Origin of the sequence: Lentzea sp. NPDC003310, assembly GCF_040610935.1 — a bacterium.
GTDB lineage: Bacteria > Actinomycetota > Actinomycetes > Mycobacteriales > Pseudonocardiaceae > Lentzea.
In genome coordinates this window covers 109372-152111 of sequence record NZ_JBEXNC010000022.1, presented here as the reverse complement: position 1 = coordinate 152111, position 42740 = coordinate 109372, and the positions used below count along the sequence as shown (strand labels likewise).

46 protein-coding genes, 1 tRNA gene and 1 pseudogene (1 of these 48 running past the window's edge) are annotated in these 42740 nt (G+C 70.3%); 16 read left to right on the top strand and 32 right to left on the bottom strand.

From position 1 onward, the window contains the following. Positions 1 to 354: 354 nt before the first annotated feature. From ABZX02_RS37345 to lysS, 5 genes are all read right to left on the bottom strand, one after another. Entirely contained in the window at positions 355 to 1173 is an 819-nt protein-coding gene (locus ABZX02_RS37345; protein WP_355305688.1) for an ABC transporter ATP-binding protein, read from the bottom strand. Further along, the gene (locus ABZX02_RS37340; protein WP_355305686.1) at positions 1170 to 2228 is read right to left on the bottom strand and encodes an iron chelate uptake ABC transporter family permease subunit; all 1059 of its coding nucleotides are present in this window, start codon (positions 2226 to 2228) and stop codon (positions 1170 to 1172) included. The genes ABZX02_RS37345 and ABZX02_RS37340 overlap by 4 nt, the downstream gene beginning before the upstream one ends. A gap of 8 nt (positions 2229 to 2236) precedes the next feature. Continuing rightward, positions 2237 to 3229: an iron ABC transporter permease gene (locus ABZX02_RS37335; RefSeq protein ID WP_355305684.1), complete on the bottom strand. Its 993-nt coding sequence runs from the start codon at positions 3227 to 3229 to the stop codon at positions 2237 to 2239. A 293-nt stretch (positions 3230 to 3522) separates the two neighbouring features. Then, on the bottom strand, positions 3523 to 3873 hold the full coding sequence (locus tag ABZX02_RS37330; RefSeq protein ID WP_355305682.1) for an Lsr2 family protein: 351 nt from the start codon (positions 3871 to 3873) through the stop codon (positions 3523 to 3525). A 115-nt stretch (positions 3874 to 3988) separates the two neighbouring features. Further along, the gene (lysS, locus tag ABZX02_RS37325; RefSeq protein ID WP_355305704.1) at positions 3989 to 5443 is read right to left on the bottom strand and encodes a lysine--tRNA ligase; all 1455 of its coding nucleotides are present in this window, start codon (positions 5441 to 5443) and stop codon (positions 3989 to 3991) included. A 234-nt stretch (positions 5444 to 5677) separates the two neighbouring features. Here lysS and ABZX02_RS37320 point away from each other — a divergent pair, with 234 nt between their 5' ends. Further along, positions 5678 to 6433 (top strand): class I SAM-dependent methyltransferase, encoded by a 756-nt coding sequence (locus ABZX02_RS37320; RefSeq protein WP_355305680.1) that lies wholly within the window; start codon positions 5678 to 5680, stop codon positions 6431 to 6433. On the opposite strand, the gene ABZX02_RS37315 is transcribed toward ABZX02_RS37320, so the two are convergent. The 5 genes from ABZX02_RS37315 to ABZX02_RS37295 form a co-directional block, all read right to left on the bottom strand. Then, entirely contained in the window at positions 6423 to 7220 is a 798-nt protein-coding gene (locus ABZX02_RS37315) for a type III pantothenate kinase (RefSeq protein ID WP_355305678.1), read from the bottom strand. The genes ABZX02_RS37320 and ABZX02_RS37315 overlap by 11 nt on opposite strands. Before the next feature lie 10 nt (positions 7221 to 7230). Further along, positions 7231 to 7701 carry an aspartate 1-decarboxylase gene (gene panD / locus ABZX02_RS37310; RefSeq protein WP_355305677.1) on the bottom strand — a complete coding sequence of 157 codons (471 nt, stop codon included), beginning with the start codon at positions 7699 to 7701 and terminating at the stop codon, positions 7231 to 7233. Between the two features lie 10 nt (positions 7702 to 7711). Then, entirely contained in the window at positions 7712 to 8602 is an 891-nt protein-coding gene (gene panC, locus ABZX02_RS37305) for a pantoate--beta-alanine ligase (protein ID WP_355305675.1), read from the bottom strand. Between the two features lies 1 nt (position 8603). Then, a complete protein-coding gene (locus ABZX02_RS37300; protein ID WP_355305673.1) occupies positions 8604 to 9494 on the bottom strand; it encodes a DUF2520 domain-containing protein in 891 nt (296 codons plus the stop codon). 102 nt (positions 9495 to 9596) lie between these two features. Continuing rightward, positions 9597 to 10742 carry a PrsW family intramembrane metalloprotease gene (locus tag ABZX02_RS37295; protein WP_355305671.1) on the bottom strand — a complete coding sequence of 382 codons (1146 nt, stop codon included), beginning with the start codon at positions 10740 to 10742 and terminating at the stop codon, positions 9597 to 9599. Between the two features lie 30 nt (positions 10743 to 10772). Here ABZX02_RS37295 and ABZX02_RS37290 point away from each other — a divergent pair, with 30 nt between their 5' ends. The 3 genes from ABZX02_RS37290 to ABZX02_RS37280 are packed head-to-tail and all read left to right on the top strand — an operon-like array spanning position 10773 to position 13243. Continuing rightward, positions 10773 to 11684, top strand: a complete 912-nt coding sequence (locus ABZX02_RS37290) for an SAM-dependent methyltransferase (protein ID WP_355305669.1) — start codon at positions 10773 to 10775, stop codon at positions 11682 to 11684. Positions 11685 to 11701: 17 nt separating this feature from the next. Continuing rightward, positions 11702 to 12124, top strand: a complete 423-nt coding sequence (locus tag ABZX02_RS37285) for a DUF1203 domain-containing protein (RefSeq protein ID WP_355305667.1) — start codon at positions 11702 to 11704, stop codon at positions 12122 to 12124. Between the two features lie 33 nt (positions 12125 to 12157). Continuing rightward, the gene (locus ABZX02_RS37280; protein WP_355305665.1) at positions 12158 to 13243 is read left to right on the top strand and encodes an NADH-quinone oxidoreductase subunit D; all 1086 of its coding nucleotides are present in this window, start codon (positions 12158 to 12160) and stop codon (positions 13241 to 13243) included. 19 nt (positions 13244 to 13262) lie between these two features. Here ABZX02_RS37280 and ABZX02_RS37275 read toward each other — a convergent pair. From ABZX02_RS37275 to ftsH, 8 genes are all read right to left on the bottom strand, one after another. Continuing rightward, a protein-coding gene (locus ABZX02_RS37275) for an IS5 family transposase (RefSeq protein WP_355305663.1) occupies positions 13263 to 14131 on the bottom strand; the annotation gives its coding sequence in 2 pieces (ribosomal slippage) (positions 13263 to 13757 and positions 13760 to 14131; 867 coding nt in all). 47 nt (positions 14132 to 14178) lie between these two features. After that, entirely contained in the window at positions 14179 to 15666 is a 1488-nt protein-coding gene (locus ABZX02_RS37270) for a DUF6779 domain-containing protein (protein WP_355305661.1), read from the bottom strand. A gap of 50 nt (positions 15667 to 15716) precedes the next feature. Further along, entirely contained in the window at positions 15717 to 16169 is a 453-nt protein-coding gene (locus tag ABZX02_RS37265) for a DUF3180 domain-containing protein (protein WP_355305659.1), read from the bottom strand. Beyond that, on the bottom strand, positions 16166 to 16660 hold the full coding sequence (folK, locus tag ABZX02_RS37260; RefSeq protein WP_355305657.1) for a 2-amino-4-hydroxy-6-hydroxymethyldihydropteridine diphosphokinase: 495 nt from the start codon (positions 16658 to 16660) through the stop codon (positions 16166 to 16168). The genes ABZX02_RS37265 and folK overlap by 4 nt, the downstream gene beginning before the upstream one ends. Then, positions 16657 to 17046 carry a dihydroneopterin aldolase gene (folB, locus tag ABZX02_RS37255; RefSeq protein WP_355305655.1) on the bottom strand — a complete coding sequence of 130 codons (390 nt, stop codon included), beginning with the start codon at positions 17044 to 17046 and terminating at the stop codon, positions 16657 to 16659. Before folB ends, folK begins: the two co-directional genes overlap by 4 nt. Then, positions 17039 to 17824, bottom strand: a complete 786-nt coding sequence (gene folP / locus ABZX02_RS37250; protein WP_355305702.1) for a dihydropteroate synthase — start codon at positions 17822 to 17824, stop codon at positions 17039 to 17041. Before folP ends, folB begins: the two co-directional genes overlap by 8 nt. A gap of 32 nt (positions 17825 to 17856) precedes the next feature. Beyond that, complete coding sequence (gene folE, locus ABZX02_RS37245; protein WP_355305653.1) at positions 17857 to 18504, bottom strand: GTP cyclohydrolase I FolE; 648 nt, start codon at positions 18502 to 18504, stop codon at positions 17857 to 17859. Next, on the bottom strand, positions 18501 to 20693 hold the full coding sequence (ftsH, locus tag ABZX02_RS37240) for an ATP-dependent zinc metalloprotease FtsH (RefSeq protein WP_355305651.1): 2193 nt from the start codon (positions 20691 to 20693) through the stop codon (positions 18501 to 18503). Before ftsH ends, folE begins: the two co-directional genes overlap by 4 nt. Before the next feature lie 327 nt (positions 20694 to 21020). Between ftsH and ABZX02_RS37235 the strand changes: the two genes are divergently transcribed. Beyond that, on the top strand, positions 21021 to 22718 hold the full coding sequence (locus ABZX02_RS37235) for a substrate-binding and VWA domain-containing protein (RefSeq protein ID WP_355305649.1): 1698 nt from the start codon (positions 21021 to 21023) through the stop codon (positions 22716 to 22718). Between the two features lie 190 nt (positions 22719 to 22908). On the opposite strand, the gene hpt is transcribed toward ABZX02_RS37235, so the two are convergent. From hpt to dacB, 4 genes are read right to left on the bottom strand one after another with little or no spacing between them, the layout of a single operon-like run. Continuing rightward, a complete protein-coding gene (gene hpt, locus ABZX02_RS37230) occupies positions 22909 to 23457 on the bottom strand; it encodes a hypoxanthine phosphoribosyltransferase (protein ID WP_030477529.1) in 549 nt (182 codons plus the stop codon). 17 nt (positions 23458 to 23474) lie between these two features. Continuing rightward, positions 23475 to 24386: a tRNA lysidine(34) synthetase TilS gene (gene tilS, locus ABZX02_RS37225; RefSeq protein ID WP_355305647.1), complete on the bottom strand. Its 912-nt coding sequence runs from the start codon at positions 24384 to 24386 to the stop codon at positions 23475 to 23477. Further along, entirely contained in the window at positions 24383 to 25426 is a 1044-nt protein-coding gene (locus ABZX02_RS37220; protein ID WP_355305645.1) for a zinc-dependent metalloprotease, read from the bottom strand. Before ABZX02_RS37220 ends, tilS begins: the two co-directional genes overlap by 4 nt. Positions 25427 to 25454: 28 nt before the next feature. Next, positions 25455 to 27572, bottom strand: coding sequence for a D-alanyl-D-alanine carboxypeptidase/D-alanyl-D-alanine-endopeptidase (dacB, locus tag ABZX02_RS37215; protein ID WP_355305644.1), 2118 nt, complete (start codon positions 27570 to 27572; stop codon positions 25455 to 25457). A 124-nt stretch (positions 27573 to 27696) separates the two neighbouring features. Between dacB and ABZX02_RS37210 the strand changes: the two genes are divergently transcribed. After that, a complete protein-coding gene (locus ABZX02_RS37210) occupies positions 27697 to 28203 on the top strand; it encodes an inorganic diphosphatase (protein WP_285647754.1) in 507 nt (168 codons plus the stop codon). Between the two features lie 61 nt (positions 28204 to 28264). On the opposite strand, the gene ABZX02_RS37205 is transcribed toward ABZX02_RS37210, so the two are convergent. Together ABZX02_RS37205 and ABZX02_RS37200 are read right to left on the bottom strand one after the other, a co-directional pair. After that, entirely contained in the window at positions 28265 to 29845 is a 1581-nt protein-coding gene (locus ABZX02_RS37205; protein ID WP_355305641.1) for an MDR family MFS transporter, read from the bottom strand. 62 nt (positions 29846 to 29907) lie between these two features. Continuing rightward, entirely contained in the window at positions 29908 to 30438 is a 531-nt protein-coding gene (locus tag ABZX02_RS37200) for a MarR family transcriptional regulator (protein ID WP_355305639.1), read from the bottom strand. Positions 30439 to 30612: 174 nt separating this feature from the next. On the opposite strand from ABZX02_RS37200, the gene ABZX02_RS37195 reads away from it, so the two are divergent. From ABZX02_RS37195 to ABZX02_RS37185, 3 genes are all read left to right on the top strand, one after another. After that, entirely contained in the window at positions 30613 to 31065 is a 453-nt protein-coding gene (locus ABZX02_RS37195; RefSeq protein ID WP_355305637.1) for a DUF4442 domain-containing protein, read from the top strand. 118 nt (positions 31066 to 31183) lie between these two features. Further along, entirely contained in the window at positions 31184 to 31882 is a 699-nt protein-coding gene (locus ABZX02_RS37190; RefSeq protein WP_355305635.1) for an excalibur calcium-binding domain-containing protein, read from the top strand. 13 nt (positions 31883 to 31895) lie between these two features. Beyond that, entirely contained in the window at positions 31896 to 32858 is a 963-nt protein-coding gene (locus ABZX02_RS37185; protein WP_355305633.1) for a TIGR03617 family F420-dependent LLM class oxidoreductase, read from the top strand. Here ABZX02_RS37185 and ABZX02_RS37180 read toward each other — a convergent pair. Continuing rightward, a complete protein-coding gene (locus ABZX02_RS37180) occupies positions 32840 to 33013 on the bottom strand; it encodes a hypothetical protein (RefSeq protein ID WP_330855709.1) in 174 nt (57 codons plus the stop codon). The genes ABZX02_RS37185 and ABZX02_RS37180 overlap by 19 nt on opposite strands. 144 nt (positions 33014 to 33157) lie before the next feature. Here ABZX02_RS37180 and ABZX02_RS37175 point away from each other — a divergent pair, with 144 nt between their 5' ends. Continuing rightward, positions 33158 to 33763 carry a helix-turn-helix domain-containing protein gene (locus ABZX02_RS37175; RefSeq protein WP_355305631.1) on the top strand — a complete coding sequence of 202 codons (606 nt, stop codon included), beginning with the start codon at positions 33158 to 33160 and terminating at the stop codon, positions 33761 to 33763. Then, positions 33760 to 34500 carry an SRPBCC domain-containing protein gene (locus tag ABZX02_RS37170; protein WP_355305629.1) on the top strand — a complete coding sequence of 247 codons (741 nt, stop codon included), beginning with the start codon at positions 33760 to 33762 and terminating at the stop codon, positions 34498 to 34500. Before ABZX02_RS37175 ends, ABZX02_RS37170 begins: the two co-directional genes overlap by 4 nt. Here ABZX02_RS37170 and ABZX02_RS37165 read toward each other — a convergent pair. Together ABZX02_RS37165 and ABZX02_RS37160 are read right to left on the bottom strand one after the other, a co-directional pair. Further along, positions 34473 to 35294, bottom strand: coding sequence for an endo alpha-1,4 polygalactosaminidase (locus tag ABZX02_RS37165; protein WP_355305627.1), 822 nt, complete (start codon positions 35292 to 35294; stop codon positions 34473 to 34475). The two genes, ABZX02_RS37170 and ABZX02_RS37165, sit on opposite strands and share 28 nt — an antisense overlap. Positions 35295 to 35307: 13 nt before the next feature. Further along, entirely contained in the window at positions 35308 to 36933 is a 1626-nt protein-coding gene (locus ABZX02_RS37160; protein ID WP_355305625.1) for a DUF885 domain-containing protein, read from the bottom strand. 65 nt (positions 36934 to 36998) lie between these two features. Between ABZX02_RS37160 and ABZX02_RS37155 the strand changes: the two genes are divergently transcribed. Beyond that, the gene (locus tag ABZX02_RS37155; RefSeq protein ID WP_355305623.1) at positions 36999 to 37658 is read left to right on the top strand and encodes an HNH endonuclease family protein; all 660 of its coding nucleotides are present in this window, start codon (positions 36999 to 37001) and stop codon (positions 37656 to 37658) included. A 74-nt stretch (positions 37659 to 37732) separates the two neighbouring features. On the opposite strand, the gene ABZX02_RS37150 is transcribed toward ABZX02_RS37155, so the two are convergent. Continuing rightward, positions 37733 to 37806, bottom strand: a tRNA-Thr gene (locus tag ABZX02_RS37150). A gap of 109 nt (positions 37807 to 37915) precedes the next feature. On the opposite strand from ABZX02_RS37150, the gene ABZX02_RS37145 reads away from it, so the two are divergent. From ABZX02_RS37145 to ABZX02_RS37130, 4 genes and pseudogenes are all read left to right on the top strand, one after another. Further along, a complete protein-coding gene (locus tag ABZX02_RS37145; RefSeq protein WP_355305621.1) occupies positions 37916 to 39280 on the top strand; it encodes a hypothetical protein in 1365 nt (454 codons plus the stop codon). Positions 39281 to 39452: 172 nt separating this feature from the next. Continuing rightward, positions 39453 to 39641 (top strand): annotated as a pseudogene (locus ABZX02_RS37140) (SDR family NAD(P)-dependent oxidoreductase); the annotation flags it as partial. Between the two features lie 49 nt (positions 39642 to 39690). Beyond that, the gene (locus ABZX02_RS37135) at positions 39691 to 39828 is read left to right on the top strand and encodes an SDR family oxidoreductase (RefSeq protein WP_355305700.1); all 138 of its coding nucleotides are present in this window, start codon (positions 39691 to 39693) and stop codon (positions 39826 to 39828) included. Beyond that, positions 39825 to 40562, top strand: coding sequence for an IclR family transcriptional regulator (locus tag ABZX02_RS37130; RefSeq protein ID WP_355305698.1), 738 nt, complete (start codon positions 39825 to 39827; stop codon positions 40560 to 40562). The genes ABZX02_RS37135 and ABZX02_RS37130 overlap by 4 nt, the downstream gene beginning before the upstream one ends. On the opposite strand, the gene ABZX02_RS37125 is transcribed toward ABZX02_RS37130, so the two are convergent. The 4 genes in view from ABZX02_RS37125 to ABZX02_RS37110 are tightly spaced (at most 22 nt apart) and all read right to left on the bottom strand, a layout consistent with a single transcriptional unit that may run on beyond the window. After that, positions 40539 to 40880, bottom strand: coding sequence for a hypothetical protein (locus tag ABZX02_RS37125; RefSeq protein WP_355305619.1), 342 nt, complete (start codon positions 40878 to 40880; stop codon positions 40539 to 40541). The two genes, ABZX02_RS37130 and ABZX02_RS37125, sit on opposite strands and share 24 nt — an antisense overlap. Positions 40881 to 40885: 5 nt before the next feature. Further along, entirely contained in the window at positions 40886 to 41260 is a 375-nt protein-coding gene (locus ABZX02_RS37120; RefSeq protein ID WP_355305617.1) for a hypothetical protein, read from the bottom strand. 4 nt (positions 41261 to 41264) lie between these two features. Then, complete coding sequence (locus ABZX02_RS37115) at positions 41265 to 42461, bottom strand: DNA polymerase III subunit delta' (RefSeq protein WP_355305615.1); 1197 nt, start codon at positions 42459 to 42461, stop codon at positions 41265 to 41267. A gap of 22 nt (positions 42462 to 42483) precedes the next feature. After that, on the bottom strand, positions 42484 to 42740 hold the 3' portion of the coding sequence (locus tag ABZX02_RS37110) for an MFS transporter (RefSeq protein WP_355305696.1). 1711 nt of this gene lie beyond the right edge of the window; 257 of the gene's 1968 nt are visible here — the last part of the coding sequence; its start codon lies off the right edge, out of view — the gene reads right to left on this strand; it ends in the stop codon at positions 42484 to 42486.

Sequence of the window (42740 nt, the reverse complement as noted above, 5' to 3'; positions counted from 1 at the left end):
CTTCGCTTTTGCGTATTTTGATGTGGGGTTACACCTCGACTACTCGGGTTCCGTGTTCCCACCCCTCTTCACGTGTGGCCCGCTCTTGGTGCGGCTCGTGATGGGACCCCACCGCCGAGCCGCCCAAACCAAGCAACAGGCAGCCGCTCTACGCAGCAGGCGTGCCATCAACCCGCCCACAGCGCTGGCCCCCTGATCAGATTGCCGGGGGTCTGGGGGCAGAGCCCCCAGGGGAAGCACGCAACAGGCGCCCGCCCACGACAAGGCACCACCAACGCAACAGGCGCGCCACAAACGCCCCAAGCCCAAGCTGACGCAGGCGTCCCCCCGAATCGGGAACCCCTACATCTCAACCTACTCAGCAGGTCCGACATCCTCCGGCAACCGATGCCGAGACCCCACCGGCACGACCAACGGCGTCCCGGAAACCGGATCCTCGACAACCCGAGCATCCAACCCGAACACCTCCAACAACATCTCCTCGGTCAACACCTCGGCGGGCGTCCCGGAAGCCACCACCCGCCCACCCCGCATCGCAACCACATGATCCGCATACCGAGCAGCCAAGTTCAGGTCGTGCAACACCATCACCACAGTCCGCCCCATAGAGGCGTGCAACTCCTGCACCAAATCCAGCACATCGATCTGATGCGCAAGATCCAGATAAGTGGTGGGCTCGTCCAACAGCAACAGATCGGTCCCCTGCGCAAGAGCCATGGAAATCCAGGCCCGCTGCCGCTGCCCCCCGGACAACTCGTCCACGGTCCGATCAGCCAGATCGAGAATCCCGGTCATCTCCAACGCGGCGTCGACAGCGGCCGCGTCATCAGAAGACCACTGCCGGTACCAGGCCTGATGAGGATGCCGCCCGCGCGCGACAAGATCCGCGACCGTCAACCCCTCCGGCGCGGCAGGCGACTGCGGCAACATCCCCAGCACCCGGGCAACGTCGCGAGTGGACATCGAGGAGATCTTCTGCCCGTCCAGCAGCACCGCACCGGACCGCGCGGGCAGCAACCGCCCGAGAGCCTTCAGCAGGGTCGACTTGCCGCACCCGTTCGGGCCGATCACCGCGGTCACGGTGCCGTCCAGGACGGACAGGTCCAGCGAGTCGACGACCAGCCGCTCCCCGTAGCCGACGGACAGCGACGAAGCCTCAAGACGCACACTCATACCCGCGCCTCCCGGCGGCTTCGGATCAACAGGAACATCAGGTAGGGCGCGCCGAGCACGGCGGTGACGACACCGACCGGCAGTTCGGTCTTGTAGATCGTGCGCGCGACCAGGTCCGAGAGCATGACCAGCGCGCCGCCGACCACCACCGAGCCGAACAACGGCGGCTGGGCCGTGCCCGACAGCCTCAACGCGATCTGCGGTGCGGCCAGGGCCACGAAGGCGATCGGGCCCGCGCCGGCGGTGGCGACGGAGGCCAGCACGATCGCCACGATGATCAGGAACGACCGGGCGGCGTCGACCCGGATGCCCAGGCCGCGTGCGGTCTGGTCGTCGAACTGCAGGGCGCCCAGCACGTGGCCGCCGATCAGGGCCGTCGGGATGAGCACCGCCAGCGCGATCCCGACGGGCACGACGTGTTCCCAGCCGCGGCCGTTCAGGGAGCCGGTGATCCACACCATCGCGCGGCCCGCGTCCAGGACGTCGCCGACGGTCAGCAGGTAGTGCGTGAAGGAGCTGGCGACGGCGGTGATGCCGATGCCGACCAGCACCATCCGGAAGCCCTCGATGCCCTGCCGCCACGCGAGGCCGTAGACCAGCAGGCCGGCGAACAACCCACCCAGCAGGGCCGCCAGCGGGACGCCGACCGACGCCGCGCTGCCGGTCACCACGCCCAGGCTGCCCGCGAAGGTGATCACCGTGACCGCGCCGACGCCCGCGCCCCAGGTCACGCCCAGGAGGTCCGGCGAGGCGAGCGGGTTGCGGACGATGGCCTGGAAGATCGCGCCGGACAGGCCCAGCGCGCCGCCGACCAGCAGGCCGGTCAACGCGCGCGGCATCCGCAGCTCCATCACCACGAACTGGTCGCGGCGGGTGCCTCCGCCGAGCAGCACGTCGACGACCTGGGTCGCGGTCAGCGGGAAGTCGCCGATCATGACGTCGACGACCAGCAAGGCGGCCAGCACCACCAGCGATGCCGCCACCACCAGCAACGGGCGCGGGCGCACCCGGAACGAGGTGGCGCCCACGCGCAGGGAACGCGCCCTGACCTTCACCCCGGCCGTCAAATCTTCACCAGCTTCTTGCGCCGCACCAGGTAGATGAAGAACGGCGCGCCGATCAGCGCCAGCATCACACCGACCTCCACCTCCGACGGACGGGCGACCACCCGGCCGACGATGTCCGCGAACAGGATCAGGATCGCTCCGAGCAGTGCGGAGTACGGCAGGATCCAGCGGTAGTCCGGGCCGGTGATGGCCCTCGCGACGTGCGGCACCACGAGCCCGAGGAACCCGATCGGCCCGCACGCGGCGACCGCCCCTCCGACCAGCAGCGTGATCGCGAAGATGCCCAGCCCGCGCGTGCGTTTGACGTCGACGCCCAGCGACTTGGCCACGTCCTCGCCGAGCGACATGGCGTTCAGCCCGGGAGCGTTGAGGGCAGCGACGAGCAACCCGGTGAGCAGGAACGGCGCCACCTGCGAGAACACCGCCAGGTCACGGCCGGCGATCGCGCCGACCTGCCAGAACCGGAACGCGTCGAGCGACTGCTGGTCGATCAGCACGATGGCGGACACCAGGCCGCTCATCAGCGCGGAGACCGCGGCACCGGCCAGCGCCAGCGTCACGGGCGACGGCCCGCCGCGCCCCGCCGACCCGAGCAGGAACACCAGCACGCTCGCGATCATCGCGCCGGCGAAGGCGAACCAGATGTAGCCCACCAGCGAGCTCACCCCGAGCAGGAAGATCGAGAGCACGACCGACAGGGCCGCGCCGCTGGTGACGCCGAGGATGCCGGGGTCGGCCAGCGGGTTGCGCGTGTGGCCCTGCATGAGAGCGCCACCCACACCGAGCGCGATGCCCACCGCGACGCCGAGCAACGTCCGCGGGATCCGCAGTTCGCGGATCACCACGTCGTCCTCGACACCGGTCGGCGTGAAGAGACCGTGCCAGACCCCGGACAGCGGGATCTCCTTCGAGCCGATCGCGATGCTCGCCACGCACACGGCGACCAGCACGACCAGCAGCAAGAGCAGGCCCAACGACCTACGCCCCAAGGCCCACCCTCCTCGACCAGATCAGGAGAGGTAAGCCTAACCGAACCGCCTGGTAGGACCGAGTCGCAGGGCGCGGGTTCCGGGTCACACCGCCACCAGAACGCGCCCGGGAAGATCGGAAAGGAATATTCGGCGAACACGTTGTCGGATCAACTAAAAAGTCGGCGGCAAGAGCGTTCACCGATCTCGTTTGGACAGCACCGTTCTGCCGGGCGGTAGTTGATCAGTCACTCAAATAGCACGAAGGGGTTCCGAGGAATCTTCCCCGGAACCCCTTCGTGTTTTGCCGAATTTCAGCCCTGCTGGTGGTACGCGTCGAGCACCTCGGCCGGGATGCGGCCGCGGTCCGACACCTTCATGCCCTGCTTGCGGGCCCACTCGCGAATGGCCTGGTTCTGCTCGCGATCCGCCGATGCCGGACGCGCTGCCTTCACCCCGGCCGGACGACCGGGTCCAACGCGCTTGCGGCCACCCGCACGACGTGCACTTCCCACGAAGTCGGCCAACGCGTCGCGAAGTTTGCCCGCATTACCCGAGGAAAGGTCGATCGTGTAGGCGACACCGTCCAGTCCGAACTCGACGGTCTCCTCAGCAGTGGAACCGTCCAGATCGTCGACGAGGGTCACCGTGACCTTCTGCGCCATGCGTATCCTCCAGGACCCCGAATGCGCGGTCACCCGCGTCGCCAACTAAAGCCTTCTGCGAGGCAGGTTAGCGCACGGGTGCCGCATTGCACCTATCGACATCCCGAAAAGTTGCTCATTCAGGGCGAACGAGCGGGAACAAGATGGTCTCCCGGATACCCAGACCGGTGAGCGCCATCAGGAGCCGATCGATACCCATTCCGACGCCACCACTCGGTGGCATTCCGTACTCCAGTGATCGCAGAAAGTCTTCGTCGACCGGCATGGCCTCGTTGTCGCCGGCGGCCGCAAGACGCGCCTGCGCTTCGAGGCGTTCCCGCTCGATGACCGGGTCCACCAGTTCGGAGTAACCCGTTCCCAGTTCGAATCCGCGGACGTAGAGATCCCACTTTTCGGCGACACCCGGCTTGGTGCGGTGCTGCCTGGTCAGGGGCGACGTCTCGACCGGGTAGTCGCGCACGAACGTCGGCGCGTAGAGCGAGTCGCACACCAGGTGCTCCCACAGCTCCTCGACCAGCTTGCCGTGCCCGAACTTCGGGTTCACCTCGAGTTCGTGGCGGTCACAAAGCTTGCGCAGGACCTCGGCCGGCGTCTCGGGGGTGATTTCCTCACCAACAGCATCCGACAACGACTCGTAGATGCTGAGCGTCGTCCATTCACCCGAGAGGTCGTACTCGGAGCCGTCCGCCAACGTGACGATCTGAGAACCGGTCACGGCTTCGGCCGCTTCCTGGATGAGCTCACGCGTCAGTACGGCGTTCGAGTCGTACGTGGCGTAGGCCTCGTAGTACTCGAGCATCGAAAACTCGGGCGAATGCGACGAGTCCACGCCCTCGTTGCGGAAGTTGCGGTTGATCTCGAAGACCTTCTCGATGCCGCCGACGACGCAGCGCTTCAAGTAGAGCTCCGGCGCGATGCGCAGGAACAGGTCGATGTCGAGCGCGTTCGAGTGCGTGATGAACGGACGCGCCGAAGCACCGCCCTGCAGCGTCTGCAACATCGGCGTCTCGACTTCGAGGAATCCACGCCGGTGGAACGAGTCGCGCAGAGAACGAACCACGTTCGCACGGGTCCGAACAGTGTCGCGCGCCATCGGCCGCACGATCAGGTCGACGTATCGCTGACGAATGCGGGTTTCCTCGCCGAGTTCCTGGTGCAGGGTCGGCAACGGGCGCAGCGACTTCGACGTCAGCTGCCACGAGTCGGCCATCACGGAAAGCTCGCCGCGGCGCGAGCTGATGACCTCACCGCTCACGAAAACGTGGTCGCCGAGGTCGACGTCGGACTTCCACTCGGAAAGCGCTTCTTCACCCACACCGGCGAGGCTCAGCATCGCCTGCAGTTCGGTGCCGTCACCTTCGCGCAACGTCGCGAAGCACAGCTTTCCGGTGTTGCGCAGGAACATCACGCGGCCGGTGACGCCGACCTGCTGGCCGGTCTGCGTGTCGGGTTCGAGCTCGGGGTGCGCGTCGCGGACCTCGCGCAACGTGTGCGTGCGCGCGACTTCGACGGGATACGGCTCCTTGCCGGAAGCGAGCAGCCGCGCACGCTTCTCCCGGCGCACGCGCATCTGCTCTGGCAGGTCTTCTTCGCTGGTCACGAGGTTTTGCTTCGGCTGCTCACTCACGCGGAGAAGGGTACGGACACCGGTGAGGCCGAAGCGAACCGGATACCCGTTCCCCGAGCGCACCACGACACCGGCGGGTGACCCGCGCTACGGCAGACGTGCGAATCGGCTCACCCGGAGCCGCGAAGAACGGCCCCAAACCATTCTGGGGGCCGGTCCAGTCACTAAGTTGGGGTGATGGATCTACACGCGAGGCGAGCGGACTCGTTCGGCGCGCAGGCCGAGGCCTACGCCGAACACCGGCCTGACTATCCCGTGGCGGCGATCCGGTGGGCACTGGAGCCGCTGGGCACGACCGAGCGACTCGACGTGCTCGACCTGGCCGCCGGCACCGGCAAGCTGACCGCGGTGCTGTGCGCGGAGGGCCACCGCGTGACGGCCGTGGAGCCCAACGAGCAGATGCTGTCCGAACTGGTCCGCCGCGTGCACGGCGTGCGTGCGCTACCCGGCCACGCGGAGCACATCCCGGTGCCGGACCAGACCGTCGACGCGGTGTTCGTCGGCACCGCGTTCCACTGGTTCGACCAGGAGAAGGCCCTGCCCGAGATCGCACGGGTGCTGCGGCCCGGCGGTGTGCTGGCGGCCATGTGGACCGAGCCGGTCACGGACGTCGAGTGGGTGCGCGAACTGGAGCAGGTCTCGGCGACCAGCGTCGAGTCGCAGCGCAACGACCCGGTGGCGATCACGGCGCACCCGTCGTTCACGCCGGAGGAGCGCGCGCACTTCCCGCACAGCCACCGCCGCAACTCGCCGGAGGCGGCGGTCGCGTGGATCAACACGCACTCCCGCCTGCTCGTCATCGAGGCCGAGGAGCGGGCCGCGATCAACGAGAAGATGCTCGCCTACCTCCGCGAACGCCCGGAGACGTCGAACGGGCCGTTCGACGTCCCCCTGCGCGCGGAGGTGCTCCGGATGGTGCGCGTCAGCGAGTAGCCGCGGGCAGGTTGCGCTCGAAGACCATGCGCAACCCCAGCAGGGTCAGGTCGGGCACGTGGTGCGCGATCGTCGAGGACTCCGAGACCACCAGCGGCGCGAGGCCGCCGGTGGCGATCACGGTCACCGGACCGGGATCGGTCTGCTGGAGCTCCTCGGTGATCTTGCGCACCAGCCCGTCCACCTGGCCGACGAACCCGTAGACGATGCCGGACTGCAGGCACTCCACGGTGTTCTTGCCGATCACGTTGCGCGGCCGGACCAGCTCGACCTTGCGCAGCTGGGCGGCGCGCGCGGCGAGGGCGTCGACCGAGATCTCGATGCCCGGCGCCAGCGCGCCGCCGAGGAACTCGCCGCGCGACGAGATCACGTCGAGGTTCGTGGACGTGCCGAAGTCGACCACGATGCACGAGGTCGCGTAGAGGTGGTGCGCGGCCAGCGTGTTGATCACGCGGTCCGAACCCACCTCCTTCGGGTTGTCGACGAGCAGCGGGACGCCGGTCTTCACGCCCGGCTCCACCAGGATCTTCGGCACGGCGTCGTAGTAGCGGCCGAGCATGACCCGCAGCTCGCGCAGCACCGCGGGCACGGTGGACAGCGCGGAGATGCCGGTGATCTTGTCGGCGTACTCGCCGAGCAGGCCGCGCATGGTCAGCGCGAGCTCGTCGGCGGTCATCCTGGCGTCGGTCCGCATGCGCCAGTCGCGCACGAGCGGGGCCGAGTCGCCGACCCCGTCGTACAGACCGAGCACGATGTTGGTGTTGCCGACGTCGATGGCGAGCAGCACGGTGTGTTCCTCAGTTCTCGGTCTTGATCAACGCGTCCAGCGCGGTCGCTTCCACGGTCTCAGAAGAAGGCGCGCTCGTGGAGCCGTTCACCAGTCCGGACCCCTCGGGCGCGTGCGCCGGGTCGGCACCGAGGTCCACGACCTTGTTGTCGGCGTCCACGAAGACGACGCGCGGCTTGTACGCGCGCGCCTCGGCGTCGTCCATCTGCCCGTACGCGATCAGGATCACGATGTCGCCGGGGTGCACGAGGTGCGCCGCCGCGCCGTTGATGCCCAGCACGCCGGTGCCGCGCTCGCCGGGGATCACGTAGGTCTCCAGGCGCGCGCCGTTGGTGACGTCGACGATGGCGACCTGTTCGCCCGCCAGCAGGTCGGCGGCCTCCATCAGGTCCTCGTCCACGGTCACCGAGCCGACGTAGTGCAGGTCGGCCTGCGTCACGGTGGCGCGGTGGATCTTGGACTTCAGCATCGTGCGAACCATGTCGTTCCCCCTACTCGTCGCCTTCTCCGAGCAACACCGCGATGTTGTCGATCAGGCGGGTGGCACCGACGCGGGCCGCGACCAGCAGCCGCGCGTCGCCGTTCTCCGGCGCGGGGCCGAGGTCGACCCCGCGCAGTTCCAGGTAGTCGAGCTCGACCTCGGGCACCTGGGCCAGCACCTCGTGCGCGGCCTCGAGCACCGCGTCCGCGCCCTTCGAGCTGACGTGGGCGCCCGCGGTCAGCGCGGCCGACAGCGTCACGGCGTGCTGGCGCTGCTCCGGCGTGAGGTAGGTGTTGCGGGACGACAGCGCGAGGCCGTCGTGCTCGCGGACGGTCGGCACACCGACGACGTCCAGCGGGAAGTCGAGGTCCCGCGCCATCTTGTGGATCAGCTGGAGCTGCTGGTAGTCCTTCTGCCCGAACACCGCGTACGTGGGCTGCACGATGTTGAACAGCTTCGCCACGACCGTGAGCACGCCGGCGAAGTGGCCGGGACGCACCGCGCCCTCCAACTCGTCGCCGAGCGGTCCGGGGTGCACGGTCACCTGCGCGCCCTCGGGGTACATGTCCTCGACGGACGGCGCGAAGACCAGGCCCACGCGCTCCTCGCGGCAGATGTCCACATCGGACTCGAACTGGCGCGGGTACTGGTCGAGGTCCTCGTTCGCCCCGAACTGCAGGGGGTTCACGAAGATCGACACGACGATCACCGTGTTCTGCATGACCTTCGCCTCGCGGATCAGCTGGCGGTGACCCGCGTGCAGGGCGCCCATCGTCGGCACCAGCGCGACGTTGCGGCCGGCGGCCCGCAGCGCCTTCACGACCCGGTTGAGCCGCGCGGGATCGCGGTGCACCGTGACGTCGTCCGGGCGGTAGTCGTCCTTGGTCAGTGGCTTCGTCACGTCAGTCCTCGAGAGTGGTGCGAACGTCGTGGGCCGCGTCGGGCTTGAGCAGCCCGGAGTCCTCGGCCCGCTCGGCGGTGCGGCGGGCGAGCACGCGGTAGCTGGGCAGGGTCTCGGGTGCCCGCTGCGCGAGCACGTCGAGGTGCTTGCGCAAGGTACCCGTGTCGCCGCGGGCGACCGGACCGGTGAGGGCGCGGTCGCCGTGGCGCAGCGCGTTGTCGAGCGCGGCGGACAGCAGGGGGCCGAGCAGGCGCTCGGCGTTGGCGACGCCCGCGTTGGTGAGCACGTCGGCGGCGTCCCGGACCAGCGTGATCAGGTGGTTCGCGCCGTGCGCCAGTGCCGCGTGGTAGAGCGGGCGGACGGATTCCGGCACCCGGACCGGGTCCGCGTCCATCTCGACGACCAGGGCCTCGCCGACGCTCCAGGCCACCTCGTCGCCGTCCGCGGCCGTGACGCCGACGCACGCGGCGTTCATCCGCTGCAGGTCCTCGGACCGGCCGGTGAACGTCATGACGGGGTGCAGCGCGAGCGTGAGCGCGCCGAGTTCGGCGGCGGGCCTCAGGACCTCGACGCCCTGCGCGCCGCTGGTGTGCACGACGATCTGGCCCGCACGCAGCGAGCCCGTCGCGACCAGGCCCTTGACCAGGCCTTCCAGCGCGTCGTCCGGCACGGCGAGCAGCACCAGGTCGGCACGTGCGGCGACCTCGGTGGGGTCGGCGAGCGGAACTCCGGGCAGCAGCTCCTCGGCGCGGTTGCGGGAGGCCTGCGAGACGGCGGAGACGCCGGTCACCACGTGGCCGGTCCTGGCCAGCGCGGCGCCCAGCACGGAACCGACGCGGCCTGCCGAGATGACACCGACGGCGAGCCTCGCCGGACGTGGGGTCGCGTCCATGCGACTAACTCCTTCTGACGTTCCAGTCCCGGGCTCGGGTACCAGACGACGCCGCCGAGGGTAGCTCCGCGTTTCGCCCGTGTGCCCGGTCGGTGACCGGTTTCACCGGCGGGCGGCGGCCCTGGCGGCGTGCAGCGTGTCGAGCAGCACCCCGTGGCGCTGCTCGGCGCTCTGACCGGCTGTTCCCTGTTCGATGCGGTGCCGCAGGAAGGCCAGTTCGGTGACCGCGATCTGGTAGCTCCGCACCGCCTTGACCGAGCCCTCGCCGGACTTGCGCTTGACCGCCCGCAGCCAGTTGCGGCGACCGTTCAGGCTCGCGAGCAGCGCGACCTCGCTGTTGGCGATCCATCGGTTCTGCGCCATCGCGGCGAGCTGCCCCGCCACGATCCGCTGTTCCCGGCGACGCTGCCACACCACGATCCCGACCGCACCCGCGAACACGGGGACCATGATCAGGAAGTAGAGGTTGATGAAGTCCGAACCGGTGCCGACCGTGGTCGAGAAGTTCCACAGCGAGTGCAGCCCGACGGCCGCGAGGTAGCCGCCGATCGGCGCGACGACGCGGACCGTGGAGTTGCTCGTGGTCGCCGCGATGCCGACACCGATGCCGGTCATGGCCGTGAAGAGCGGGTGCGCGAACGGCGACAGCACCCCGCGCAGCACGAACAGCGCGATCACGCCGCCGCTCATGTTGCCGAGGCCGTTCTCCAGGAAGACCCGGCCGAAGTACCAGATGTTCTCGGTGAACGCGAAGCCCGCGGCTGTGATGCCGGCGTAGACCATGCCGTCCACGACGCCGTCGAACTCGTGGCGGCGGCGGAGGAACACGACGACGAGGAACACGGCCTTGGTGGCCTCCTCGACGATCGGGGCGCCCACGACGGCGGTGAACGTCGTGCCGTCGTTGGTCAGCAGGTCGCCGAGCACCCTGGACGTCTGGTTGAACGCGAGCGAGCTGATGGTCGCGCCGCACGAGCCCCAGACGAACGCGAAGAGCAGCATCTTCGCCGGTTCCGGCTCCCAGCGGTCGATCCACAGGAACGCGCTCACCACGAACGCGACGGGGATCAGCGCCGCCGCGGCACCGACCAGCAGCGGCTCGATGCCGATGCTCGACGTGCCCAGGGCGAACAGCACCAGCCCTGCCGCGGCCAGCGCGATCAGCGCCACGACGGGGAACAGGACGGTCCAGCGGCGCTGCTCGATGCGCTTCTTCGTCGGCGTCGGCGTGAGGTCGGCGTCGGTCACGGGAAATGACCTTAGATGCACACTTGTCCGATGTTCGACTGGGAAGCCGCTTGGCACGCCGCGCTGTACGGGCCGGCCGGCTTTTTCACCCGCGGCGAGAAGCCCGCCGCGCACTTCCGCACGTCCCCGCTGGTCGGTCCGGAGCTGGCCGAGGCCCTGTTGACGCTGCTGTCGCGGGTGGACGCCGCGCTCGGGTGTCCCCCGGTCGTGGACTTCGTGGACGTCGGCGCGGGCGGCGGCGAGCTGGCGTCCGCCGTGCGGTCGCTCGCGTCCGGCTCTCTCGGCGCGCGGCTGCGGGTGACGGCGGTCGAGCTCGGCCCTCCCGTGGACCTGCCCGGTGTGCGGTGGTCGTCGACGATCCCGCGCTGTGAGGGACTGCTGGTCGGGCACGAGTGGCTCGACGCGATCCCGTGCCCGGTCGTGCGCGGGCCTTCGTCCGATCCGTGGATCACCCGGTGGTGGCCTTCGCTGGGCGACGGCTGGGCCGAGGTGGGGACGCCTCGCGACACCGCCTGGGCCGCCGCGGTGGGTTCGGTGCGCGGGGCGGCGCTCGCGATCGACTACGGGCACCTGGTGTCGTCGCGGCACTTCTCGCTCACCGGGTACCGGGACGGGCGGCAGGTCGAGCCCGTCTTCGACGGCTCGTGCGACATCACCGCGCACGTCGCGCTGGACGCCTGCGCCGACGCCGCCGGTGGGGACTTCGTGCTGGTGTCGCAGCGGGATGCGTTGGCGGCCTTGGGGTTGAGTTCCGAGGTCACCGGTAGCGGGTGGGAGTGGTTGGAGTCCGCCGCTCGGGCCGGGCGGGTCGCGGAGCTGCGGGATCCGTTGGGGCTGGGCGGGTTCGGGTGGTTGCTGCACGGGTGCGGGGTGCCGGTGTCCGCGTTGCTGCCCTCGCTGCCGCCCTGGCGTCCGAATCCCGCCAGCCATTCGGTGGTCTGAGGACGATCGTGGTGGGCATGCGAATCCACACCGTGTCGCCGTCCGAGTCGTTCGCCGATGCCGGGCGTTCGTACCGCGCCTCCGAGCCTGGCGTGCCGTTGCGCTGCTGCCTGCGGAAGTCTTCGGCGGATGAGCCGGTGTGGTTGTTCCGGTACTCGCCGCCGTTCGGGAAGGGGCCGTACGCCGAGGTCGGGCCGGTGTTCACGCACGTCGAGTGCCCCGACTCCCCCGCGCTCGACCGCCTGCCCGCCGAACTGCTCGGCAGCGCCCGGATCCTGCGCTCGTACGACGCCGCCGGCCAGATCCACGACGGCGAGGTGGTGGAGCCCGGGTCGTTCGAGCAGGCGATCGGCCGCCTCCTGGACGATCCCGCCGTGGACGCCGTCCAGGTGCGGAGCCTGTCGCACGGGTGCTTCTTCTTCGCGGTGACCAGGGCCTGAGCCCGGCGCCCCTGCTCGTGAAACCATGGGCCGGTGAGCGAGCAGATCACCGTCGGCGTGGGCGCGGGCGCCCGGTACCTGGGCGTGGACCGCGTGGTCGACCTGGGCCCGCTGCACCCGTCGGCCCACGGCGCCTACCGCCTGCGCCTGACCGTCACGCCGGAGCTGGTGATCACCGCCGCCGAACCGCTGGTCGGTCACCTGCACCGGGGCGCGGAGAAGCTGTTCGAGGTGCGCGACTACCGGCAGGTGCTGACGCTCGCCAACCGCCACGACTGGCTTTCCGCCTTCTGCAACGAACTCGCGGTGGCCCTGGCCGTCGAACGCATGACGGGCATGGACGTTCCTGCTCGCGCCCAGTGGCTGCGCGCGCTGCTCTGCGAGCTGAACCGCCTGCTGGCGCACATGGTGTTCCTGACCCCGTTGTCCCCCAACGCCGCCGCGTACCGCGAGGGCGTGCAGGCGCTGATGGAGGAGGCGTCGGGCGGGCGCATCCACTTCATGTTCAACCGGATCGGCGGCCTGCGCGAGGACGTGCCGGCCGGCTGGACGACCAGGGTCGCGGAGTTCCTGTCCACTGTGGACGTGGGCACCCTGGAGGTCGACTTCGCGGCGCTGGAAGGCCTGGGTGTCCTGCCGCTCGAGGACGCGCTGGCGTACGGCGTGACCGGGCCGATCGGCCGCGCCAGCGGAGTCGACTTCGACCTGCGGCGCGACGACCCGCTGCCCGCCTACCGGTCGCTGGGGTTCACGCCCGTGGTGCGGACGGAGGGCGATGCGGCGGCTCGGGTCCGGTGTCTGCTCGACGAGGTCGTGAAGTCGGTGGAGCTGAGCCGCGCCTGTCTGGAGCAGCTGCCGTCGGGGCCGGTGAACCTGCGGCTGCCCAAGGCCGTCAAGGCACCCGAGGGGTCCGTCTACACACGTGTCGAGGCGCCGTTGGGCACCTCGGGCGTGCACCTGTCGTCGCGGGGCGAGAAGACGCCGTGGCGGCTCAAGCTGCGCACGCCGTCGTTCAACAACGTGCAGGCGTTGTCGGCACTGCTGCCCGGGACGAAGGTCGACGACCTGCCGGCGGTGCTGAGCTCCTTCGCCGTCATCGTCGGCGACATCGACAAGTGACTAGTGCGTGTCCTGTAAGTCATCGGAGCCAGAGCACAATGGCAGCGATGGTGAGTTCGGCCTGGTAGTAGGCGACTCGCTTGGCGTAGCGGGTCGCGAGGTCGCGGAACTGTTTGAGCCGGTTGAAGCATCGTTCGACCACGTTGCGCTGCTTGTACAACTCGGCGTCGAACGCCGGTGGCCGCCCGCCGCGGGCGCCTTTGGCCGCGCGGTGGGCGATCTGGTCGGTGCGTTCCGGACTGACGAACGTGATCTTTCGGCGGCGTAAGGCTTGCCGTGTTGAGGGATGTGAGTAGGCCTTGTCCGCGATCACGACGTCGGGTCGTGATCGCGGACGGCCCGGCCCGTCACGCCGCACGCGGATACCGTCGAGCAGCGCCAGCAGTTGCGGGTTGTCTCCGGCCTGGCCGGCGGTCAGTAGCACCCGCATCGGCAGACCGCGTCCGTCGACCGCGAGGTGGATCTTGGTGCTCAACCCGCCGCGGGACCGGCCGAGCCCTTCCCCGTCGACGGCGAGGGCTTCGACTCCGGCTCCGCAGCCCCCTTTTTCCGGGCTCCCGCCGAGTGTTGATGGGCCCGCACAACGCTGGAGTCCACGCTGATCACCCACTCGACATCGCCGACGGAGTCGTCCTTGACGATCACCTCGTCCAGGATCCGGGCCCAGGTTCCGTCCTTGGTCCACAACCGCAACCGTTCATGCGCGGTCTTCCACGGCCCATACCGTTCGGGCAGGTCACGCCACGGCGCACCGGTCCGCAGCTTCCACAGGATCGCGTTGATCACCTGCCGGTGATCACGCCACCGCCGCCCACCACCCGACACCGGCGGCAGCAGCGGCGCGATCGCCGCCCACGCCCGATCCGTCAACTCACCGCGACCAACCACCGCAGAGAAATACCAGACGCCCAGATCAACGACTTACAGGACAGGCTCTAGTCGTCGCGGCGACGGCGGCGGCGCGGTGCGTCGCCTCCGCCCAGGGACGCCAGCAGCTCGCTGACCGACTTGCCGTCCGCGTGCGCGCCCGACTGGTCTTCCGGCGCGGCCCTGCGGCCCGTCGAGACCACCGGCAGGCGGGTCGACGAGTCCTCGGCCACCCGGCGGCCGGAGACCGGCTCCTCGGCCGGGGCACGGCGGGGTGTGACCGCGGGCAGGCGGGCCGACGACTGCTCGGACGCGGAGCGGCGGCCCACCGGGGGCAGCGACACCAGCGAGTCCTCGGAGGCGGTGCGGCGGGACGGCTGGTCCGCGGTGCGGCGGCCCGTGCTGGGCTCGTCCGGCTTCAGCGTCTCCCAAGAGCCGCTGTCCTGCACAGGGGTCGCGCGGTCGTCGGCCCTGCGGCGGCCTCCGCCGGTCGCCTTCAACGCCTTCGGGTCGATCATCTCGGTGCGTTCGGCCACGCGGGACCGCGGTTCGGGCTTGCGGGCGTCGACCGACTTCGCGACCGCGGCGGGGGCCTTCGGTTCCGGGCGCTGCACGCTCTCGGTGCGCGCCGGCGGCTGCGGCGGGCGCTGCACGCGTTCGGTGCGGTGGGCCTGCGCCTGCACGGGCTGCGCCTTCACGGTCGGCGGCTGCGCCTTGGGCGGCTGGGGCTTCTGCGGGACCTGCGGGGCGGCCGCGTTGCCGAGCCGCGCAGACACGGACGCGGCGGCGGCACCGGGACGGGGCTGCGGGCGGGCCGGTTCCTGCTTCACGGCCTTCACGGGCTCGCGGCGGACCACGGCGGGCTGCGGGCGCGGCGAGTTCCTGGCCGGGTCCGGGCGCACGGGCTCGGGACGGGCCGGCTCGCGGCGGGGGGCCTGGAGCTTGGCGTCGAGGGCGACGCGCTCGATCAGTTCGGTGCGCTCGGACGGTTTCTCGGCGGGCGCCGCGGAGATCATCGGCTTCGCGTTGATGACGCGCTGCTCGGGCGCCGCCGTCAGTCGGGCCGCGGCGTCGGAGGCGAGCGAACGCAGGCGGGTCGACTCGGCGCGCAGCGCCACGCGTTCGACGAGGACGTCACCGCCCAGCAACGCCTGGAGGTTGTCCCGCAGCGCGTGTAAATCGGCGCGCAGGGCCTCGATGTCCGCGCGCGACTCCTCCTCGATGCGCTTGCGGGTCTCCGACTCGATCTCGAGCTCGTACTCGCGGCGCGCGGCCACCTCGCGCTCCAGTTCGAGCTCGTAGACCGACTGGAGGTCGGCCACCTCGTCGTCGCGCTCGGTGACCTGCTTGCGGTACTTCGCGGCGAGGAAGGCACCCACCAGAGCCGCCCACAACGCGGCCACCACGGCCAGACGCAGCATCCGGGCGCTGTCGCTCAGCACGAGCACCGCCGCGGCCACGAGGGCGAGCGCCAGTGCCGCTACCAACAGCAGTCGCCCCGAGCCACGACCGTGATCATCTTGCTCGTCGTCGGTCGACGCGCCTCGCCCGGTCATGCGCACTACGGTACCGCGTAGTTATGTGACTGAGACCTACGGCCGGGTTACTAATCGTTTCCGGAACTGTCGTCCGGGGTCCGGCAGCAGTGCTCGAGCCACAGCGCGGCGGCGGTCAGCGCGACCGCGGCGATCATGCCCACAACGGCCGCCACCAGGTCGTTCGAGGCCGCGGGGAACGAGTCGCGGACGGGGATCACGAAGATCAGCAACCCGGTCCAGGCACCGAACATCAAAGCGCCCAAAACGGACGAAGCCTTCGCGAGTGCGACCGCTCGGGCGGCCGTCAGCGGCTGCACCGGACGAGCGCCCTCGCGGCGCTGGATCCGCGCCCGCAACGAGAACGCGAACACGACCTCCGCGACCGCGATGACGAACAGCGTCGAGCCGGCGAGGACGGGCAATTGCGGCAACGAGTCGTAGGTGAGCCGCAGCAGCAGGTGCGCGAGCAGACCGCCGACGATCGCGACGGCCGCCAGGTCGCGGGAGCTGGTGAACTTCACGCGTCCATCCAACCGGAAAGCACGAGATCGTCACGCCGCCGCACGCCGTCGGCCGAGAACTCCAGTCCCGCAACGGGTCCGCGCCCCGGCAGCACCGCGTCCGGCTCCACGTCGAGCCACGGGATCAGGACCGTTGCGCGCTCAAACGCCCCAGGATGCGGCAGGAGGAGCTCGGGGTGGTCGGAGGTCACCCCGTCCACCGAAACCACGTCCACGTCCAACGTGCGCGGTCCCCAGCGCTTCTCCCGCACGCGCCCGGCGGCGTTCTCCAGCGCCTGGCCGCGCCGCAGCCAGCCCCACTCGTCCACGTCGTCCGCGGACACGATCACGATGGCGTTCAAGAAGTCCGGCTGGTCCTCGACGCCCCACGCCGCCGTCTCGTACACCGGCGACACGGCGGTCACGAACGGCCGCAGCCCGTCCACGACGGACTGCAGGAACGCGAACCGGTCGCCGAGGTTGGAGCCGATCGAGAGGACCGCGCGGCTCAAGGCTTGTCCTTCGGGGGCGCCGCGAGACGGCGCGAGCGGCGGATCGTCACCGACACGTCGTCGAACGTCAGCGGGATCGGCGCGGACGGCTTGTGCACCGTCACCTCGACCGCGTGCAGCCGCGAGTCCTCCATCGCGGCGTCGGCGATCTTGCCCGCCACCGACTCGATGAGGTCGTACGGCTCGCCGCCGACGATCGCCGCGGCCATCTCCGCGAGCTCGCCGTAGTGGTAGGTCTGCGCCAGGTCGTCCGTGCGGGACGCGGACGAGAGGTCCAGCCACAGCGTGATGTCGACGACGAACTCCTGCCCGTCGCGCTTCTCGTGCTCGAACACCCCGTGGTTGCCCCGGACCCGCAGGCCCGTCAACGCGATCCGGTCAGCCATGTCCCCGCCTCCACGCACCGGCGACGGCGACCGCGTCCAGCGACCGGTCGACGTCGTGCACCCGCACACCCCACGCCCCGCCGAACGCGGCCAGGGCCGACACCGCCGCGGTAGCGTCCTCCCTGCCGTCCGGCGGACGGTTGCCGAGCAACGTGCCGAGGAAACGCTTGCGTGACGCCCCCACCAGCACCGGGAAGCCCAGCTCGACCAGTTCGTCCAAGCGCTGCAACAGCTCCCAGTTGTGGTCGCCGAGCTTCGCGAACCCCAGCCCGGGGTCGAGCACGATCGACGACTCCGCGACACCGGCGGCCAGCGCGGCCTCGACGCGCTCCAGCAACTCGGAGCGCACGTCCGTCACCACGTCGTCGTACGTCGCCAGCGCGTCCATCTCCGTGCTGTGCCCGCGCCAGTGCATGAGCACGTACGGAACGCCCGCGGCCGCGACGACCGCCGCCATCTCCGGATCGGCCAGGCCGCCGGACACGTCGTTGACGATCGACGCGCCCGCCTCCAGGGCCGCCGCCGCGACGGACGCCCGCATGGTGTCGACGCTGACCGGCACGCCCTCGGCGACCAACGCGCCGATGACCGGCACGATCCGCGCGATCTCCTCGGCCGGGTCGACGCGCTCGGCACCGGGCCGGGTCGACTCGCCGCCGACGTCGATCAGGTCCGCGCCGCGCTCGAACATCGCGACGCCGTGCGAGACCGCGTCCCGCCGGTCGATGTAGCGCCCGCCGTCGGAGAACGAATCGGGCGTCACGTTCAGCACGCCCATCACGACACAGCGGCCGGGACGAGGCAGACCACTCACCGCGTCCGGCCCCTGATCAGCTCGATCGCCTCCGCCCGCGACGAGGCGGACGTGCGCAGCAGCCCGCGCACCGCGGACGTCGTGGTGCGGGAACCGGGCTTGCGCACGCCGCGCATGCCCATGCACAGGTGCTCGGCCTCCACCACGACGATCACGCCGCGCGGTTCCAGCTTGCGCACCAGGGCGTCAGCGACCTGCGACGTGAGCCGCTCCTGCACCTGCGGCCGCTTCGAGTAGAGGTCGACGAGCCGGGCGAGCTTCGACAGCCCCGTCACGCGGCCCTGCTCGTTCGGGATGTACCCGACGTGCGCGACGCCGTGGAACGGCAGCAGGTGGTGCTCGCAGAAGCTGAACATCGGGATGTCGGTGACGAGGACGAGCTCCTCGTGGCTCTCGTCGAACGTCTTCGCGAGCACGCTGTCCGCGTCGGTGTAGAGGCCCGCGAACAACTCCCGGTAGGCACGCGCCACCCGTGCGGGTGTCTCGCGCAACCCCTCCCGGTCAGGATCTTCACCGCACGCGAGCAGCAACTCACGCACCGCAGCCTCGGCTCGCCCCTGGTCGAAGACCCGCCGCGCGGAGACGCCGGCCTCCCCGTTGCGGGTGAGGCCGGCGTCTCCGTCGAGCTGGTGTTGCTCGGTCACTGCCGCTCGTCCTGGTCGGGCTGCGGCTTCTTCGGCTCCCAGACGTTGTGCGGCTTGCCGCCGGGCACCGTCGCCGGGGTCCACCCGGGCGGGGCGCCGTAGTTCGGCGGACCCGACTGGTTCGAGGGCTGACCGGGCTGGTGCACGCCGTTCGAGCCGTTGGCCGAGGGCAGCTGCTCGGTGGCCGGTTCCGCGGTGGCGGGACCGTCCTCCTGCTTCAGCTCCTCCTCGATCGTGTCCTCGACGACGGGCGGCCACGGCTCGCCGCGCTCCTTGGCGAGCTCGCCGGGGGTCTTGACCGGCGGGATGTCGGACGGCGTGCGGTCACCGAAGTCGTTGAACTGGGTGATGCGCGGCCGCTTCTCGACGCGGGCGAAGATCCGCTCCAGGTCCTTCTGGTGCAGCGTCTCCTTGTCGATCAACTCGAGCGTGAGGTCGTCGAGGACGTCGCGGTAGGTGTTGAGCACCTCGTACGCCTCGGTGTGCGCGGCCTCGATGAGCTTGCGCACCTCCTCGTCGATCTCGTGCGCGACCTCCAGCGAGTAGTCCGCCTGGCGGCCGGCCGAGCGCCCGAGGAACGGCTCGCCCTGCTCCTGCCCGTACTTCACGGCGCCGAGCTTCGCGCTCATGCCGTACTCGGTGACCATCGCGCGGGCGATCTTCGTCGCCTGCTCGATGTCGTTGGACGCACCCGTCGTGGGCTCGTGGAAGACGAGCTCCTCGGCGGACCGGCCACCCAGTGCGAACACCAGTCGCGCGATCATCTCGGACCTGGTCATCAGGTCCTTGTCCTCTTCCGGCACCGAGAGGGTGTGACCACCCGTGCGGCCGCGGGCGAGGATCGTGACCTTGTAGACCGGGTCGATGTCCGGCATGGCCCACGCGGCCAGGGCGTGCCCGGCCTCGTGGTACGCGGTGATCTTCTTCTCCTTCTCGGAGATGATCCGGCTCTTGCGGGCCGGACCGCCGATCACGCGGTCGACCGACTCCTCCAGCGCGGCACCCGTGATGGTGTGGCCGTTCTGGCGGGCGGTGAGCAGCGCGGCCTCGTTGATGACGTTCGCGAGGTCGGCGCCGGAGAACCCGACGGTGCGCTTGGCCAGGCCGTCGATGTCCGCGTCCGCGGCGAGCGGCTTGCCCTTCGAGTGCACGCGCAGGATCTGCTTGCGGCCCTTCAGGTCCGGTGCGGACACCGGGATCTGGCGGTCGAAGCGGCCGGGGCGCAGCAGGGCGGGGTCGAGGATGTCGGGCCGGTTCGTCGCGGCGATCAGGATGATCCCGCCGCGCGAGTCGAAGCCGTCCATCTCGACGAGCAGCTGGTTCAGCGTCTGCTCGCGCTCGTCGTGCCCGCCGCCGAGACCGGCACCGCGGTGGCGGCCCACCGCGTCGATCTCGTCGACGAAGATGATGCAGGGCGCGTTCTGCTTGGCCTGCTCGAACAGGTCACGCACGCGCGAGGCACCGACACCGACGAACATCTCGACGAAGTCCGAACCGGAGATCGAGTAGAAGGGCACCCCCGCCTCGCCGGCGACGGCCCTCGCGAGCAGCGTCTTACCGGTTCCGGGCGGGCCGTAGAGCAGCACGCCCTTGGGGATCTTGGCGCCGAGTGCCTGGTAGCGGCCGGGGTTCTGGAGGAAGTCCTTGATCTCTTCCAGTTCCTCGACGGCCTCCTCGGCACCCGCGACGTCGGCGAACGTCGTCTTGGGCATGTCCTTGGAGAGCTGCTTGGCCTTGGACTTGCCGAAGTTCAGGACGCGGTTGCCGCCGCCCTGGGCGTTGTTCATCATCCACATGAGCAGCAGCAACAGCAGGCCGAGCGGCACGAGGTAGATCAAGATCTGCATCAGGATGGACTCCTGGCTGACCTTGGTCTCGACGGTCGGCTTGTTGCCGGCCTGGTCGAGGACGGTGAAGATCTCGTCCGTCGAGCTGGCCGGGAACTGCGTGATCAGGCGGTTGCTGCCCTCGAAGGTGGTGCCGTCGGTGAGGGTGAGACGGAGACGCTGCTCCTTGTCCTCGATCGTGGCTTCCTTGACCTTGCCGTCCCGCACCTGTTGGAGTGCCTGGGACGTCTTCACGGGGTGGTAGCCCCGCGAGTCGTCAAAGAGAACGGTGAAGACGAAGTACAGCAGCAACACCGCAGCGATCCACAGCAGCGGGTTGCGAAGCAGGCGCTTGCGGTCCATGCACTTACGGCCGGCGGGCGGCCTCGACCCTCCCTGACTTGCGCGTCGGGCAGTGGAAGACCCACATACCGCGTCCGACCAGCCTACCGCCCGCTGGCCGGGTACTGAGCAACCAACGGGCGGGGGCGCCTCCGGGTTCCCGGCGGTGACCCCTGCCACGCATGTTCACGCACTTTGGTTCATCCGGAACAAATACGGCCGTCCAGACGAGTGACGCAGGTCACGCCGTCTCACTACGTTTGGGGGTCACATGTCATCCTCATGCATCCCCCGAGTGTTCCCCCGCCACTCGAAAGAGTGAACACGTGACCGAAGGTCAGTAACTGTATGTCAGCACGTCACACGTCCCCCGGCTTGTTCCGGCGGGTCGCCCTTCCCGTGGCCGCTCTGCTCGGCGTGGTCGCGGCGGCGGGCGTCACGGTCGTGGCACTGCGCGTCACCAGCGGCGCCGACTGCTCCGGCGCCCTGCCGTTGAAGATCGCCGTCACCCCGGCCGCGCTGGACGTCGTGAACGCGGCGGCGCAGGACTACCAGCGGTCCCAGCCCGTGGTGCGCGGCCGCTGCGTCCAGATCCAGGTCGAGTCGCGCAACGCCGCGGACGTCGCGAACGAGCTCCCGACCGCGCAGATCAACCCCCACTCCCTGTGGATCCCGGACTCGTCGATGTGGGCGGCCGAGGCACAGCGCCAGTCCGCCGAGACGGGCCCGGAGGCCCCGAAGCTGGACATCAAGCCCTCGCTGGCGTCCAGCCCGCTCGTGATGGCGGGCTCCGAGCAGGCGATGTCGAAGATCGGCTTCCCGGTCACGCCCGTCTCGTGGTCGAAGGTCGTGGACCCGAAGGTCCAGATCTCGATGAGCGACCCGACGATGACGTCGGAGGGCCTCGCCTCGCTGTTCGTGATCCGCACGCTGCTGGGCAACCCCGACGGCACGCCCAAGCCCGAGCTGGTCGGCACCCTGCTGCGGGTGGGCCGCAGCGCCGTCCCGTCGGTGCGCGACTCGTTCGGCAAGGTCACCACCGACGCGGAGAAGGCGCCGCTCTTCGCCGCCACCGAGCAGTCCGTCGTGGCGAACAACCGCGCGGCGAAGGACAACGCCGTCCTGGGCGCCCCGCCCAAGGAGGGCACGCTCTCGTTCGACTACCCGCTGGTCCGCGTCTCCCGCGCGAACGAGCCGGAGGGCATCGGCGAGGCGGCCGCGGAGTTCGAGAAGGTCCTGCGCTCCGGCGACACCGCCAAGCGCTTCGGCGAGGCGGGCTTCCGCACGGTGAACGGCGCCGCGCCGGCCAAGTGGAGCACGGACGCCGAGGGCGTCCAGGCCGGTGACGTGAAGCTGATCGAGACCCCGAACGCCGACCAGGTCTCCGAACTGCTGCGCACGTGGGGCGCGATCAGCCTCGACATGCGCATGCTGACCGTCATCGACGTCTCCGGCTCGATGATCGAGAAGAGCGGCAACGGCAAGACCCGCGTGGAGGCGGCCACCGAGGCCTCCATGACCGCGCTCTCGATGCTCCCGGACACCACGGCCATCGGCCTCTGGGCGTTCTCGACCGACAAGAAGCCGCCGAACGACTGGATCGAGCTGGTCCCGATCGGCCCGCTCGGCGAACCCCTGGCGGGCGTCACCCGCCGCAAGCGCCTGGAGGCGGGCGCCTCGCAGCTCCCCGGCCTCGTCGGCGGCGGCACGGCCCTGAACGACACGACCCTGGCGGCCTACCGCCACGTGCTGCAGGGCTACGACCCGTCGAAGGTCAACTCCGTGGTCCTCATGACCGACGGCCGCAACGACGACATCTCGTCGATCGACACGGGCGCGCTGATCGAGACGCTGAAGCGGGAGTCCGACCCCGCGAAGCCGGTCCCGATCATCATGGTCGGGCTCGGCGACGAGGTGGACATGGACGCCCTCCGCTCCATTTCTGCGGCCACCGGTGGCAAGGCGTACCAGGCGCCGAACCCGGAGGACATCCGCGCCGTCCTGCTCGACGCGGTGTCGCAGCGGCGCTGCCGCCCGAACTGCTGAGGCGAGAAAACGACAAAGCCGGGCTTCCCGAAGGGGAGGCCCGGCTTTCTTCTTTCAACGCTGGAACGGCACCGAGCGCAGGCCCACGGTCGAACAGGTGCTCTCCCGCTGAGCCCTTGCCCCGAAGCGAAACGCCGGGCCTTCGCGAGGGGACCCGGCGTTTCCGCTGTCCGCTGGAACAGCAATAGCCTCAGCTCGAGTAGACCTTGGGGTCCAGCGTCCCGATGTACGGCAGGTCCCGGTACCGCTCCGCATAATCCAGCCCGTACCCGACGACGAACTCGTTGGGGATGTCGAACCCGACGTACTTGACCGGCACCTCCACCTTCACCGCGTCGGGCTTGCGCAGCAGCGTGCACACCTGCAACGACCGCGGCTTGCGCGACTGCAGGTTCTTCAACAGCCACGACAGCGTGAGCCCGGAGTCGATGATGTCCTCGACGATCACCACGTTTCGGTCCGCGATGTCGCGATCCAGGTCCTTCAGAATCCGCACCACGCCCGAGGACGAAGTCGAGGACCCATAAGACGAAACGGCCATGAACTCGAGCTGCACCGGAACGGGCAGCGCGCGGGCAAGGTCGGCCATGAACATCACGGCGCCCTTGAGCACCGTGATCAGCACGAGGTCGGAGTCACCTTCTGGGTGATCAGCCGCGACCTGCTTGGCGAGTTCGGTGACCTTGTCGCTGATCTCCTGCTCGGTGATGAGCACGGATGCGATGTCGCCGTCGTACACGGACAGGTCCCCTCTGCTTAAGACTGTGGTTCCACAACGAGCCTGCCATGCGCGCGCCGCACGACAAAGCCGCCAGGTAGCCAGACACCGCCCTGACCGCGCCATTCACTCACCAGTGCGTCAACACGGCGCAGGTGCGAATCGGACAGTTCGGGCACGCCTTCGTCGATCAGCCACGTCCTGACCACTCTCCGTCGCAACGCGGCCGGCAACTCCGAGATGTCGTCGACGGCACAGCAGTCGCCGGCGAACGCGGCGGCCAGCGAGTCGAGTGCGTCACAGTCCTCGCGCAACTGGGCCGCCGTGCGCGCCAGCGACGCCGCGACTCCGCCCTGCAGCACGGACTCCAGCAGCGGCAGGACCTCGGTCCGCAGCCGCACGCGCTGGAACGACGGGTCGACGTTGTGCGGGTCCTCCCAGTACGAGATCCCCTGCTCGGCACACGCCGCGCGGGTCACCGACCGCGTCACGCCGAGCAGGGGGCGGCCCCACGGCGCGTCGAAGGCGCGCATCCCGGCGATCGACCTGGGACCGGAACCGCGGCCGAGGCCCAGCAGCACGGTCTCCGCCTGGTCGTCGAGCGTGTGGCCAAGCAGCACCACACCCGAGGCGGGCCGGAGAGCCGCGTAGCGGGCGGTGCGGGCGGCGGCCTCGGGTCCGCCCGGCCCCGTCACGGACACCGGCTCCACGCGCGACACGAGGCCGAACTCGGCGCACTGGCGGGCCGCGGTCAACGCCACCTCGCCGGACTCCGGCTGCAGCTGGTGGTCCACGACGACGGCGGACACGCCGGGCAGCAGCTGACCGACGCAGGCCGCCAACGCGAGCGAGTCGGCTCCGCCGGAGACCGCGACGGTCACGGCCTCCGGCTGGACGAGGTCGAGGAAGCGGCGGACCGCCGTGCGGATCTCGGCGACCGGTCCGTTCACGGCGACACGCGGCGCAGCCAGCTCATCGGCTCGGTGATCTCGGCGCGCGTCGGCAGCGTGTCGGCGGAGGTCCAGATGGCGTTGAAGCCGTCCATGCCGACCCGCTCGACGACGTACGACGTGAACTCCGCGCCCTCCTCGTACTGGCGCACCTTCGCCTCGACGCCGAGCACCGTGCGCAGGATCCGGTCGAGCAGGCCGCCGCCCTTGCGGCGTGCGCTGAAGCGGCTGCGGATGGTCGCGACGGACGGCACGACCGACGGGCCGACGGCGTCCATCACGTGGTCGGCGTGGCCTTCGAGCAAAGTGGACAGTGCGATCAGCCGGTCCAGCAGGACCTTCTGCTGCGGCGACTGGATGAGCTCGACCAGCCCCATCGGACCGTCGCCCTCGCGCAGCTTCTGCCGGAAGTCGCGGAGCACGTCGGTCAGCGGCGCGCGGTCGTCGTCCATTGAGGACAGCAGCGCGGTGACCTGGTCGGAGAAGTACCGGCGCAGCCACGGCACGCCGGTGAACTGCAGCCGGTGCGTGCACTCGTGCAGGCACACCCACATGCGGAAGTCGTCGTCCGGCACGTCCAGGGCCTGTTGTGCGCCAACGATGTTCGGCGCGACGAGCAGCAACCGCCCGGCGAGCTGGTCGGTCGGGCTGAACGGGTCGTACTGGCCGAGCACCCGCGAGGACAGGAACGCGAGCACCACGCCCGCCTGCACCCCGGCCGTGCCCGCCAGCAGGCCCGCCATCGGACCGGTCTGGCGCGGCATCGCGGGCCCGGTGAGCGCGGCGAGGCCCTGCGCGGCGGCCGCGACCCAGGCCGGCCGGTCCACGACCTCGCCCGGCAGCAGCGGCAGGCCCTGGCCGAGCCCGGTCAGCTCGCGGACGTGCACCTCCGCCTGCGGAGCGAGCTCGCGCAGTCTGCCGACGACGTGCTCGGCCTCGTCCTTGCCGATCACCGGACCTGGTCGCACGAGCCGGGTGGCGGTCGAGACCGCGAGGTCCCAGTCCACCGGGCCGAGCTCTGCCTCCGTCGCGCCGTTCACGCTTCCGACGCTACCTGCGCACGGCCCGCTACGAACAGCCACAACCCCGCAACGCAGCGGCCATCACGTCGAGCGCCGGCCGCACCTCGGTCTCCGGGTTGCGGTTGCTCGCGGACATGAACGAGAAGACGAGCACCCGTCCGTCCACGTCGACGACCACGCCGGCGAGCGCGTTGACACCGGTGAGGGTGCCCGTCTTGGCCCGCACCCAGCCCTTGCCCTGCGCCGCGCTGCCGCCGTAGCGACCGGCGAGGGTGCCGCTGCCGCCCGCGACCGGCAGCGCCGTGAGCAGCGGCCGCAGCTTCGCGGTGCGCGCGTCGTCGAGCGTGGGCTTGGCGGCGGCGGTGAGGACGTCGGTGAGCAGCTTGGCCGGGATCTTGTTCGACGCCGACAGCCCGCTGCCGTCCACGAACGACGCCCCGGTGAGGTCGAAGCCGTTCTTGGTCAGCACGTCCCGCACGGCCTTCACGCCGCCCGCGAACGACGGCTCGTTGCCCGTCTTGATCGCGATCTCGCGCGCGATCGCCTCGGTCAGCACGTTGTCCGAGATCTGCATCATGTTGTCGACGAGCTGCTCGATCGGCGCGGACTTGATCTCGCCGAGCACCTGCGCGCCCGCCGGCGCCGTGCCCGCCGTGGCGCCGGCGGCCCCGACGCGCTGGGCGAACGCGTCCGCCGCCGCCTGACCCGGGCTGCCGGTGCGCACGCCGTTGACGTTGGACTGGTCGACGCGCCCGCCGTCGAGCATGAACGGCACGATCGGCGCGACCGAGCCGCCCGCGATGTCCGCGGACTCCCACTGCGGCCCGAGCGCCTCGCCGGTGTAGCGGCTCAGGTCGAACTGGACCTTGGTGACCGGCCCCTTCGCCTTGACCTGGTTGACGAGGTCGTCGAGCGTCGCGGCGCCGGGGTACACGGACTTGCCGGGCACGCCCGAGATCGTCGGGTCGCCGCCGCCGACGACCACCACGGAACCGGGCTCCGCGCCCTGGACGACCTTGGTGGAGAGCTGGTCGGTCTTCTCGAGGCTCAGCAACGCCGCCGCGGCCGTGAGGATCTTGAGGCTCGACGCCGGCGTGGCGGGCGTGGTGTCGCCCTGCTGCCACAGCGCGGCGCCGCTCGCGGGGTCGATGACGCTGCCGGTGAGCGTGCCGAGCGCGCCGTTGCCCGCTGGTCCGGCGAGCGCCTGCGAGACGCCGGCCGGGGTCGGGGCGGGAGCACCCGCGCCGGCGGCCTTGACCAGCGGCTGGACGTTGGCGGGGGCGGCGGGCGGCCTGGTCTGCACGGCCTGGGTGCCGCCGAACTCGTTGACCGCGTAGACGGTGGCACCGGCCAGGGCCGCGACGACGACCAGGCTCAGCACGACGAGGAGGCCCTTGCGGCTCTTCTTCGGCTCGTCGGTGAGGCGGTCCTCGGGTTCCTCCTCGTAGCCGGTGACGGGGAGGTCCTTGTTCAGGGGCTTCGGCTCGGGCCGCGGGACGGGCACCGCGCGCGGGGGCTCGGGCCGCTGGGGCTCCGGGCGCTGCGGCTCGGGTCGCTGGGATTCCGGGCGCGGAACTTCCTGCCGCTGGGCTTCCTGTCGCTGGGATTCCTGCCGCGGCGGGGGCGGGCTCAGCAGCTGGTCGACGCGCCTGGTCGGCTCGGGCCGTGGCTGGGACTGCGGCTCCGGCTGCACCGGCTGGTCGAACCACGACTGCTCGAGGTGCGGCAGCTGGTCGACGCGCGCCGTCTTCGCGGGCGGCACGGAGAGCTCGGTCGTCCTCTGCTCGGGCCGCGGCACGACACGGGTCTGGTCGCCCTTCGGCTCGATCCGCACCGGGACCGCCCGAGGTTGGCCGCCTTCCGGACCAATCACCCCGTGAGACTTCCCACCGGACATTCCACCCGAAGGGCCGCCGGAGGCGCCGGAACCGGCCGTTGGCACAGTCACGTCACCGGATCGACCGGCTGTGGCGTTCGGGGCGGTCCGCAGCGGCGACGAGCGGGGCGGCTCCGGTGTGGACGGTGCCGAGAGCACCGCGGCGAGCGGGAAGCGCATCGTCGGCTGGTCGACGGACGGGCGGCTGACCTGCACCGTTGACTCGGAAGCAGCGGCGACCGACTCGGCGTCGTCGTCCTCGGTCGGCCACTGGGGCTCGTCCGGCAAGTGGGCCTCCGCTAGCTCGGTACGGGCAATCTCACACCCACCAACCACCGCTCCGGTGAGGGTTGACAAGGCGTCGTGGTCCACACTAGTGGGCATCACGAATGGGCTACATGAGCGAGGACCAGTGGAATTCGACGTCCTGATCGAGATCCCCAAGGGCGTGCGCAACAAGTACGAGGTGGACCACAAGAGTGGCCGCATCCGCCTCGACCGCACGTTGTTCACGTCGACGCAGTACCCGGCCGACTACGGGTTCATCGAGAACACCCTGGGTGAGGACGGCGACCCGCTGGACGCCCTCGTCCTCGTCCAGGAACCGACGTTCCCCGGCTGCCTGATCGCCGCTCGTGCGATCGGCATGTTCCGCATGACGGACGAGAAGGGCGGCGACGACAAGGTTCTGTGCGTCCCGGCCAACGACCCGCGCCACGAGCACCTGCGCGACATCCACCACCTGGCGGAGTTCGACCGCCTGGAGATCCAGCACTTCTTCGAGGTCTACAAGGACCTGGAGCCGGGCAAGAGCGTCGAGGGCGCGTCCTGGGTGGGCCGCACCGAGGCCGAGGCCGAGATCAAGCGCTCCTACCAGCGCCTGAAGGACGCCGAGGCACGGGGCGAGAGCTTCCACTAGGGAGCACGCGAAAAGAGGGGGCTGCTCGGAGCAGCCCCCTCTTTCGTGCTTTGCGAGACCCTCAGACCGCGAGGGACTCCGCGTCCGCCACGCGCTCCAGACCCGACTTGGTCGACAGCGGCTTCTCGCGCAGGAACCACACGAGGACGAACGCCGCGATCATCACGATGCCGCCGGTCATGAAGACCGTGTCGATCGCGCTGGAGAAGCCGTCGAGGAACGGCTTGGCCAGCACCGGGTCGAGGCCGTTGAGGAACTCGGTGTTGTTGATGTCCACACCGGCTCCGCCACCGCCCTGCAGCATCTTCGCGAACTCCGGGTTCTGGCCCAGCGCCGCGCGGAACGCGTCGGTCTGCGCCGCGGCCTTGAGCCCCTCCGCGATCTTGTCGCCGACCGTGCTGAACAGGATCGACAGGAACACCGCGGTACCGACGGTGCCGCCGATCTGGCGGAAGAACGTCGCCGACGCGGTCGCCACGCCCATGTCACGGGGCTCGGCGTCGTTCTGGATCGCCAGCAGCAGCGTCTGCATGCACTGGCCCAGACCGGCACCCATCACGAACATGTAGACCATGACGAGCCAGCTCGGCGTGTCCGTGCCGATGGTGCTGAGCAGGAACAGCGCGACCGCCATCAGGCCGGCGCCGATGATCGGGAAGATCTTGTAGCGACCGGTCGTCGAGGTGACCTTTCCGGCGATCGCGGTGGCCGACATGATGCCGAACGTCATCGGCAGCAGCATCAGGCCGGCGACCGTCGGCGTGACGCCCTTGACGATCTGCAGGTACAGCGGGATGGAGACCATGCCGCCGAACATGCCGATGCCGAGCACGAAGTTGATCGTGTTGCCCAGCGAGAACGTGTGGTTGCGGAACATCCGCATCGGCAGCAGCGCCTCGTCGCCCATGCGGTTCTCGACCCACACGAACGCCACCAGGCCGAGCACGCCGATCGCGTACATGGCGATCGACAGCCCCGACGCCCAACCCCACTCGCGGCCCTGTTCGGCCACGATCAGCAGCGGCACCAGGCCGACGGTCAGCGCGATGGCGCCGCCGAAGTCGATGCGGTGGTTCACCCGCTGGTGCGGGATGTTCAGCACGCGGGCCACGACGAACAGCGCGAGCAGCGCGATCGGCACGTTGACCAGGAACACCCAGCGCCACCCGGTGACGCCGACGAACGAGTCGAGACCGGCGAACACACCGCCGATGACCGGGCCGAGCACGCTGGCCGAACCGAACACGGCCATGAAGTACGCGGAGTACTTGCTGCGCTCACGCGGCGAGATGATGTCCGCCATGATCGCGAAGGCCAGCGACATCAGACCGCCGGCGCCCAGGCCCTGCACCGCGCGGAACGCGGCCAGCTCGTACATGGACGTCGCGATGCCCGAGAGCAGCGAGCCGGCCAGGAACAGCGAGATCGCCGCGAGGTACATCGGCTTGCGCCCGTAGATGTCCGACAGCTTGCCGTACAACGGGGTCGTGATGGTCGCGGTGATCAGGTAGGCGGTGGTCGCCCACGCCTGCAGCGTCTGCCCGTGCAGCTGGTCCGCGATGGTCTTCATGGCGCTGGCGACGATCATCTGGTCCAGCGCCGCGAGGAACATGCCCAGCAGCAGGCCGGACAGCACCGTCATGATCTGGCGATGCGTCAGGGAGACCCCTGGCGTGGGTGTCGCCTCGGTTGTCGATGACATCTCTAGTCTTCCCCTTCTGCGCGGGGCCCCGTCCCGCGGTTGTTCAGAAAGAGCGCCGGAATCACGCGCTCGTAGTCCTGGACGAAGCGTTCGAACAGGTCCGCGAAGCCCTTGAAGTCCTCGTCGACCCAGTCCGCGAACACCTGCTCGATGGCCTCGTTGCGCTGACGCCGTCGCGTCAGGATCAGCTCGCGGCCCGCTTCGGTGACCGCGAGAACGCTGGCCCGGCCGTCCGCCGGATCAGCTCGCCTCTCGACGAGCCCGTCCTTCACGAGACCGGCCACCTGCCGGCTGATCGTGGACGGGTCCGAGAGAACCGCCTCCGCGAGCGCGCTCGAACGGCATTCCCCGAGACCGGAGAGCGTCGCCAGCAGCACGAAGGCGGACTTGTCCATGCCCTGCTTGGCCATCTGGTGGGTGACCTGGGCGTGCATCTTGTTCAGCCGAACCATCGCCATGCCGACGCGGTCCGCGAGCTCGTGCTCGGGATCGACGTGGAAGGCGAAGCTCGTGCACCTGCCCGGCTCGACCATCAGACACCTCGTTGCTTGTATCACCCAACTAGTTGCTCGGTACAAGCATCCATCTCGGTCCGGCAGATTGCAAGTGAGTTCCGAGTCTCACTCCACTGTGGAGTGGTACGGCTGCGCGCAGTGGTGGTTACCGATGGGTAGCCCGGCGGGTTACTCGCCGGTAGCATCCCTCTCATGAGCCAAGACGTGTCGTTCATCGCCGACGCCATGAAGCAGGCCGTGCCCTACGTGAAGTCCACGGGCATCGAGTTCGAGGAGGTCTCGGCGAGCCGCATCGTGGCGACGCTGCCGGACACCCCGGAGCTGCACAACCACATCGGCGGCCCGCACGCCGCGATGATGTTCGGCCTCGGCGAGTCCGCGTCCGGCGCCGTCGTGATGGCCGCGTTCGCCGCCCACCTCGGCAAGGCCACGCCGCTCGCCGTCCGCGCCGACATCGCCTACAAGAAGATCGCCATGGGACCGCTGCGCGCGGAGGCCGTGCTGGGCCGGTCCGCGGACGAGGTGCTGACCGAGCTGGAGTCGGGCACGCGGCCCGAGTTCCCGGTCACCATCACCATCTCGAACGCCGAGGGCGTGACCACGGGCGAGATGACGGTCGTCTGGACGCTCAAGCCCGTCCGCTGAACTGGGCATCTCCGTATTTCGGTTCGACATCGCGGTGAACCGATCGGAACGAAATACGTAACCTTGGCCACACCGCCGCGACCAGGCACTATCTGGGGTCATGTCGGGGTGGAGAACTGTGGGCGGGGCAGCTGCGCTGGTCCTACTCACCGCGGGATGCGCCGCGCAGGTACAGCAGTCGAGGCCCGTCGCCGTCGAGAAGCCGGCCGAGGACGCACCCGTGTCCGCGGCGCCCTCGTCGCCGGTGACGGTGCCGCCGGCCCAGCTGGGCCTCAGCGTCGCCTCGATCGTCGACGGCCGTTCGGTGATGCTCTCCGACGGCACGAAGGCCGAGGTCAGCGGCCTCGCACAGCCTGGACCGTGCTGGGCGGACGCCGCCGGCAGCTTCGCCAAGGCGATGCTGCTGAACCAGCAGGTGCGCTACGACCGCGCGGCCGGCGTGCTCAGCCTCGCGGACGGCACCGACTACGCGTTGCTCGCGCTGGGCAACGGCGCCGGCCGCACCGCGGGCGCACCGTCCCCGGCGCAGAAGGAGGCCGAAGGGGCCGCCCAGCGCGTGCCGATGGGCCTCTGGGGAGCGCCGTGCGCCGGCAAGGACGCCCTGGAGACCTCCACTCCCCCGCCTCCTCCGCCACCGGCCCCGCCCACCACGACGACGAAGCCGCCGGCACCGCCCAAGCCGAAGCCCGTCTTCTACGCGACCTGCGACGACGCGCGCAGGGCCGGCGCGGCGCCGCTGTACTGGGGTCAGCCGGGCTACCGCGTCGAGCTCGACCCGAACCGCAACGGCATCGCGTGCGAGTCCCGGTACCGCTAATAACCTCAGCGGCATGAAGCTGGACAGCGCTGCCGTCGACTACACGCCCGGTGACGCCGGGGCCATCGCGAAGCGGGCCGAGGACCGGGGTTACGACGGGTTCTGGCTCGCCGAGACCAAGCACGACCCGTTCCTCGCGCTGGCGGGCGCCGCCGCGGCGACCGAGCGGATCGAGCTCGGCACGGCGATCGCGGTGGCGTTCGCGCGCAACCCGATGACCGTCGCCACCACGGCGAACGACCTCCAGCTGCTCTCCGGCGGCCGCTTCAACCTCGGGCTGGGCTCGCAGGTCGAGGCCCACATCACCAAGCGGTTCTCGATGCCGTGGGGCAAGCCCGCCGCGCGCATGCGGGAGTTCGTGCTCGCGATCCGCGCGATCTGGCACGCGTGGGAGACCGGCGAGCGGCTGGCGTTCCGCGGCGAGTTCTACAGGCACACGCTGATGACGCCGTTCTTCGACCCGGGCCCGAACCCGCACGGCACGGCGCCGATCTACCTCGCGGGCGTCGGCGAGCGGATGACCGAGGTGGCGGGCGAGGTCGCGGACGGCTTCCTGTGCCACAACTTCACGACCGAGCGGTACCTGCGCGAGGTGACGCTGCCGGCGTTGGCGCGCGGGCGGGAGAAGGCCGGGAAGACGCTGGAGGGCTTCGAGATCAGCGGCCCGGTGTTCGCCGCGACGAACGACGAGGAGGTCGCCGACGTCAAGCGGCAGATCGCGTTCTACGGGTCGACGCCCGCGTACCGGCCGGTGCTGGACCTGCACGGGTGGGGCGCGCTGCACGAGGAGCTGCACCGGATGTCCCGCCGGCAGCAGTGGGCGGAGATGAGCGAGCTGATCACGGACGAGGTGCTGGCGCAGTTCTGCGTCCTCGGTACCCCGGAGACCGTCACGGCCGCGCTGCTGGACCGCTACGGCGACGTCGTCACCAGGGTTTCGCCGTCGAGCGCGGTGCCTCAGCGCCCGGAGAAGTGACTGAGGCCCTGGCGAGCCAGCTCGGCGTGGAAACCGTCGAGCTCGGCGCGCACCCTCGCGACGCCCCGCTTGCGGATCCAGCGGCGTCTGCCGACGTTGGCCGCGGTCAGGGCGAACGGTAGCGCGAGCAGGGTCAGGACCAGCATCGTGATCATCTTGTCTCCTCAGGGGTTGCGAACAAGCAACGACCAATCGAGACATCGCTTACGGTACCGGCTCCAACGCCACCCACGTGGAGCAATCTCACCGAAAGCACGACCGTTCTTGACTAATTTTGTTTTCGGTGTGACGCTGGAGCCATGTTCGAAGTGGCGGTGATCGAGGACCCTTCCGCGGCCGAGGTGTCGCTGGACCCGGTGCGGGCGCGGCTGCTCGCGGAGCTGGTGGAGCCAGGATCGGCGACGATGCTCGCCGCGAAGGTCGGCCTGCCGCGGCAGAAGGTGAACTACCACCTGCGCACGCTGGAGCAGCACGGCCTGGTGGAGCTCGTCGAGGAACGGCGCAAGGGCAACGTGAACGAGCGCCTGCTGCAGGCGACCGCCGCGTCCTACGTCATCTCCCCGACCGCGCTCGCGGCCGTGCAGCCGGACCCGGCCCGGTCACCCGACCGGTTGTCCGCGCGGTGGCTGCTCGCCGTCTCGGCCAGGCTGGTGCGCGACGTCGGCACGCTGATCACGGGCGCGACCAGGGCGAAGAAGAGGCTCGCGACGTTCGCACTGGACGGCGAGGTGAGGTTCGCGTCCGCGGCCGACCGCGCCGCGTTCGCCGAGGAGCTCGCCGGGTTCATGACGCAGCTGGTCGCCAAGTACCACGACGAACAGTCCGAAGGAGGGCGTCCGCACCGAGTCGTCGTCGCCCTGCACCCGAGCGTGAACGCCACCGAGGCCAAGGAGGACGAGTCGTGACCCACGAGTTCGAGATCAGCAAGGAAGTCGAGGTCGACGGGACCCCCGAGCAGGTCTGGGACGCCATCGCGACCGGACCGGGCATCGACTCGTGGTTCATGGGCCCGCACACCGTCGACGGGCGCCTGGGCGGCCGGATGTCGCTCGACCTGGGCTTCTTCCAGGAGGCCTCGACGATCACGGCGTGGGAGCCCGGCAAGCGGCTCGCCTACGAGAGCGACAAGGGCGAGGACGGCACGTTCCACGCCATGGAGTACCTGGTCGAGGGCCGCGAGCAGGGGTCGACCGTGCTGCGGTTCGTGCACAGCGGCATGCTCGCCGACGGCTGGGGCGACGAGTTCGTCGACCAGCAGTCGAAGGGCTGGGACATGTACCTGTTCACGTTGGGGCAGTACGTGAAGCACTTCCCCGGCCGGCCCGGCACGTACGTGTTCGCGCAGTGGCCCGAGCAGCCGGAGGGCGCCGCCAACTGGCCGGTGCTGCTCGAGGCGCTCGGCGTCCCCGAAGGCGCCCAGGTCGGTGACAAGGTGACCATCGAGCCGTTCGGCATCGACGGCGTCGTCGACTACGTGGTCTCGCACGACGCGCACAACTTCCTCGGCGTGCTCGGCGAGGACGGCATCTACCGCTTCCACGGCACCAACGCGGTCGGCCACCACCTCTTCGGCGACGCGACCGGTCAAGCCGAGAAGTGGCAGGCGTTCCTGGGTCAGATCGTCGGCGGGCAGACCTCGTAGACGTAGTCCTCGTGCCCGTACGGCACGATGTTCCGATCGCGGCGGATCACCGAGACCCGGCCGCCGCGGTCGGTGCAGCCCTTCTTGAAGCCCTCTTCGGTGTACTCGATCTGGAAGAAGTTGTTGCCGAACGCGTCGGCGTAGGACTTGCAGCCGTCGCGCGCCTGGCAGTCCTCGGCGATCGCGAAGTCGAAGCCGATCTCCTTCTTGCCCGCGTTGCCCAGTTCCGCGGTGTTCTTCTGCGCCACCGCGAGGCCCTGTTCGTGCGCGTACCGGACGAACGCCTTCATGTACTCCTTGGTGGCGTTTAGGTCGAACGCCCCCTCGACCTTCTTGTAGGAGTCGAGGTTGTCCGGCTCGACTCCCTTGTAGAAGGACGTCTTGCAGTCCTTGATCCACTTCTTCTGGATCTCCAGGATCCGGGTCCGCTTGTCCCCGGTGGAGATGTCGAGGACCGCCTCGCCCCACCTCGGGTCCATGACGAGCTCACCGCCCGGCTTCTTGACCAGCAGGTCGGCGTGGTTCGCGCGCCACCAGTCGAGGCCGCCCTCCACCGAGGACGCCGGCTGCGTCTGCAGGGCGTTGAGGTAGCAGATGTTGTAGCGCCGACCGTCGATGATCTTGCTCCGGTCCCGCACCACGACCTTGACCGGCACGTCCGGCTGATAGGCGCCGCCGAGCTGGTAGTCGAGCTGCCCGCCGGGCGGCGGCAACTCCCGTGGCGGCAGATCCGGCTCGGACGAGCAGGCGGCGACCAGCAGGAGCAGGGCGGCCACCGCCGCGGCGGTCTTCATGCGCGGCAGTCTGTCACCCGCCTGGTTGCGATCGTGTAACGGCAGGGGACGCATCGGCCGTGAATGCGGTTCGGCCCGCGATCCACTCCTCGACGACCTCGTCGAGCTGCGCGAGCGTGAGCCGGCCCTGGCCGAGCACCACCTCGTGGAAGTCGCGGACGTCCTCGCCCGCCTCCTCGGCCTTCGCGCGGAGCTCCTGGAACTTGAGACGCCCCACCGCGTACGCGAGCGCCTGGCCCGGTTCGCCGAGGTACCGGTCCACCTCGGACTCGATCTGGGCAAGGCCGAGCGGCGTGTTCTCGACCAGGTAGTCGACGGCCTGCCGACGGCTCCACCCCTGGGCGTGCAACCCGGTGTCGACGACGAGCCGGCCCGCGCGCATGGCGTCCATCGTGAGCATGCCGAGCCTCGCGTCGTCGTCGCTGTACAGCCCCATCTCGTCCGCGAGCCGTTCGCAGTACAACGCCCAGCCCTCGCCGAACACGGTGATCGGTGCCTTGCGCCGCACCACGGGCAGGTCCTCCAGCAGCGCCGCCCTGGAGTGCTCGAAGTGGTGCCCCGGAACGGCTTCGTGGAACGCCGTCGCCTCGTCCTTGATCCTGAGGTTGTTCCCGGGTTCCTTGGTGACGACGTAGTACGTGCCGGGCCTGCTGCCGTCGAGCGCGGCCGGCAGGTAGTGCGGCGGCACGTGCGCGGGCACCGCCGGTGGCGCCGCCTTGATCACGCACTTGGCCTCGGGCACCGTGCGGAACCACTGCGGTGCAACGGCTTCCGCCTTCGCCACGGCCCGGCGCGCGGCGTCGAGCATCTCCTCCGCATCGGTGTGCCGCAGCGCGGGATCGTGGCGAACGCGGTCGAACACGTCGTCGCCGTACCGCGCGAACTCCCGCTTCAGCTCCTCGACCAACCGGATTCCGGTCGCGTGCAGCTCGTCCGGGTCGAGGTCCTGGGTGGTGTGCCGGCGGATCGCGCCGCGGTAGACGTCGTTGCCCGGCAACCAGCACAGCCCCGGACGGTCCTCGTCCCGCCCCACCGGCAACGCCTCGCGCACCAGGAACTCGCGGTACCGCTCGATCGCCGGCCGCACCACCCCGTCCACGTCCGCGCCCTCCACGAGGTCGAACGCGGCCAGGTTCGCCAACTGCCCGTCGAGGAACGCCACGGCCTGCTCCACCAGGTGCCGCACCGGCGTGAGCCCGTCCGCGAACCCCCTGCGGTGCCTGGAGATCACCGTCGCGAAGAACCCGTCGAGCCGCCGCAACCGCTCCACGTACCCCCGCCGCCGTTCTGGTGTGTCGAGAGGAAGGCGCGGCAGGGAGGCGAGCGTGCCGGGCACGGACGCGCGGACGTTGCCGCTGATCATGAACTCGATCTGCCGCGACTCGATGTCGTGGCACTGCATGGAAATGTCGTGCAGCACGATCCCGAGCGTGATCCGCTCGGAGAGTGACCGCGGCTCCAACGTGCCCGCCTCGTCCCGAAAAGCGTGCAGCAGGTCGAGCTGTCGCTGGTCGGCCTCGACGCTGTGGTCCACCAGCGACGCGTGATCGCGGTCGAAGCCCATCAAGCTCGCGTCGAGCGGATAGCGGTCGAGGACCGCGTCGAAGAACCGGTCAGCGAACGCGTTGACGTAGGACATCCATCCCCCAGGAGTTACGCCGTTGGGCGGCCATCACCACCTTTCCTAGCGGGTATCACCGGATCATGCGCTGGTTGTTGCTGATCGTCCTGCTGACCGGCTGTTCCGCACTCCCGCTCTCCACCACCGCGGCACCGCAGGTGGACCGGGTACCGGCGGGCACCCTCGACGCCGTCACCGCACGCACCTCCCTCGCCGCCCTGCCGGTCGCCACCCCGGGCCGCCTCGACGGCTACGTCCGGGACTGCGACGGCGGCAAGGCCTGCGTCTTCGGCCAGCCGTGGTTCGACACCGACGGCGACGGCTGCGACCAGCGCAGCCAGGTGCTGGCCCGCGACCTCACCGGCGTCGAGCGCAAGCCGGGCCGTTGCGGCGTCCAGTCCGGCACGCTCGACGACCCGTACACGGCCACGCAGATCAGCGGCACCTCGAAGATCCAGATCGACCACGTGGTGCCACTGGCGGAGATGTGGCGCAGCGGCGCAGCCGGGTGGGCGCCCGAGCAGCGGCTGGCGGCGGCGAACGACCTGCGCAACCTGGTGGCGGTGTCGGGCAAGGTCAACCAGTCGAAGGGCGACAAGACGCCGGACGAGTGGATGCCGCCCAACGCCGGGTACGCGTGTTCGTACGGGCGGATCTACGTGACGGTGAAGGCGGCGTACGGGCTTTCGGTGGCGGCGGCGGAACGCGCGGCGCTGGAACAGGCGCTTACTTCCTGCGGCTGAAGGTTTCACCGAATCGGAGGCTGCACAAAGCAGAAGGGCCAGGTCACGAATGACCTGGCCCTTCCGTCTCACCGAGCCGCCTATCGGAATCGAACCGATGACCTGCTCATTACGAGTGAGCCGCTCTGGCCGACTGAGCTAAGGCGGCGAGACGCGATAACTATAACCGACCCGCAACCGCGTTACTCACCGGGGTCCCCCTCGTTGTACGGACCGTGACCGACGTCACCACCTCCTGACCGCCGAGGAGAAGGTCCATGCGCCGTTCGTTGTCCGTGCCGCTGGCCGGGTTGCTGCTCGCGCTCGTCGCGACGCCCGCGCTCGCGCAGCCTCCCACCACTCCGGTTCCGGGGCCGCGCGATCCGAACCAGCCGCCGGCGTCGTCGCCGAGCGGGCCTCAGCCGCTCGCGCACGCCGTGGGTGACGCCGGGACCGGGCTCAGCGTCGTCCGGCTCGGGCCGCAGGGGGTGCCGACGAGCACGATCCTGCCTGGGTTCGGGGACCAGTTGCCGAAGCAGTCGGTGACGGAGTTCGGGCTCGGGCTCGCGAGCGCCCAGGTCAACACCGAGGCGTTCCTCGCGACCGAGCGGGTGGTGACGCAGGCGAACCCGTTCGGGTTCGCGGTGGCCGGGCGGGCGCCGCAGACGCCGGGAACGTTGGTGCAGACGGCGATCCCGGACAACCCGCAGCCGACGAACGGCGGGCTGCCGATCCCGGAGACGCCGCTCGCGAGGCTGAAGGTGCTCAACGGCAGCGTGCAGGCCCGGTGGGACGAGAAGCTCGGGCCGTGCGTCAGTCCGCTGGCGACGTCGCGGACGTCGCTCGCCGGGCTCGAGGTGCTGAGCGCGCTGCCGGCCGAGGTGCCGTTGCCGGTCAAGACCAGCCTGGTCAGCGTTCCCGACACGTTCGAGGCGAACTCGCAGGTCAAGCTCGTGGATCTGCCCGGTGGCAAGAACAAGGCCGTCCAGTCGACGTCGACGATGCGGGCGGTCAGCGTCGAGCTGGCCGGCGGGATCAAGATCGACGTCGTCACGCCTCCGACGCTCACGGCGACGGCCACCGGGGACGAGAAGACCTCCACCATCAGCTACACCGCGCCGGTGCTGAAGGTCAGCCAGAACGGCAAGGAGCTCGGCACGCTCGACGCCGCGCACCCCGTGATCGACATCCCGCTGCTGCTGGACCTGGTCGTGGTCAAGCTGCAGGTCGCCGGCCTCACCGAGAAGAAGGCGGCCTTCAGCGGCAACGGGTTCAGCGGTTTCCAGCTCGGCGCCACCGCGCGGATGCTCGACGTGCAGGTGCTGCCGACGGACAAGCTGAAGCTGCCGAACCTGCCCAGCGCGCTCGCCCAGATCTCGCTCGGTGAGCAGATCGTGCGGGCCGCGGCACCGCAGGGCGGCGTGGTCTGCGGGACCTCGCAGCCGCCGCAGACGACCGTCCCGAACCAGCCCGGCGCACCGGCGGCACCGCCCAAGGGAGCGCCGCCGCTGGCGTACACCAACGCCGCGTACAACTCGATCCCGCTGTTCTGGACCGGCACGGCGTTGCTGCTCGCGGGCGTCGTGATCTTCGCAGCGCTCCCCGCCCGCCGGGTGCGGAAGTCGGCCGCGGACGAGCAATGACGCTTGTTCTGCCTTTCCGCGCCGCCGACAAGGACACCCGCTTCACGAAAAGGCCGTCATCTCACCGTCGTGGTCCGTCCACAGTAGAGCGGGCGCGCACGTTCGTCTGGACCATGGGCGGCGAGAACCAGGCCTGCGACGACATGGGCCAAGTCCCCGTAACGGAGCCGCGGTGAACTTCTCCCTGGAAGGCCGGACGGCGCTGGTCACCGGCGCGCGCACGGGCATCGGCCGCGCCATCGCCCGCGGTCTGCACGACGCGGGCGCACAGCTCCTCGTCGGGCGAGGCGACCTGTCCGACGTGGCACCGGCTCTCGCCACGGTCTCCGTGGACCTCGCGGCCCCGGCGTCCGTCGAACCCGCGCTGGCACCGGTGCTGGCCGAACACCGGGTCGACGTCCTGGTCAACGATCAGGGCGCGCATCCCGGCTGGCCGCTGGGGCACCCCGGAGGATCTCGTCGGCCCGGCGGTGTTCCTCTCGTCGTCCGCGTCAGATTATGTGACCGGACACGTTCTGGTCGTGGACGGGGGCTGGCTGGCGAGATGACCGACACCGCCGTCGAGAAGACGCTCGCCGTGCTGGAGGCCCTGGCCGACCACTCGCGCATCACCGACATCGCACGGGCGACCGGCCTGCCGAAGTCGACGGTCCACCGCCTGCTGCAGGCCATGGTGGACCGCGGCTTCGCGACCCCGACCGCGGACGGCTACCTGACCGGTCCGCGCGTCCTCGCCCTCGCGGGCAAGGTCCTGCGGCCGCTCGACACGGTGGAACGGGCCCGGCCGCATCTGCGCGCCCTGCAGGAGTCGACGAGCTGCACCGTGCACCTGGCCGTGCTCTTCGGCGACGAACTCGTCTACGTGGACAAGGTCGAGGCCGACAAGCCGTACCGGATGGCGTCCCGGCTGGGCATGTCGCTGCCCGTGCACGGCACGGCGATCGGCAAGGCCGTGCTGGCCGCGCTCCCCACGTCCGAGCTGAACGCCTACATCACCCGCACCGGCCTGCCGGGCCGCACACCGCACACCATCACCTCGGCGCCCCGGCTCAAGGCGCAGCTGGAGAGGGTCCGCCGCTCCCGGTTCGCGCTCGACGACGAGGAGAACGAGGTGGGCGTGCGCTGCGTCGGCTCGGCGATCCGGGACCACTCGGGCGCGGTGGTCGGCGGGCTGTCGGCGTCCACGCTCGCGCTGGAGCACTCGCTGCCGGAGCTGATCGCGCTCGGGCCGCGGGTGCTGCGGGCGGCGGACGAGGTGTCAGCCGCGCTGGGGTGGCTCTAGCCGCGCCGCGACGACGTCGAACAGGTCCCAGCCGTCGAGTTCCGCGACCCGCCACCCGGCCTCGTCGAGCAACGCGCGGACCACACCCGGCCGGTTGAGGTTCAGGCTTCGGCTGCCGCGGCGCACCTCGCCGGCGTGCATCAGGCCGTCCGCGACGTACCGCCCGTCGCCCGCCTGGAACACGATCACGAGCTGCCCCGGCTCCCCTTCGCGACGCAGCCGCACGACCTCGCGGCAGCCGTCCTCGCAGGAGTGACGCACCGACCAGGCGAACCGGTCCGCGCCGATCAGCAGCGACCTGGCTCCGCGTCTCGCCACCGCGATCAGACTCCGTGCAGGTCGAGCAGGCGGGCGATGTCGTGGAACCCCGCCGGGCACGCCTCGACCACCGCGTCGTGCCCACCCGCGGTCTGCGCGTACTGGAGCAGGAACCACGGGTCGACCAGGTCCGGGTAGTAGATGTGCGCCTCCACGACCACGTCGGCCTCGTCCACGCAGCAGTAGTGCGGGTCGTGCCAGTGGACCCACCACGTCCGGCCGCCGGCGACGACCTCGTCGGGGATGTCGTCGTCCTCGTCGGGGTTCGGCAGGGCGTCGACCAGCATCCGCGCCATCGCGCGGAACTCCGCGACCAACCGGTCGAGTTCCGGCCGCAGTCGCTCCGCCGTCTCGGCGGTGACCGTCACGTCGAAGGCCAAGGCCTCATCCCCGGTGCAGCGTCGTCACCATCGCCTCGATCGCGATGCGCGGCTTCACGTTGACCTCGATCGCCTCGCGGCAGGCCAGCACGGCCTCCAGCCGTCGCAGGATCGACTCGGGCGACCACTGGGCGGCGGCGGTCCGGGAGTCCCGCTCCCGGTCCGGGTGCATCAGCGCGGCCTCGGAGCCGGTCCGGCAGACCAGCGCGTCGCGGTAGAAGCCGGCCAGGTCGACCAGGGCCATGTCGAGCGAGTCGCGCTGCGTGCGGGTGGCGCGGGACTTCTGGCGCTTCTCCAGGTCCTTCAACGCTCCCTTGGCGCCTCGGGTGGCGGCGGCGGTGCCCTTGCCGGTGCCGCCCGCGCCCATCGCGGTCTCCAGCGCCTCGCGTTCGGCCTCGTTGCGGGCCTCGTTGGCTGTGGTCGCGTCCTCCTCGGCGGCCTTGATCAGCTCGTCCGCGCAGGTGAAGACGTCCGCGGGCTTGCGCAGGGCCAGCGGGATCCGCAGCACGGCCTCGCGCCGGGACCTCGACTGCTCGTCCGCGGCGAGGCGGCGGGCCCGGCCGACGTGGCCGCCGCAGACCGACGCCGCCCAGGAGGCCATCTCCGGCGAGACGCCGTCCACGGTCTCCAGCGCCGAGGCGATGGCGGCGGGGCGGGGTGAGCCGAGGGACACCAGGCGGCAGCGCGAGCGGATGGTCACCGACACGTCGTCCGGGTGGTCGGAGGGCGCGCAGAGCAGGAAGACCGTGCGCTCCGGCGGTTCCTCGACGGCCTTCAGCAACGCGTTGGCGGCGCCCTCCGTCAACCTGTCGGCGTCCTCGATGATCACGACCTGCCAGCGGCCCGAGGTGGGGCGGCGGGCCGAGATCTGCACCAGCGAGCGCATCTCGGCGACGGAGATCGAGAGACCTTCGGGGGCCACCACGCGCACGTCGGCGTGGGTGCCGTGCAACGTCGTGCGGCAGCCGGTGCACTCGCCGCACCCCGGCCGGTCGTCCGTCACGACGCACTGCAGCGCGCCGGCGAACGCACGGGCGGTCGACGAACGGCCCGAGCCGGGCGGGCCGGTGAAGAGCCAGGCGTGGGTCATCACGCCCGGTGCGGGGGTGCCTCCCGCGACGATCGTGGCCGCCGCCTCCGCGGCCGCAGACAGGGTCGCCACCGCGTCGGGCTGGCCGACCACCTCGTCCCACACGCTCATGGGTGCAGTCTCCCAGCGCGGGTCAGACGGCTGCTTCGGGGACCAGGCGCCGGCGGGACGCGAGCAACGGGACCACGGCGGACCGGACCCGGTCGGCCACCTCGTCGGCGTCGCCCTCCGCCTCGACCACCACGTAGCGGTCGGGGTCGGCGGCGGCCATCTCGCTCAGCAGCCGCTGCACCCGCCAGTGGTGCTCCGGGCCGATGCCCTTCCCGGTCCCCGGACGGTCCAGCAGGATCGTCAGGTCGGGGCGCAGCCGGCCGGTGGCCCAGTCGACCA

What these genes read in the sequence shown, in the direction of transcription:
- folB (WP_355305655.1), bottom strand. Translation starts at nt 17,046, where the DNA reads ATGGCTGACCGGATCGCGTTGACGGGCCTGCGGGTCCGGGGCAACCAC.
- ABZX02_RS37290 (WP_355305669.1), top strand. Translation starts at nt 10,773, where the DNA reads ATGTTCGACTGGGAAGCCGCTTGGCACGCCGCGCTGTACGGGCCGGCC.
- ABZX02_RS37195 (WP_355305637.1), top strand. Translation starts at nt 30,613, where the DNA reads ATGAGCCAAGACGTGTCGTTCATCGCCGACGCCATGAAGCAGGCCGTG.
- lysS (WP_355305704.1), bottom strand. Translation starts at nt 5,443, where the DNA reads ATGCGCGTGCGCCGGGAGAAGCGTGCGCGGCTGCTCGCTTCCGGCAAG.
- ABZX02_RS37165 (WP_355305627.1), bottom strand. Translation starts at nt 35,294, where the DNA reads ATGAAGACCGCCGCGGCGGTGGCCGCCCTGCTCCTGCTGGTCGCCGCC.
- ABZX02_RS37345 (WP_355305688.1), bottom strand. Translation starts at nt 1,173, where the DNA reads ATGAGTGTGCGTCTTGAGGCTTCGTCGCTGTCCGTCGGCTACGGGGAG.
- ABZX02_RS37130 (WP_355305698.1), top strand. Translation starts at nt 39,825, where the DNA reads ATGACCGACACCGCCGTCGAGAAGACGCTCGCCGTGCTGGAGGCCCTG.
- ABZX02_RS37175 (WP_355305631.1), top strand. Translation starts at nt 33,158, where the DNA reads ATGTTCGAAGTGGCGGTGATCGAGGACCCTTCCGCGGCCGAGGTGTCG.
- ABZX02_RS37270 (WP_355305661.1), bottom strand. Translation starts at nt 15,666, where the DNA reads ATGACCGGGCGAGGCGCGTCGACCGACGACGAGCAAGATGATCACGGT.
- ABZX02_RS37185 (WP_355305633.1), top strand. Translation starts at nt 31,896, where the DNA reads ATGAAGCTGGACAGCGCTGCCGTCGACTACACGCCCGGTGACGCCGGG.
- ABZX02_RS37205 (WP_355305641.1), bottom strand. Translation starts at nt 29,845, where the DNA reads ATGACGGTGCTGTCCGGCCTGCTGCTGGGCATGTTCCTCGCGGCGCTG.
- ftsH (WP_355305651.1), bottom strand. Translation starts at nt 20,693, where the DNA reads ATGGACCGCAAGCGCCTGCTTCGCAACCCGCTGCTGTGGATCGCTGCG.
- panD (WP_355305677.1), bottom strand. Translation starts at nt 7,701, where the DNA reads ATGGTTCGCACGATGCTGAAGTCCAAGATCCACCGCGCCACCGTGACG.
- ABZX02_RS37145 (WP_355305621.1), top strand. Translation starts at nt 37,916, where the DNA reads ATGCGCCGTTCGTTGTCCGTGCCGCTGGCCGGGTTGCTGCTCGCGCTC.
- folP (WP_355305702.1), bottom strand. Translation starts at nt 17,824, where the DNA reads ATGGGCGTGCTGAACGTGACGCCCGATTCGTTCTCCGACGGCGGGCGC.
- ABZX02_RS37320 (WP_355305680.1), top strand. Translation starts at nt 5,678, where the DNA reads ATGGATCTACACGCGAGGCGAGCGGACTCGTTCGGCGCGCAGGCCGAG.
- ABZX02_RS37300 (WP_355305673.1), bottom strand. Translation starts at nt 9,494, where the DNA reads ATGGACGCGACCCCACGTCCGGCGAGGCTCGCCGTCGGTGTCATCTCG.
- ABZX02_RS37115 (WP_355305615.1), bottom strand. Translation starts at nt 42,461, where the DNA reads ATGAGCGTGTGGGACGAGGTGGTCGGCCAGCCCGACGCGGTGGCGACC.
- ABZX02_RS37160 (WP_355305625.1), bottom strand. Translation starts at nt 36,933, where the DNA reads ATGTCCTACGTCAACGCGTTCGCTGACCGGTTCTTCGACGCGGTCCTC.
- ABZX02_RS37200 (WP_355305639.1), bottom strand. Translation starts at nt 30,438, where the DNA reads ATGGTCGAGCCGGGCAGGTGCACGAGCTTCGCCTTCCACGTCGATCCC.
- ABZX02_RS37235 (WP_355305649.1), top strand. Translation starts at nt 21,021, where the DNA reads ATGTCAGCACGTCACACGTCCCCCGGCTTGTTCCGGCGGGTCGCCCTT.
- ABZX02_RS37155 (WP_355305623.1), top strand. Translation starts at nt 36,999, where the DNA reads ATGCGCTGGTTGTTGCTGATCGTCCTGCTGACCGGCTGTTCCGCACTC.
- ABZX02_RS37180 (WP_330855709.1), bottom strand. Translation starts at nt 33,013, where the DNA reads ATGATCACGATGCTGGTCCTGACCCTGCTCGCGCTACCGTTCGCCCTG.
- ABZX02_RS37285 (WP_355305667.1), top strand. Translation starts at nt 11,702, where the DNA reads ATGCGAATCCACACCGTGTCGCCGTCCGAGTCGTTCGCCGATGCCGGG.
- ABZX02_RS37330 (WP_355305682.1), bottom strand. Translation starts at nt 3,873, where the DNA reads ATGGCGCAGAAGGTCACGGTGACCCTCGTCGACGATCTGGACGGTTCC.